The organism is Microcystis sp., assembly GCF_048564745.1.
GTDB classification, from domain to species: Bacteria; Cyanobacteriota; Cyanobacteriia; order Cyanobacteriales; family Microcystaceae; genus Microcystis; species Microcystis ichthyoblabe_A.
The window spans coordinates 1-57,671 of record NZ_JBLZRT010000073.1; the positions used below are offsets into that span (position 1 = coordinate 1).

The 57,671-nt window shown below is 43.7% G+C and carries 40 protein-coding genes and 1 tRNA gene (1 of these 41 running past the window's edge); 28 read left to right on the plus strand and 13 right to left on the minus strand.

Features of this window, described 5'->3' with window-relative positions; all coding sequences use genetic code 11:
* Together ACOCD9_RS09455 and ACOCD9_RS09460 are read left to right on the plus strand one after the other, a co-directional pair.
* Positions 1-419: GDP-mannose 4,6-dehydratase (locus tag ACOCD9_RS09455; protein WP_419547215.1), on the plus strand; the 419-nt coding region annotated here is incomplete at its 5' end.
* Positions 420-431: 12 nt separating this feature from the next.
* Positions 432-1,370: a GDP-L-fucose synthase family protein gene (locus ACOCD9_RS09460; RefSeq protein WP_419547217.1), complete on the plus strand. Its 939-nt coding sequence runs from the start codon at positions 432-434 to the stop codon at positions 1,368-1,370.
* A gap of 53 nt (positions 1,371-1,423) precedes the next feature.
* Here ACOCD9_RS09460 and ACOCD9_RS09465 read toward each other — a convergent pair whose 3' ends face one another.
* Positions 1,424-2,101 (minus strand): hypothetical protein, encoded by a 678-nt coding sequence (locus ACOCD9_RS09465; protein WP_419547219.1) that lies wholly within the window; start codon positions 2,099-2,101, stop codon positions 1,424-1,426.
* A 987-nt stretch (positions 2,102-3,088) separates the two neighbouring features.
* On the opposite strand from ACOCD9_RS09465, the gene ACOCD9_RS09470 reads away from it, so the two are divergent.
* The 13 genes from ACOCD9_RS09470 (at position 3,089) to ACOCD9_RS09530 (ending at position 31,337) form a co-directional block, all read left to right on the plus strand.
* A complete protein-coding gene (locus tag ACOCD9_RS09470) occupies positions 3,089-4,309 on the plus strand; it encodes a hypothetical protein (protein WP_419547221.1) in 1,221 nt (406 codons plus the stop codon).
* 60 nt (positions 4,310-4,369) lie between these two features.
* On the plus strand, positions 4,370-5,554 hold the full coding sequence (locus ACOCD9_RS09475) for an ATP-grasp domain-containing protein (RefSeq protein WP_287701538.1): 1,185 nt from the start codon (positions 4,370-4,372) through the stop codon (positions 5,552-5,554).
* A 519-nt stretch (positions 5,555-6,073) separates the two neighbouring features.
* Entirely contained in the window at positions 6,074-9,943 is a 3,870-nt protein-coding gene (locus ACOCD9_RS09480) for a peroxidase family protein (protein WP_419547223.1), read from the plus strand.
* Positions 9,944-10,354: 411 nt separating this feature from the next.
* Positions 10,355-12,814, plus strand: a complete 2,460-nt coding sequence (locus ACOCD9_RS09485; RefSeq protein WP_287701542.1) for a dynamin family protein — start codon at positions 10,355-10,357, stop codon at positions 12,812-12,814.
* Between the two features lies 1 nt (position 12,815).
* A complete protein-coding gene (locus tag ACOCD9_RS09490) occupies positions 12,816-13,613 on the plus strand; it encodes a hypothetical protein (RefSeq protein ID WP_287701544.1) in 798 nt (265 codons plus the stop codon).
* A 12-nt stretch (positions 13,614-13,625) separates the two neighbouring features.
* Positions 13,626-15,944, plus strand: a complete 2,319-nt coding sequence (locus ACOCD9_RS09495) for a dynamin family protein (protein WP_287701546.1) — start codon at positions 13,626-13,628, stop codon at positions 15,942-15,944.
* A gap of 541 nt (positions 15,945-16,485) precedes the next feature.
* The gene (locus tag ACOCD9_RS09500) at positions 16,486-17,373 is read left to right on the plus strand and encodes a succinate--CoA ligase subunit alpha (RefSeq protein ID WP_419547225.1); all 888 of its coding nucleotides are present in this window, start codon (positions 16,486-16,488) and stop codon (positions 17,371-17,373) included.
* A 300-nt stretch (positions 17,374-17,673) separates the two neighbouring features.
* Positions 17,674-22,278, plus strand: a complete 4,605-nt coding sequence (gene gltB / locus ACOCD9_RS09505) for a glutamate synthase large subunit (RefSeq protein WP_419547227.1) — start codon at positions 17,674-17,676, stop codon at positions 22,276-22,278.
* 68 nt (positions 22,279-22,346) lie between these two features.
* Complete coding sequence (locus ACOCD9_RS09510) at positions 22,347-22,679, plus strand: type II toxin-antitoxin system Phd/YefM family antitoxin (RefSeq protein WP_002763237.1); 333 nt, start codon at positions 22,347-22,349, stop codon at positions 22,677-22,679.
* 179 nt (positions 22,680-22,858) lie between these two features.
* Positions 22,859-25,045: a DNA cytosine methyltransferase gene (locus ACOCD9_RS09515; protein ID WP_002803192.1), complete on the plus strand. Its 2,187-nt coding sequence runs from the start codon at positions 22,859-22,861 to the stop codon at positions 25,043-25,045.
* A gap of 241 nt (positions 25,046-25,286) precedes the next feature.
* Positions 25,287-28,751: a type ISP restriction/modification enzyme gene (locus ACOCD9_RS09520; protein WP_419547229.1), complete on the plus strand. Its 3,465-nt coding sequence runs from the start codon at positions 25,287-25,289 to the stop codon at positions 28,749-28,751.
* A gap of 594 nt (positions 28,752-29,345) precedes the next feature.
* Positions 29,346-31,172 (plus strand): peptidoglycan DD-metalloendopeptidase family protein, encoded by a 1,827-nt coding sequence (locus ACOCD9_RS09525; protein WP_419547231.1) that lies wholly within the window; start codon positions 29,346-29,348, stop codon positions 31,170-31,172.
* Between the two features lie 91 nt (positions 31,173-31,263).
* Positions 31,264-31,337: transfer RNA gene (locus tag ACOCD9_RS09530), tRNA-Met, on the plus strand.
* Between the two features lie 336 nt (positions 31,338-31,673).
* On the opposite strand, the gene ACOCD9_RS09535 is transcribed toward ACOCD9_RS09530, so the two are convergent.
* On the minus strand, positions 31,674-32,516 hold the full coding sequence (locus tag ACOCD9_RS09535; protein ID WP_419547233.1) for a methyltransferase domain-containing protein: 843 nt from the start codon (positions 32,514-32,516) through the stop codon (positions 31,674-31,676).
* A gap of 399 nt (positions 32,517-32,915) precedes the next feature.
* On the opposite strand from ACOCD9_RS09535, the gene ACOCD9_RS09540 reads away from it, so the two are divergent.
* From ACOCD9_RS09540 to ACOCD9_RS09550, 3 genes are all read left to right on the plus strand, one after another.
* Positions 32,916-33,038 (plus strand): hypothetical protein, encoded by a 123-nt coding sequence (locus ACOCD9_RS09540; protein ID WP_271948630.1) that lies wholly within the window; start codon positions 32,916-32,918, stop codon positions 33,036-33,038.
* A 97-nt stretch (positions 33,039-33,135) separates the two neighbouring features.
* The gene (locus tag ACOCD9_RS09545; protein ID WP_419547234.1) at positions 33,136-35,409 is read left to right on the plus strand and encodes a caspase family protein; all 2,274 of its coding nucleotides are present in this window, start codon (positions 33,136-33,138) and stop codon (positions 35,407-35,409) included.
* 89 nt (positions 35,410-35,498) lie between these two features.
* Positions 35,499-38,138 carry a CHAT domain-containing protein gene (locus ACOCD9_RS09550; protein ID WP_419547235.1) on the plus strand — a complete coding sequence of 880 codons (2,640 nt, stop codon included), beginning with the start codon at positions 35,499-35,501 and terminating at the stop codon, positions 38,136-38,138.
* Between the two features lie 68 nt (positions 38,139-38,206).
* Here the strand turns inward: ACOCD9_RS09550 and ACOCD9_RS09555 are convergent, their stop codons facing one another.
* Together ACOCD9_RS09555 and ACOCD9_RS09560 are read right to left on the minus strand one after the other, a co-directional pair.
* Positions 38,207-38,569 carry a DNA-binding protein gene (locus ACOCD9_RS09555; RefSeq protein WP_110579016.1) on the minus strand — a complete coding sequence of 121 codons (363 nt, stop codon included), beginning with the start codon at positions 38,567-38,569 and terminating at the stop codon, positions 38,207-38,209.
* Entirely contained in the window at positions 38,556-38,900 is a 345-nt protein-coding gene (locus tag ACOCD9_RS09560) for a type II toxin-antitoxin system RelE/ParE family toxin (protein WP_271927436.1), read from the minus strand. Before ACOCD9_RS09560 ends, ACOCD9_RS09555 begins: the two co-directional genes overlap by 14 nt.
* A gap of 180 nt (positions 38,901-39,080) precedes the next feature.
* Here ACOCD9_RS09560 and ACOCD9_RS09565 point away from each other — a divergent pair, with 180 nt between their 5' ends.
* The 9 genes from ACOCD9_RS09565 to lysS all read left to right on the plus strand — a co-directional run bounded on the left by ACOCD9_RS09565 (position 39,081) and on the right by lysS (position 48,065).
* The gene (locus ACOCD9_RS09565; RefSeq protein ID WP_419547237.1) at positions 39,081-39,467 is read left to right on the plus strand and encodes a hypothetical protein; all 387 of its coding nucleotides are present in this window, start codon (positions 39,081-39,083) and stop codon (positions 39,465-39,467) included.
* Positions 39,468-39,526: 59 nt separating this feature from the next.
* Positions 39,527-39,853 (plus strand): type II toxin-antitoxin system RelE/ParE family toxin, encoded by a 327-nt coding sequence (locus tag ACOCD9_RS09570; RefSeq protein WP_272078089.1) that lies wholly within the window; start codon positions 39,527-39,529, stop codon positions 39,851-39,853.
* Positions 39,854-39,857: 4 nt separating this feature from the next.
* Entirely contained in the window at positions 39,858-40,253 is a 396-nt protein-coding gene (locus ACOCD9_RS09575; RefSeq protein ID WP_150976070.1) for a DNA-binding protein, read from the plus strand.
* 177 nt (positions 40,254-40,430) lie between these two features.
* Positions 40,431-42,968, plus strand: coding sequence for a CHAT domain-containing protein (locus ACOCD9_RS09580; RefSeq protein ID WP_419547240.1), 2,538 nt, complete (start codon positions 40,431-40,433; stop codon positions 42,966-42,968).
* A gap of 86 nt (positions 42,969-43,054) precedes the next feature.
* Entirely contained in the window at positions 43,055-43,309 is a 255-nt protein-coding gene (locus ACOCD9_RS09585) for a hypothetical protein (protein ID WP_002761850.1), read from the plus strand.
* Entirely contained in the window at positions 43,302-43,604 is a 303-nt protein-coding gene (locus ACOCD9_RS09590) for a DUF3181 family protein (protein WP_149978261.1), read from the plus strand. Before ACOCD9_RS09585 ends, ACOCD9_RS09590 begins: the two co-directional genes overlap by 8 nt.
* Before the next feature lie 83 nt (positions 43,605-43,687).
* A complete protein-coding gene (ald, locus tag ACOCD9_RS09595; RefSeq protein WP_419547242.1) occupies positions 43,688-44,773 on the plus strand; it encodes an alanine dehydrogenase in 1,086 nt (361 codons plus the stop codon).
* A 40-nt stretch (positions 44,774-44,813) separates the two neighbouring features.
* Positions 44,814-45,593 carry an HNH endonuclease gene (locus ACOCD9_RS09600; protein ID WP_419547243.1) on the plus strand — a complete coding sequence of 260 codons (780 nt, stop codon included), beginning with the start codon at positions 44,814-44,816 and terminating at the stop codon, positions 45,591-45,593.
* An 867-nt stretch (positions 45,594-46,460) separates the two neighbouring features.
* Positions 46,461-48,065: a lysine--tRNA ligase gene (gene lysS, locus ACOCD9_RS09605; RefSeq protein WP_419547244.1), complete on the plus strand. Its 1,605-nt coding sequence runs from the start codon at positions 46,461-46,463 to the stop codon at positions 48,063-48,065.
* Positions 48,066-48,310: 245 nt separating this feature from the next.
* On the opposite strand, the gene ACOCD9_RS09610 is transcribed toward lysS, so the two are convergent.
* From ACOCD9_RS09610 to ACOCD9_RS09630, 5 genes are all read right to left on the minus strand, one after another.
* Complete coding sequence (locus ACOCD9_RS09610) at positions 48,311-48,967, minus strand: class I SAM-dependent methyltransferase (RefSeq protein ID WP_419547246.1); 657 nt, start codon at positions 48,965-48,967, stop codon at positions 48,311-48,313.
* 100 nt (positions 48,968-49,067) lie between these two features.
* Positions 49,068-49,421: a DUF1257 domain-containing protein gene (locus ACOCD9_RS09615; protein WP_287704259.1), complete on the minus strand. Its 354-nt coding sequence runs from the start codon at positions 49,419-49,421 to the stop codon at positions 49,068-49,070.
* A gap of 135 nt (positions 49,422-49,556) precedes the next feature.
* Positions 49,557-51,068: an AAA family ATPase gene (locus tag ACOCD9_RS09620; RefSeq protein WP_194017365.1), complete on the minus strand. Its 1,512-nt coding sequence runs from the start codon at positions 51,066-51,068 to the stop codon at positions 49,557-49,559.
* A 79-nt stretch (positions 51,069-51,147) separates the two neighbouring features.
* Positions 51,148-51,498 carry a hypothetical protein gene (locus ACOCD9_RS09625; protein WP_287704255.1) on the minus strand — a complete coding sequence of 117 codons (351 nt, stop codon included), beginning with the start codon at positions 51,496-51,498 and terminating at the stop codon, positions 51,148-51,150.
* 302 nt (positions 51,499-51,800) lie between these two features.
* Positions 51,801-52,556, minus strand: coding sequence for an amino acid ABC transporter ATP-binding protein (locus ACOCD9_RS09630; RefSeq protein ID WP_419547248.1), 756 nt, complete (start codon positions 52,554-52,556; stop codon positions 51,801-51,803).
* A 198-nt stretch (positions 52,557-52,754) separates the two neighbouring features.
* Between ACOCD9_RS09630 and ACOCD9_RS09635 the strand changes: the two genes are divergently transcribed.
* Positions 52,755-54,266 carry an ABC transporter permease subunit gene (locus ACOCD9_RS09635; RefSeq protein ID WP_287704251.1) on the plus strand — a complete coding sequence of 504 codons (1,512 nt, stop codon included), beginning with the start codon at positions 52,755-52,757 and terminating at the stop codon, positions 54,264-54,266.
* Between the two features lie 337 nt (positions 54,267-54,603).
* Here ACOCD9_RS09635 and ACOCD9_RS09640 read toward each other — a convergent pair whose 3' ends face one another.
* The 4 genes from ACOCD9_RS09640 to ACOCD9_RS09655 form a co-directional block, all read right to left on the minus strand.
* Complete coding sequence (locus ACOCD9_RS09640; protein WP_287704249.1) at positions 54,604-55,089, minus strand: bZIP transcription factor; 486 nt, start codon at positions 55,087-55,089, stop codon at positions 54,604-54,606.
* Between the two features lie 7 nt (positions 55,090-55,096).
* Positions 55,097-55,897, minus strand: coding sequence for a bifunctional hydroxymethylpyrimidine kinase/phosphomethylpyrimidine kinase (gene thiD, locus ACOCD9_RS09645; RefSeq protein ID WP_287704247.1), 801 nt, complete (start codon positions 55,895-55,897; stop codon positions 55,097-55,099).
* Between the two features lie 6 nt (positions 55,898-55,903).
* Complete coding sequence (gene ftsZ, locus ACOCD9_RS09650; RefSeq protein ID WP_287704245.1) at positions 55,904-57,151, minus strand: cell division protein FtsZ; 1,248 nt, start codon at positions 57,149-57,151, stop codon at positions 55,904-55,906.
* A gap of 192 nt (positions 57,152-57,343) precedes the next feature.
* Positions 57,344-57,671: the end of a cell division protein FtsQ/DivIB gene (locus ACOCD9_RS09655; protein WP_287704243.1), read on the minus strand. It continues 494 nt past the right edge of the window; the window shows 328 of its 822 coding nt (coding positions 495-822); its start codon lies beyond the right edge, outside the window; it ends in the stop codon at positions 57,344-57,346.

Below are 57,671 nucleotides of genomic sequence, written 5' to 3' on the forward strand. Positions count from 1 at the left end.
TAGGAAATCTCGATTCTAAAAGGGATTGGGGTTATGCTAAGGACTATGTGCGGGCGATGTGGTTAATGTTACAACAGGAAGAACCAGATGATTATGTGGTGGCGACCAATGAAACCTATTCTATCCGGGAGTTTCTCGATATTTCTTTCCAATACGTTAATTTAAATTGGCAGGATTATGTGGAGTTTGATCAACGTTATTTGCGTCCAGCGGAAGTGGATTTATTAATAGGAGATTCCACAAAAGCCAGAGAGAAATTAGGTTGGCAGCCGTCGGTGACATTCGAGGGACTGGTAAAATTAATGGTAGATGCGGATTTAGCGGCTTTGGGGATTAATCTTAATAACGGTGGTGATAGCCAACAGTTATTAAAAGATTTGGCCTATCTTCGCAATCGTTCGATGACAACTGTGGATTAAAGAGGTAAAAATATGCTGAATTTAAGCGAACAAAGAATCGTTGTCACTGGGGGGGCCGGATTTTTAGGTCGGCAAGTAGTTAATCAATTAATTGCAGCGGGGGCCAATCCCGAAAAAATTACAATTCCTCGGTCAAAGGATTGTGATTTAAGAGTTTGGGAAAACTGTCAACGTTTAGCCAACGAAGAAGATTTAATTATCCATTTGGCTGCTCATGTGGGAGGCATCGGTCTCAATCGGGAAAAACCCGCCGAATTATTCTATGATAATTTAATGATGGGAACCCAATTAATTCACGCTGCCTATCTAGCAGGAGTGCAAAAATTTGTCTGTGTGGGGACAATTTGTGCCTATCCAAAATTTACTCCAGTACCTTTCCGTGAAGACGATTTATGGTCAGGATATCCCGAAGAAACCAATGCGCCATACGGTATCGCTAAAAAGGCTTTATTGGTACAATTAGAGTCCTATCGTTTGCAGTATGGTTTCAACGGAATTTATCTTTTACCAGTGAATTTATACGGGCCAGAGGATAATTTTGATCCGGGTAGTTCCCATGTAATTCCTGCTTTAATTCGCAAGGTTTATGAGGCACAACAACGGGGAGACAAACAACTTCCTGTCTGGGGAGATGGTAGTCCAACCCGGGAGTTTCTCTACTCCACCGATGCAGCACGAGGCATTGTCATGGCCAGCCAATTCTATAATGAATCAGACCCGGTTAATCTTGGTACAAATTATGAAATTTCTATCAAAGATTTAGTCGAATTAATCTGTGATTTAATGGGTTTTGATGGCGAAATTGTTTGGGAAATAGATAAACCCAATGGTCAACCGCGACGCTGTTTAGATACAACCCGCGCTCAGGAAAAATTCGGTTTTGTTGCCCAAATGGAATTTAAAGAAGGTTTGCGAAAAACCATTGAATGGTATCGGCAAAACGCCGCTTAGTCCAGATATCTGGTGTGTTAGCTATTAATCTAACACACCAGATTTTTACAAGGTTACTGACCGGTAAAATCAGAACGAAGGGTTAATTTTAAATCTTCTTTGGGGTTAATTGACAATAATTCCACCGATTCTCCTCGTAATAACCAACCGGCTAATACTTCTAATCCCCCTCCTCGTAATAATCCCTCGCTAACCGGTCGGTCAGAAGTAAAAGAAGCGAGGACAGAAGCGGCGGATTTTCCTAATACTGCACCCTGAATAATTTTATCGGGGTTAACTCCTTTAATTATCCTTTCTAGACGAGTGAAAACTGCCGAAATAGCATCGATAGATTTTTCTTGGGGTTGATGGCTTTTTAAAAAGATTTTTTGGGATAAAAAACGCGAACCTTGACCATCGGGTTTAATTTCTCCGATAATCTGACTACCATCAGGAATAATTGTCTGTCCTTGGGAGTTTTTGATATTATCGGTGACGGTCAGAGATAAAGAAAAAGTTTCTTGTTTGGTTAAAAGAATTTTTTTTCCCTGCTCGTATTTTACAGGGATGTCTGTGCCGGCAGGAATTAATTGAGCATTCCCCAAAGGAATCGGTTTAATCGGGTTAATTGGGGCGAATTGACGTGCGATCGCAGGAGTCAAGGAAAGGGAGACCACAACGAAAGAAGCACTTAAAAGCATTGTTAATAGGGTCAGAGGATGATGACGACCCTGCTTTTGAAAATATAGCATCTTACCCTTGAGTTTCCTAGTGGGAGCGAATTAAAGACAGAGACGAAAGCGGAGAAAAGTTTGTTTCCAAGCAAGAAAATGCGGGAAAAAGGAGAATTTTAGCAAAAAATAACTGAGATTTCCTACTAATTGCCAGTTATTAGTTTAGTTGGTCTATTGAAACGCCAAAACTCTTGATTTGTCCGCAGTTCTTAGTTTGGCACGGTTAATGGGGAACAATAACTATTTATGGGAGAATTATAGGTTCAATCCTATCAAAAAAAAATCACCCGATCGAATTAAAATCTCTGAAAAAATGTAACAATTGTGACAAAAAACTGAAGAAACCTCTGATCGGGTTGCCACCGATCCCAAACTCAGGACAAGGGGTCATCTAAACCTGGCCCCACAGAAACGGCACACCTTCGCTTTCGGTTGAATTAACTCAGCACAATGAGGACAAGGAACCCTATCCCTGTCCTGTGATCGAACAGAAACAGTTCTCTCGCTATTCCAAGTCACGATCAACCCAAAAAGAGCCACTAGCACTCCAACTGCTGGATTAAAGGCCATCATTACAAACCCAAAAATCAGCATACTCAAACCAATAAATTTATCCATAAGCTCAGGGGAAGCGCATCTTAACAATCCTTGACAAAATGAACTTTGTGTGGGTTGCTTGCCCAGAGGACGATTCAGGCATATTTGAGGAGAATTTGTCATCTCAATTGTTAAGCAAAAATCGACCAAATGTTAAGATTTCGTAACTATTCTGATTGAGTGGTATCACTTGAAATGCCCAAACAGCAACCGTATCACAAAATTGGCCAATTGTCAATAGCTTTTGAGATGCTCTCACCCTGTGGTCGCAATTCATCTCCCGTTAATTTCTGGTATATTTTTAATTAAGGAGAAATTTAACGGGAGTCCTCTTGCTCCATTTAGATAGGGGAGAGCGCGGGAAGTTTCCAAATATCATCCTTTTTGTCCTGTACTTAGGAGTAGATTATGTTTACTAAACTTAATAATTTGTGGAATCAGTTTTTCAGGAGATCAAAAAGGATTAATGATAAACCATTAAATAAAGTAAGTTTATTGGTAATAATAATTGTTGATATTTTCATCTTAGTTAATGTTTTTACAGGATTAGATGATATTAGTAGGTGGCATTTAAGCCCCCAACAAGTATATACTTGTTACAGCGAATGGCAAAGTTACAAGAAAAATAATAGTCCAGATAGAGATTATGATTTAATTACAACTTTTTTAGTTGATTATAAAAATAATAATTATCAAGATGAAGAAATAGGACATTTAGGTAAAGTTTCTCCAATTTGTTTGCAATATGCTGATATTAAAAATAAGTTAAATAATCAAGAAAATAAAACTTTATTAAGTAAAATACAAACAAAACAAGATAATATTAATATACTAGAAAATAATAATAGAATTATTAGAAGTCAATATGATTCTACCCTATTAGAGAAAATTGCCGGACAGTCTGCCAACAATTCGATAAACCGGGTAAAAGCGGAAGAGGCAAAACAGAAACTAGAGGAAAATAATAAAAAAATATCAAAAATCAAAGAAGAAATTGTTAAGCTAAAAAATGAACTACTACAAAAACCATCGAGTCAAAATTTACTTGCTTTCATGAGAAATGAAAGTAAATTTAATGATGTGGAAGCTGGTTATAAAAATGCGACTTTTTGGTATCCTAGCATTCAATTAGGTTTTCAAGTTTTATTTTTAGCACCATTAATAATTGTTGCGTTATTAGTGAATCAGTATGCCCAAAGTCGCGGCTATGGTTTAATAGCGTTAATTAGTTGGCATTTATTAGTTATTTTCTTCATTCCTTTAATTTTCAAAGCTTTTGAATTTTTGCAAATTGGTATTATTACACAATTCATTTTTGATATTATCGGTGCTATCTTTGGAGGTTTAGTATTTTTAGTTCAATATGTTTATATTCTGTTAATCCCTTTGTGCGGTTTTGCTATTATTAAATTTTTGCAAAAGTTTGTTTTTAATACCAAGTCTCAAGCAGCAAAACGAGTACAAAAATCACAATGTATTAACTGCGCTAAAACGATTAAAAATCAAGATGCTCATTGTCCCCATTGCGGTTATTATCAATATGTAGAATGTCATCATTGCCATGAGTTAACTTATAAAAATTTACCTTATTGTTATCATTGTGGTACTGCACAAACTTATGATAGTTAATAGTCCCCAAGCTACTGAAACGAGCAAAGAGAGAATTGCCACTTTATCAATTAATTAATTATGGATTTACTCGAATACCAAGCCAAGGAAATATTTGCTCAAGTCGGTATCCCCATTTTACCTTCCCAACCAATCCACGAACCGGGGGGACTAAAAAGATTAAACATTCCCTATCCTATCGTGCTGAAGTCCCAGGTACGCACCGGAGGCCGGGGAAAAGCAGGAGGAGTGAAATTTGTCGCTAATACCATTGATGCGATCGCTGCTGCCCATGCTATCTTTCATTTACCGATCGCCGGAGAATATCCAGAGGTAATCTTAGCAGAAGCCAGGTATAATCCGCAACAGGAGATATTTTTAGCCATTTTACTCGATTATCATCTGCAAAGACCGGTTTTACTGGGTGCGAGTCAAGGGGGGATGGATGTGGACAGTTTACTGGAAACCATGCAAAAAGTGGTCATCGAAGCGAGATTTTCCCCCTATCTCTGTCGGCAATTAGCCGTATCTATGGGTTTAAGAGGGTCTTTGATCGAGTCTATCAGTCAAATTCTCGAAAAAATGTATAGTCTCTTTGTCAGCAAAGATCTCGATATTATCGAGATTAATCCCCTCGGTATCAACGAAGCTGGGGAAGTGATGGCCCTAGATGGCAAAATAAGTGTTAATGATGCCGCTTTAGCTAGACATCTCGATCTTCTAGCTTTGACCCCACCCCAATTACAATCCCCTTGGTCGATAATTGATCAAACCGGCCGAATAGCCGTGATTAGCAATGGCCAGGGTTTGATGTCCACTGTCTGGGATGCCTTGGCAGGCAAGGGGGCAAAACTGGCGGCATGGCTTATACTGGAGGAAAGACTAGAATTAGAGCAATTAAACGAGCAAATAGAGGCTGGTCTGCAACAATTCCAACTATTGCCTAATTTAAAAGTGGTTATCGTTGATATTATCAGTTATCCCGACTTTGGCCAAAAAGCGATCGAGACTATTAGCCATTACTACCGCAGTTATAGCCCATTATCACCCAGCCGGGGCAGCGGCGAACGAACGATCCGGGCGACCCGACAGGAAAGACAAACCTTGGAACCCCGCTCTTTTCTCAATCCCACCCTACCACAAATAATTTTTCGCGTCCTAGCTGACAACCAAGCGATCGATCTCAGTCAGAGTTTAGCTGATGTTAACTTTCATTGGTTAGAGTCTTTAGAAGAGGTAGTCACGGCAGCAATTAAATTAGCCTAGAATCAGTGACCAGTTCAATTGAAAAAATGGCGTTTTGGGTTTGTTATGTTCTTAAATCCGACACTCCGCACATCTTCATATATTTTTATATATTTTTACATTCCTCAAGATGTTTTTACCAAAAACTGTCATTGTAGAAACTACTATTAAGAACCATTCTCAATAATTGATTTTTCTGAGAAAACAAATTACAATTCTTCACCTTGAGAAAAATCGATCACTCTAGCTATAATCATTGCTGGTAATGGTTTCTAAGCAATGTATTAGGGAAAATTATCAATGGAATGTTAAGGATTGCGCAGGGTGGGTTAAATGTAAAGTTTTATTGGGAGATGCAACGTTTCTGCCCTTAAACCATATTATTGTCTTTAGAGTAAAAAAACGCGATGTGCAACTAAAAACGACAGAATCAGGGTTACAAAGGAGACTTTATCTCTGCTGATTTCTGAAAGCCTTGTAAATCAAGACTAAAAATATGGTTGCACACGAGTTAGGAAAAATATTGCACATTGCCAAATCATGCCAAATCCCAATTTCGATTCGGTGATTGATACTTTCACAATCGACGATCTGTTTTTTCTCCGTTATCAATATCGCATCTACAAGGAGTGGAACAACGATCCCCGTCTCGCCGTTCTGCCTGGCTTCAATCCCGGTGTGACGGGCGCCAGACCCACCAGCGGCATCCGCTTTGTCGATGGCACGGATCAATTGCGTTACCAGGTGGGTGGCGGCATCACCCCCATCTCGGCACCCTACCCCTTGTCCACCACAGATCCGAAATTCATGGCCGGGGCGACAGGCACACTGTTTCGCCGTCTCACCAGCCAGAGCTTCACGCAAGCCACGGGTGGTTTCACGATCAACTTCCAGACGGGAGCGGTCGTCTACGACCAAAACTATACGATTGATTACAGCCTTCGCGGCTCTGCCAATCCCAGCAATCCCCACATCTTTGATGCCAGCCCCAGGCTGATCAGCAATCTGGTTTCCAATCAAAGCGGCAGGACAGCGCTGCAGGTGTTGGATGATCCCTACGCCAGGGAGTGGACCCAGGCCGGCACCCAGGCCGGCAAGCGGGTGAGCCAGAAAAACAACACCCGCCATGAAACCATTCTCACCGGTGGCAATGGGGTGAATGGCTCCAATACCGGAAATCCCCTGCCGAATTCAGGCTTTTTCGCCCTGTTTGGCCAATACAACGACCACGGCATGGATTTTCTCGCCAAGGGCAAGGATGGCAGCCTGCTGATCCCCCTGCTCCCCGGAGACAGCCTTTACACCCCTGGCTCGCCCACCAACTTCATGGCTCTCTCCCGCACCAACACCGTGCAGGTGGAGATCGGCGAGGGCAGCCGCGATGCCCTAGTGGCGGAGCTAGGCCTAGCGGGCTACAGCCGCCCCAGCCAATGGGATGTGGACAATGAGAACGCCGCCATCGGCACCAGCTTCACTGGCACCAGTGGGGGGACCTTGGTACTCAATGAGCAGCTGATCGTGATCAGTGCGGGTGCCACCCTCAACGATATAGTGACCACCATCAACAGCAAGGCGGCCTTCACCGGCGTGGTTGCCTCCACCACCACCAACGGCAGCGGCCAGAGCGTGCTGAAGCTCACCCCACGCAATGGCGAGAGCTTCAACCAGACCTCCGCCTTTTTTGATCTCAACCAGGTCTATGGCTCGGTGGAGAGCCATGCCATTTTCATGCGGGAATACAAGGGCAATGGTGAACTGACGGGCCGGCTGCTCGCAGATCCGCAAAACTCCACCGCCCGCTGGTTTGACCTGAAAAAGAATGCCAAGCGCATTGGCCTGACCTTGCGCGATCGCGATGTGCTGTCTGTGCCCCTGGTGGAGATCATCCCCCAGGGCCAGCCTAATGCGGGGCGCTATGCCTTTGTGGTACTCAACAAGGTGACGGGGCAGAAGAGCTACGTCTTTGATACGGCGGATGTCACGTCCAATCAGGTGCTGGCCAAGGCCGGTTCAGCGTTTCTGATCGATCTGGCCCGTGACTGGAAAGGATCTCCCCAGCCTGCTGGTAGCGATCCCTTCAAAGCCAACGGTGATCTGAAGGATCCCTCTCGGCTGAATGAACACGCTGTGGGCGGAGATGGGCGCCTGAATGAAAATATTGGTCTCACGGCAATGCATGAGATCTTTGTCACCACCCACAACAATATCCTGTCTCAGATCGAGGCCAATCTAGCCCAGAATGCCGGAAACAATGGTAATAACCAGGCCCTTTCCGGAGAAGAACTGTTTGAAATGGCCAAGCTGGCCAATGAAAACTTCTACCAACACCATGTGTTGCAGGAGTACGCGCGGCGCATTACCCCCAACCTGGGTGCATTCGCAGGTGCCAATGCGGGCAACAACAACAACGCCGGCTTCAATGCCAGCATCTTGGCGGAATTCGCCTCCAGCGCCTTTCGCTTCGGCCATTCCCAGCTCACCGAAACCGTGGCCCTCACCTCGGTGAACCAGCAAACGGGCCTGGCTAACCCCGGCGGGCAGATGGACATCCCGCTGCTGCAGGCCTTTCTCGCCCCCCAGATCTACACGCGCCACACAGCAGGGCAGATCGCCGCAGGGATGAGCCAGCAGGTGGGCAACGCCACCGATGAATTCATCACCAACACCCTTCAAAACGCCCTGGTGGGCCTGCCCCTGGATCTGGGCGCCCTCAACATCGCCCGCGGCCTGGATACCGGCATCACCTCCCTCAATGAAGCCCGTCGCCAGATTCAAACCTACCTTCGTGACGTACGCACCTCTCCAGATGGCACCACTGGGTTGGTGCAGGCCAACAATGCCATTGACGCTAACCTGGCGTCCCTGGAGGCCAACCTGCGGCCCTATATCAGCTGGAAGGATTTTGGAGCCCATCTGCTTCATCCCGAATCGTTGAAGACGTTCATCATGGCCTACGCCCGCGATGCCATCCTCAGTGGCTATTCGGGCAATGCCAATCTCTCCTATTGGAATCAACTGCAAGCCAGTTCGGCTCCAGGCGCGGCAGCCACCTACGCCGCCGCCCTCTCCGCTGCGGCGGATTTGGCCATGGGGGATGACGCTTTCATGGGCCTGCTCTACAGCGGCAGCAGCTCCGATGCCCTGAATCCCGCAGCACCGGTGAACACGCCCAGCGGCAACCAGAACTTCCAAAATATCTCCCTCTGGCTGGGGGGATTGGCAGAGGCCAAAACCCCCGGCGGTATGCTTGGCCCGACCCATGATTTCATCTATGCCTACCAGATGCAGCAACTGCAGCGGGGTGATGAGGCCTACTACCTGAGCAAGCTGGCTGCCACGGATCTGGTGGAGGAAATCAAAGGCAAGACAGTGGCCGACATGGTGATGGCTGCCACGGGAGTGAAGCATCTCTACCACAAGATCTTTGCGGTGAATGATGCTGATTATGAGCGATCCCTGCAAAGCTTCAACACCTATTCTTCTGAAGCTTTATTGCTTCAGGCCACTCAGACGGTGGTAGATGTCACTGGAACTCAACGGCTGGTGGGCAGGGCTGGCTATGTGAATGGGGTGCTTGTCGGCAATGGTGGCAACTACCTTGATGCCCGCGGCGTGTTCAGTCCCAACGGGGAGGGCAAGGCCAGTGAGCTCTTTGGCGGCACCAACGGCTCCGATCAATTCAAGGGCTTGGCTGGGGATGACTGCATGTGGGGCGATGGAGGCGCGGACACCTTCTGGGCCGGCGATGACAATGACTTTGCCGATGGCGGTAAAGGACATGACACCATCTACGGTGAAAACGGCTTTGACATGTTGCGTGGGGATGCCGGCAACGATCAGATTTATGGCGGCACTGGCAACGACGATATGTATGGCGGAGAGGGCAACGACAGCCTCTTCGGTGAGGATGGCATCGATGATCTCAACGGCGGCAATGGCAACGACCTGGTCTCCGGTGGGCTGGGCAACGACCAGGTGAAGGGACAGGCGGGTAACGACACCCTCATCGGCGGCCAGGGGAACGACATCATCACAGGGGGGGGAGGAAACGATCGCTTCACCTTCAACGAGGCCCCAGGTCTCAATGGGGTGGATCAACTGCGGGACTTCAACTCCAGTCTGGACCAACTGGTCTTCGACAAGAACGTCTACGCAGGCCTGACCGGCTCCACCCTTACCGCAGCCCAGCTGCGGGCGGAGGCTGGGGCGACGGTGGCCAACACGGCAAGCCAGCGCTTCATCTATAACCTCTCCAACGGTGATCTGTTCTTTGATCCCGACGGCACTGGCGTTCTCGCGGTCACGCAGATCGCCAACCTGAACCGCTTCAATCCAGCTTTTCCCTCGGATGTGGCGTCGGCCAACGCGGTCTTCCCCAACCTGGTCAGCAGCAATTTCTTGCTGATCTGAGCGGCCTTGGAAGCGTAATAAATTACGGCGGTTGCTTTATTCGTCTGGCACAGCTAATTCCTTAGTGGAGAATGTACCAGACCAATCCTGAATCCGCCGTAGTTATTAAGAATATTGAACGCAATTATCAGCGTTTCATACTAAATCCGTTGAGTATAGGCTACTTATAGAGGGGAGGCACTCATGCAACAGGCAAGAGGCAAAAGGGGAAATAAATAATCAGTTTTTAATAACCAGATTTAGTATCAGAGACTACATTCTCAATAAGTTGCGGCAAAATCTAGGCTTAATGAGAACCAGAAAATTTCAGAACTCATGAAAAGCGTTGGTTCCAATCAATCGGATAAAACTCAGTATAATGAAGTTGTGGCTTATTCTTGAATCGGCTTATTCTGTCAGGGATGGAGTATTATGGGTCAAAAATCTTACGAAGTTTTCCAAGCAGTGGAAAATAAAGCCAACCTTCTAGCGGGTTATTGGGGTGACTTCAAAACGGAGATTATTCAGCATTTTCCTGAATCCTATCATGGTGAGATCCACGAACTTTCTAGTAACCTAGAGAAAGCTTTAGAAGTGTTAATCAATGAATTGCGCCATCCTACCCTGATTTTAGCGACGACTGGCACGACGAGCAGTGGGAAGAGTACCCTAGTGAATTTCCTCTGTGGTGCTAATATTGTACCGATGGCACAGCGAGAAATGAGTGCAGGAACAGTTACCATTGAGTATAGCGAAGAAAAGACTTTAATTATTGAAGAAACGCCAGGGGCGTTGTGGGAATGCGGGAAATGGGAAAAGATTAGCGATGAAGATATTTATAGTCGCTTAAAACAGTTAATGAAGGCTTATATTAAAGCCAGAAAAAAACAACCTGATTTAGCTTACCCTCGCTCTATTATTTATTATCCTTTTAGACTGGTTAAAGATGAAAGTTTCTTAAAATTGCCTAAAGGGGTTAGAGTTAAATTATTAGATTTACCCGGGTTATCTTATGTAGGAGATGAGGGAAATCTTGGGATTATCAAACAATGTCGTGAAGCTTTATGTTTAGTAACATATAACAGCGCAGAAACAGATCCTTATAAAGTTGATAATCTCTTATCAGAAGTTGTTGATCAAGTTAAAGATTTAGGCGGCTCTCCTGCACGAATGCTATTTATTTTAAATCGGATTGATATATTCAGATCAGATGATGATTGGCAAGAAAGTGAAAGTGAGTTTGTTGAAGAAACGACTGAAAATATTAAGGAAAAACTGATCGAGAATTTAAGAGAATACACAAAAGATATTGAAAATTTGAGAATTGTAAAACTGAGTACATGGCCAGCCTTATTAGCTTTACAAATTCAGGATAATAAGAAATTGCTTCAGGATCTGTTAGAGGAATTACCTACAAGAGAGGAAAATTGGTCAGAGCATGATCAAACCAGACTTGAGAAAGTATTAAAACCCTATGAGCAAGCTAGAGATAACTTTCAAGTTTTAATTAAGGAAATCATGAAGCGAGGAAACTTAAGTCTTGATCCTAAACAATGGACTATCTCTCAACAAGAACAAATTGCCAAAGAGTTATTCAAACAATCCTATGCAGAAGAATTTGAAAAGAAACTAAGCAAGCATATAGCAGAACATTTTCCTAAATTAGTTATTCCCCAAGCTATAGAAAGATTTAAGGTAGCGGCAGGAAATAGTATTGCACAATGGGCAGTACAAACTACCACGGCAATTCTTAACAGTTCGGAAGAAAATTATCAACAGGAAATAGAAAAAATCTCATGGATTAAATCTTCCTTAGATCAATTTCTGCAAGTGAGTGATGCTAATTTACGAAAGCCTTTTGAAAAAATTAATCAAACCTGTAAGGAGTATATAAACCAACAAACAGAAGATGATCCCCTTTCTATATTAACAGAAGCTATTACCGATCTTCAATTTACTGAACCTTATAATGAAATTGAAGAAAAATTAGTTCCTCTCTATGATTGGAGAAATGCTCTGGGGAGAGGAGTTGACCATATTTTAGAAGCAGTTGCAGAATCTTTAGAAAATGGCAGAGTTACGCTAGATCATCCTAATTTTAAAAAAGCTAATATTGTCAATGTTAACTTGCTAGAGGGTAATCTGAGAAGATTAATCCAACTGGGCTATATTCATTATTTCGCCAAAAATGGACAAAATGTGGTGGCAAAAACTCAGGAAGAAAAAGAGAGTCTTAAGGAAAAAAATTACGAACTTAACGAACTGTCTATTCATCTTAGTCTGATTATAGCGCAAGTGTTGGATAAAATTGCTACCCAAGAGATTCAGCGAATGTATGAAGCGGTAAATGAATTATTCATCTGTCATCTTGCTTATTTAGAAAAAGGTTCTAATGAACGCGCTCCTGATATTGTGATTAGATTTCCAGAATCAGAGTTAAACAAAGTTAAAGATAATCTAAAATTTGATTTTGTTAAGTTTGACTCGGACTTTGAAATTAAAAAAGAAAAATATATTGAAGAATATAGAACTTGGAAACATTGGTTATGGATAATTCCCAAAAAGGAAAAACGCTTTAGCGATAATGCAAAAATTCCAAGTATAGGAGAAATTTTAGCCGACTGGAAAAAACAGTTACAAGAAGTTGAACCTGAGATGTTAAAGCAAGTAATAGAATGGCTATTAGCACAAATTGACGATTTAAAAAAAAGTGTAGATAAAACTCAAAATGATATTCTTGATCAGTATCGAGATAGACTAGAAAAGGCTAGACAGGAGATGACTTTTGATTATGAAAAACAGCAAAATGTGTGGCAACCTATGCAAGAAAGAGCGAAAAGATTAGAAGAGGAATTTTATCAACTGGACAAATTTCAAGAGGATGATAGGTAAAATGGCTAATGATCGCTTTCAATCTCTAATCAATGAACGATTTGACATTAATAAAATATATTCCCAAATTAAATCTGAGAAAAGGGGGGTACTTTATAAAGTCATTAATCTACTAGAGAAAGATGAAGTAAAAGCAAAGAAAGTTTGCGAGTGTTTTGGGATTGAAACTAATTCCTACCTAGAAAACGATTTCAGCATTATTTATGATAATATAGTAAAAAAATTTTTTGATCCTGTAAGAAAAAGTTTTCTAATAGATAAAATCGATATTTGGGGCTTATCGACTTGGCTGGAAAAGTCTATTTTTACAAAATTGGAGGAAAAAACACAAATGGAGTTCTTGATATTTGCCGCTTTTATTTTACTCTCAGGATTTGCATTAGTAAAATCGAAGTCTTTAAGCCAAGATCAACAGCAAAATATATCACCCGAAAAAGGACGTGCAATTCCTACAGCGATTTGTCTAGCTGTTCCTGCATCAGCAGTTTATGACTTAACTGAAGGAAAGCTGATAAATAGAGAGAGAATAATTCAACTAATTGAATCTGCTCCAGAATTTTTATGTATTAGAAAAGAGGAAGCTGATGAAAAAATTATAGAGACAATTGTTCAAGAAATTTCACCAGACAGTCAACTTAAATTTTATATTAGGATTGACATAACCAATGGACAAGATATCATTGGTGCAGAAACTAAATATGTTATTAAAAGGGATATACCTAAGAATAAAGAAGGTCAAATTATCCAGCTAGGTCGCTTGAGAGATGCGTCTGTTCTCAAATCATTCAACCGTATTTAAGGAGTTAATTTAATGGATTGGAAATCCGCCTCATCTTACTATGAAACCCGCCTCAGTGATGTCTTAAATATCCAACATTTTGCCGTTGACTTAGCCAAACTTCCCCAAGCTGAAGTTCCCTCTCAATTAACAGAAATCCTCATGCAAGAGGCAATACCTGCTAACCGTCAACTCGAAAGACTGAGAAAAAGAGAATTTCGTATCGCTGTGGTTGGCTTAGAAAAGGCTGGAAAAAGTACCTTTATTAACGCATGGTTAGAATGTGATTTACTTCCTGCCAAAGGGGGAAGATGTACCTTTACCACCACTCAAATTTATTCCGTTAAAAGCGAATCTGAACAAAGATTAGAAGTGCAAACCCGCAGCGAAGAACAATTTATTCATCTCCTCAAAGAATTAGAAACCGTTGGCGCAAAAGAAGACTTAAACACCATTAGAGAAAACGAAATCACCCTAAAACAAGTCAGACGAGAAGGTAATTTATCTATTCCTTTTACTCGACTAGAAGACATCCGAGAAAAACTAAAAAAATACGTTGCCGATGAAAAATACGCCCATGCGGTCCTAGAAGCCCGACTTTATACTAATAAACTCGCTCAAGCAGAAGGAATCGTCTTTTATGATGTTCCTGGTTCAGATTCTGGGTTAGCCAAGCACGTTGATGAAGCCCAACAAATGTTATCAGACTGTGATGCAGTCATCGTGATTCAGCGTTTTCGCAGTATTCGAGAAGCCGAATTAGAAATTATTAAATTTACAGAACAAGGTGATAAGAATGTCACCATTGCTGATAAGTTATTTGTCTTTTTAAGTCATATTGACTCTCTTGGTAGCCCAGAAGCCCTTAAAACTCATATTACAGAAGCCTCTCAGGATTGGTCAAAACGCGCTAATTTACCGGTTAATCGCATTGTTTCTGGTTCAGCAGGAGCTTATTTAATCTTAAATAATCTGGCGGAAGAACATACTCAATTAGAAATCGGAAAAGCCAGTAATATTCAAGATAAATTAAAAACTTTGACTGGAATTATAGATGATAAAATGTTAAGAACTCAAGCTACAGGAATCCCTGAAATTAAACAAAAAATCTTTAATTATATTAATACTGAGCGAGTAGCAATTCTCAAGAAACGTTGTGAAGCTTCCATTGATAAAATTGTCAGCACCTCAGAGGACATTCACCATTTTGTCAGTCAAAGATTTCCCGAAAATCCTGAAGAAGCACAACGCCTTGAAGAAGAGAGAAGAAGAATTGATTTTTCAGAATGGTGGCATAGAAAATGGGAACAGATAAAAGCTGATTTACAAAACTTTTATGAAACATCTGCCATTAACAAACCCTTAGAAAAAGTTAATAACGAATCTTCTAGTAGTATCGAAAAGTTTAAAGAACGCTATGGGCAACTGTTAGCCATTGAAATGGCAAAATTAAGACAAGAAACTTTAAGAAAAAAAGAAATTATTTTTGATGCAAATTCTTTTCCAGACTTCGACAAGGCAAAAGCTAATTATGCCTGGCGGGATGACTTGTATGGGGATGTTAGAAAATTTTTGGATGCCCTTGCTCGACAATTAGCGGCAGAATTAAAAGATGAAGCCTTAAAATTAGTCGATTATATGTCCTCTTTATTATGGGGAAGTTCTCAAGTAAAAGAACGATTAATTGGTTATTCAGAACAGGAGTTTTTAACTCGCTTAGAAAATAGCTTATCAGTGTTATTTTTAAGATTTGCTCGTCCCGTTGCTGAAGCATTAATTCGCGGTCCTGTTAACAGTGATACCCGCAGCCAAATTGTCAAATCCTTAGGGGCTGATGTGGAACTGATTGATAACTATTATCAAGGAGATGAACCTGCTTTTAGAGTCTTAAAAAAATACGTTAAGTATGGTTCTGATTTACTCTTTGATCCTAATCTTCGTCAACAGGTGTTAGGTGTAACAGAAATTGCCAAAAACGTTATCGGAATGACAGTAGATACAGTTGGGGTTAATTGGATCGATTTGGCTGACCAATTAACCCCACCCAGAGAGGTTGTTACCTTTGAAGTAACTAATGATATTAACGCTTTTGAAGAATATCTACGCCATGGTATTTTTGAAGCTGCAGGATTTGAGTCCTACTGTATTCAAGAATTAAGAGGATTAGTGGATATTTTTCGAGAAAAAGAAGGAACATGGGCAGGTGTCGCTCAAAACGAATGGTATAAAGAGAATCCTCAGCTTGTAGCAGAATTACCCGCTAATTTGAAATCTCAAGAATTTAATTTAGAAGTTAGTGAACGACTGAGACAATTAGCAATTGCCTTGAAAAGAAATAGTTCCTCTCAGTAGCGTTAGCTATAGCAAAGCACCGCTATTATTGCGACGATGGCGGTGAATTACGGTGATTTGGGAATGTGGATTAAGCTTCGCTAATTTCTAATTAGGGCTTGCTGAATAATGGTAAAAACCTTTTAAAATAAATAAGGCTTTTGACCTGTTAAAATCCGATGTTAGTGCCATAAAATAGGATTGGGACCTTCAAAAACCTGACATCATCCTCCTTTTAGTACATATATTGGTACAAAAAAAGAGGGCAATAAAGCCTGAAACGACCGACGACCGACGACCGGCTACTGACTCCTGACTGGAAAGTGGGAAGTGGGGAGTGGGAAGTGGGGAGTGGGAAGTAGGTATTACTTTCAGGCTTGGCGGTGCCAACTTTGGCATCGGGACTGACTCCTAACCCCACCAATAAACTTTTTCAGCAAATCCTGTGTACTGTTTACTGACCACTGAAAAAAACTCCCATCAACAGTGTCTCACTGATTACTGTTTACTGTTTACTGATTACTGTTTACTGTTTACTGAAACAACTCCCAACACTTAATATATGAAATGGACAGATAAAGATCAGATAATTATGCAAGGGATCGATCGACCCCTAGGCAAATATTATGCGGCACGATTGAAAACTCAGGGAACCTGTTTAGTAGCGGGGGTGGCTAGTGGCCACGGTGGTGAGATAATCGCAGAGATACCAGTGTTTGATCTAGTGGCCGAGGCCGTTGCTGAAGCCGGAGAAATCAAGACCAGTTTAATTTTAGTCCCCCCCAATCAAGTCCTAGATGCGGCCTTAGAAGCGATCGCAGCAGCAATTCCCCAATTAATTATCGTCACCCCCGGAGTTCCCCCCTTGGATCTGGTGGAATTATTAAAGATAGCTAGTACCACCGGGACATTAATTCTCGGCCCCGGCAGCCAGGGTGTGATTATTCCCAATTATCTTTGGTTGGGTATTTGTGAACCCAGTTTTTATCAATCGGGGACAATCGGTCTGATCACCCGCGGCGATCGCATAGGGGATGAAGTGGCGAAAACTTTAACAGCGGCGGGGTATGGTGAATCTATGGCGGTAAATTTGGGTACTGACGGCATTATTGGCTCAAATTTGTCCCAATGGTTGCAGGTTTTTGAGGAAGATGACAATACCGAGGCAATTCTCCTCGTCAGTCAGGTGGGAGGAAAGGCCGAAATCGAGGCGGCCAAATATATTGCCTCGGCGATCGAAAAACCGGTGATTGCCTATCTTGTCGGGTTAAATGCAGCGATTGAAACCAATTTCGGCGATACAGAAACAATTATTTCTAACCAACTTTCCTACTCTGTTGCCGCTAAGAATACCAGAAAAGATAGCTTACGTCATTTTCAAGAAGCTGGGGTGACAGTGGTGGAAAAATTGGCCGATTTACCCACCTCTTTAGCGAAAGTCTTGTCCTGAATTTGACCCCATTGCTCCAATAATATTTATAATCTGAGAATATTCTGCCAAAATAAGCACCTAACAGGATGTTTCACCCCATCCAGGGGATTTTCGATGACAATTCCTGAGAGCTACTATATCATGGTAGATCACCTGTGATTCCTCAGACCGGCCAAGATAAAGATGGCAACAGGCAAAAATTAGGAAAAATCAGCGACAATCGAAACGGCAAGATCAAAAAAAATTCTATTCTAGATTGACCCTTTCAGCAGACCAACTATCCCACCCTTCTAGACAACGACCCTAAGGATAACTTCTATGGCGCAACAAAATAACCTAAAAACCGACAATATACACCAAATCGATCCCTATTGGGGTCCCCGATGGCTCGTAGAGGAACGGGACGCTTGCGGAGTCGGTTTTATTGCCGATGTGCGCGGTTCTGGCAGCCATCAACTGATTGAACAGGCCCTTTTAGCCTTAGGTTGTTTGGAACACCGGGGAGGCTGCAGCGCCGATCAGGATTCCGGTGACGGTTCCGGTATGATGACCGCTATCCCCAGAGATGTCCTCGCTCCTTGGTTCGCCGAAAATGGCTTAAATATGCCGGAATCTGAGCGACTAGGGGTGGGTATGGTCTTTCTTCCCCAAGCGGCCCAAGAACGAGCCGAAGCTAAAGCACACATCGAGGAAATTGTCAATAAATATAATATTAAGATTTTAGGTTGGCGCACTGTTCCCGTCCGTCCCGAAGTCCTCGGAAGACAAGCAAGGGAAAATCAACCCTACGTCGAGCAAATTCTGGTTACTTCCCCCGATTTAGCCGGTTCTCAATTCGATCGCCTACTCTATATTGCCCGTTCTGAAGTCGGTAAGCAACTGGCCGATGATTTCTATTTCTGTTCCTTTTCCTGTCGCACCATAGTCTATAAAGGCATGGTAAGGGGCGAAATCCTGCGAGAGTTCTATCTAGACCTGCAAAATCCCGCCTATAGCAGTCAATTCGCTATTTATCACCGACGTTTTAGCACCAATACCCAACCCAAATGGCCCCTCGCTCAACCGATGCGCTTATTGGGTCATAACGGCGAAATTAACACCCTTTTGGGCAATATTAACTGGATGTCGGCCCGGGAACCCGCTTTAGAAACGGAAGGTTGGACCCACGAAGAATTACAATCCCTGACCCCCATTGTTAACCCCGCTAACAGCGACTCCTATAACCTCGATAGCGCCCTAGAATTATTGGTGAGAACCGGTCGCAGTCCCCTAGAAGCAGCTATGATCCTAGTGCCGGAGGCCTACAATAATCAGCCGGATTTACAGAATTATCCCGAAATTATCGACTTCTACGAATACTATAGCGGTTTACAGGAACCCTGGGACGGTCCGGCTTTACTGGTATTCAGTGACGGGGGAATCGTCGGCGCTTGTTTGGATCGCAACGGTTTGCGACCGGCCCGTTATAGCATTACTAACAATGGTTATATCGTCGTTTCCTCGGAAGCGGGAACTATTCCCCTCGATGAAACCACCATTATGGAAAAAGGTCGTCTCGGCCCCGGTCAAATGATCGCAGTTGACCTAGAAAAAGGCGAAATTAAGCGTAATTGGCCGATTAAACAGGAAATTGCCCGCGCTAATCCCTACGGTGCATGGGTGAAATCCCAACGCACCTTTATTGACAAAGAAACAGCGATAGACATTCCCTCTCCTAGTCATCTCCTTCCCCTGCAAACCGCTTTCGGTTATACATCCGAAGATGTGGATCTGATTATCGTCCCCATGGCAGAACAGGGAAAAGAACCGACTTTCTGTATGGGTGATGACACTCCCCTAGCAGTCCTCTCCAGTAAACCCCATCTTCTCTACGATTACTTTAAACAACGTTTTGCCCAAGTTACTAACCCCCCCATCGATCCCTTACGCGAAAGTTTAGTCATGTCCTTGACTATGTATCTGGGACGACGGGGCAATATACTTAAATTAGGGGTTGATGACGCACATTTACTGAAATTAGACTCTCCCCTGCTCAATAATGCGGAATTAGCCAAAGTTAAAACCTCTAGCTACAAAACAGCCGAACTTTCTACCCTTTATGATCTGACCACCGGACCGCAGGGATTAGAAACCGCGATCGCTAATTTGTGCGCTGAGGCCGCCAAGAAAGTAGCATCGGGAGCGGAAATTTTAATTCTTAGTGACAGAACTGCTCCTATTGACGAAAAAACTAGCTATATTCCCCCTTTATTGGCCGTTGGTGCCGTCCATCATCACCTGATTCGCTCACACTTGCGTTTAAAAGCTTCGATCGTGATCGACACGGCCCAATGTTGGAGTACCCATCACTTCGCTTGTCTAATTGGTTATGGCGCTTCCGCAGTTTGTCCCTATCTGGCCCTAGAAACGATCGCCCAGTGGTGGATCGAGCCAAAAACTCAGAAATTGATGGAAAATGGCAAATTAGAAGCTATTAGCCTCGAAAAAGCCCTAATTAATTACCGCAAATCCGTAGAAGCGGGATTACTGAAAATCCTCTCGAAAATGGGTATTTCTCTCCTATCTTCCTACCATGGGGCGCAAATTTTCGAGGCGATCGGATTATCGGCAGATTTAGTTAAACTAGCTTTTAACGGTACTACCAGTCGCGTCGGGGGTTTAAGCATTGCTGAGGTGGCCCAAGAAGCGATCGCATTCCACAGTAAAGCTTTCCCCAATCTTACCGCTAAAAAACTAGAAAACTACGGTTTTGTCAACTACCGTCCGGGGGGAGAATACCACATGAATTCCCCGGAAATGGCGAAAGCACTCCATAAAGCCGTGGCCGCTCACTCCCAAGGGGAAGGATATGACCATTACGAAACCTATCGTCAAATCTTGCAGCAAAGACCCGTTACTGCATTGCGCGATCTATTAAAATTTAACAGCGATCGAGCCTCAATTGCCATCGAAGAAGTAGAATCGATCGAAAGTATCCTGCAACGCTTCTGCACAGGGGGAATGTCCCTCGGTGCCTTGGGCCGGGAAGCACACGAAACCCTAGCGATCGCCATGAATCGTATCGGAGGTAAGTCCAATTCCGGAGAAGGGGGAGAAGATCCGATCCGTTACACCAGCTTAAGCGATGTGGATGCCGAGGGACATTCCGTGACCATGCCTCACCTAAACGGCTTAAAAAACGGTGATACGGCTAATTCTGCCATTAAACAGATAGCTTCGGGACGTTTTGGAGTCACTCCCGAATACTTAATGAGTGGAAAACAGCTAGAGATTAAAATGGCCCAGGGAGCAAAACCGGGAGAAGGAGGTCAATTACCCGGGAAAAAAGTTAGTCCCTATATTGCCATGTTACGGCGATCAAAACCGGGTGTTACCTTGATTTCTCCCCCTCCTCACCACGATATCTACTCGATCGAAGATTTAGCACAATTAATCTACGATTTACACCAAATTAACCCCCGGGCCAAAGTTTCCGTCAAATTAGTGGCCGAGATCGGTATCGGTACAATTGCGGCCGGAGTTGCCAAAGCTAACGCTGATATTATCCAGATTTCGGGCCACGATGGTGGTACAGGTGCATCACCCCTAAGTTCGATCAAACACGCGGGTAGTCCCTGGGAATTGGGAGTAACGGAAGTGCATCGGATGTTAATGGAAAATCAACTGCGTCATCGGGTGATTTTGCGTGCAGATGGGGGACTAAAAACCGGTTGGGATATCCTCATGGCTGCTCTGATGGGTGCGGAGGAATTCGGTTTTGGTTCCATTTCCATGATTGCCGAGGGGTGTATCATGGCCCGCGTCTGTCACACGAATAATTGCCCTGTGGGAGTCGCTACCCAGCAGGAACGTCTCCGCGCTCGTTTTCCAGGAATTCCCGCTCATGTGGTCAATTTCTTCACTTTGGTGGCTGAGGAAACGCGGCAATTATTGGCGAAATTAGGCTATCACAGTTTAAATGAGGTGATTGGCCGGGCAGATCTGTTAAAAGTGCGCTCCGATGCTCGTTTAACTAAGACAGAATCCCTCAATCTCGATTGTTTGTTGAATTTACCCGATGGCCGTAGCGATCGCTCTTGGTTGCAGCACGAGGAAGTACATAGTAACGGTGCTGTCCTTGATGACGAGATTCTAGCCGATAGCGAGATTAAACAGGCGATCGAGCAACAGGGAACCGTCAGCAAAACCTACAGGATTGTCAATACCGATCGCTCTGTCGGAGCGAGAATTGCGGGGGTAATTGCCCAAAAATACGGTAATGATGGCTTTGAAGGCGAAATTAAGCTCAATTTCCAGGGTGCGGCCGGTCAAAGTTTCGGAGCATTTAATTTACCCGGTGTCAATCTCCATTTAGAAGGAGAAGCTAACGATTATGTGGGTAAAGGCATCTACGGCGGCGAAATTGTCATCGTACCGCCCCAAAACGCCAATTATCAGCCCGAAGATAACGCTATTATCGGTAATACCTGTCTCTACGGGGCCACCGGTGGGGTATTATACGTTAATGGTCGCGCTGGTGAACGCTTTGCTGTTCGCAATTCCACCGCAAAAGCAGTTATCGAAGGGGCCGGGGATCACCTCTGTGAATACATGACCGGGGGGGTAATTGTCGTGCTTGGTTCCGTCGGTCGCAACGTCGGCGCCGGGATGACGGGAGGATTAGCTTATATCCTTGATCCGTCCCTACCGGAGAAACTTAACCCCGAAATTGTCAAGATTCAACGGGTTGCCACGGCTGCCGGTGCGGAACAGTTAAAATCTTTAATTGAGGCCCATGTAGAACGCACTAATAGCCCCAAAGGTAAGTTAATTTTAGCTAATTGGGATAGTTATCTCGGTCAATTCTGGCAAGTAGTCCCTCCCTCGGAAGCGGATAGTCCCGAAGCGCAAATTAGCGCGGAGAAAACCTTAACTTCGGTGTAATTTCCTCGGGGTGCGTTACTCTTGGTTAACGCACCCATTGATTAATTTTTTGACTGCGGAGTTGATTAATGGCCATGCTGCCCATCCCCACCACCTATACTAGCTATACCCAAGCACAGGAACATTTTCTTCAGGTTTTAGAACAAGTAGAACTGGGAAACTCGATCGTTATTGTCCAACGTCAGGGTCATCATGATGTGGCCTTGATTGCTGCTGACGAATTATCCGCTTTATTAGAAGAAGTTTATCTTTTGCGCTCTCCAGCTAACGCTCAACGACTTTTTCAGTCCTTAAATTGGTCACAAGAAAGATTATCTCAGACAGCTGCCACCACTTCTCTAGAAGAATTACGTCAAGAATTGGAGACCGAGATTGAGCAAGAAAAAGCCGCAGAAGTCTGAAACCGAAATTGTGCGAGTTTTTACTCAATTATACCTAATCTAGTATCTCCAAATTGATTATATGGGGACATATTAATCTTAATTATCTAGACTACAGTTTTTATCGCTGCATAAGTCGGAACATTTGCTAAAATTTAGGATATATTCACTTTGGCTATCTTTGATGTCATAATTTGGCAATGACAAACGAAAAACTCAGATTTATCGATCTTTTTGCTGGTATTGGAGGATTTAGATTAGCTTTCGAGAGCGTTGGTTATGACTGTGTATATTCTTGTGAAATAGACGAAAACTGTCGAAAAGTATATTTCAATAATTTTCAAGAAATTCCCGATCAAGATATTAGAAAAATTGCTATTCATGACCTCCCTGATTTTGAAGTGTTGACAGCAGGATTTCCCTGTCAACCCTTTAGCATTTCTGGAAAACGAGCCGGATTTAGAGATACAAGGGGAACTCTATTTTTTCACATCTGCGAAATAGTAGAATTAAAAAAGCCGAAAATAATTCTTCTGGAAAATGTTAAACACCTAATTCACCTCGACAAAGGCAAAAACTTAGATATTATTTTGCATTCTTTGGAAGAACTGGGTTATTTAGTTGATTATAAGCTCTTAAATGCCAAGGATTTTGGTGTGCCGCAAAATCGAGAAAGAATTATTATTATTGCTACCCAAAATAAAAAATTTAATTTCAACTCATTAAAATATACTTCACCAATACCTAAGTTACGCGATTTTCTGTCTCCTCAAGGCAATTTTGAATACTTAGATAAAAAAGAATATACTCTCATTGATAATCCTACCTTACAACCATCAGGATTAATTTTTGTCGGTTATCGCAATAAAACTATCTGGAAAAAAGGTATCAGACCAAATACAGAACATTTATCCCGGGTTCATCATCAACCTAACCGAATTTATTCGATCGATGGAGTACATCCTACTATACCATCTCAGGAAACATCTGGACGTTTTTTTATTTATATACCCGAACAAGATCAGGTGCGTAAATTAACTATCCAAGAATGCTATCGACTGATGAAGTTCCCCGATAGCTTTCAAATTCATCCTAACTTAGCTGAGTCTTATAAACAGGTGGGTAATTCGGTTTGTATTCCCATGATTCAAGAGTTGGCTATTGCCATTAAGAAACATATTTTTGAAAACAATTCTAGAGTATCCTTAAAGGAGTTTTCTTTTTCTCGTCAGAATATTCAATTGGAAATTATCGGATTAGATTTTATGAACCATAAAGAAAAGTTATTAGACATTTATGACCAATCCTTAAATTTAGATGATCGGCAACCACTGCCTCCTCAACCCTATCAAAACTATATCCAACAAATTGCTACTAATTGCTCAAAACAAAAGGGAGTTTATACGGTTTTAATAACTTTATTAGTTCATAAAATTCTCTATCCTAATCAAGATATTAGATACCATCAAACTAATTTACCTGGAGGATTTTCAGGAAGAACTATTGATACTCAGTATATTACTCCCACCTTGAAACAATTGGGATTACCAGCTATGGCAGAAAGTGGCTGGCTAACTCGTTCTTTAGAACAACCCTTTCCCTATACTTTAGATTATCAAGGTAAAATTAGTAATCAAAAAACCAAAGATGCTTTTCTGGGTTTAATTGATTTTATTGAAACTAATCCTCAACAAGCTGAAGTTATTTTAAGGCTTTTACTTCATCAAGTTAATCAGATTATCCAGACTCAAAAGATTAAAATTTTGAAGATAGATAATCCTGAACCTTTTGATATCAACACTTTGAGCAGTTGCCTAGAAAATCATTTTAGTTTCAATTATCAAACTCGCGGAGCTTCCAAATTACCTGTTTTAGCACTATATGCAATTTATCAAAGGTTAATTATAGAAGTAGAAAGATACAAATCCTGCACATTAAAACCTCTAGGCAGTCACACAGCTTCTGATCTAACTTCTGGTAGTGCAGGAGATATTGAGATTTTTGATAAAAATAAACAATTAGTAGAAGTTATTGAAATTAAGCATGGTAAGTACATTGATTTACAAATTCTCCGAATTGCCAAAGATAAAATTATCAAATTTAATCCGAGAAGATATTATATCCTATCATCGTTTGATGTTAAACCCACAGAAGTGGAGTTAATCATGTCTGAGATTCAAACTATCAAAAACAATCATGGTTGTCAAATAATCACCAATGGTATTATACCGACAATTAAATATTATCTGAGACTGATATCATCTCCAGAAGAATTTGTCAATAGCTATTCCCATCTGATTGAAATAGATTCGGAATTACAAACTATTCATAAATTAAAATGGAACGAAATTTTATCTAATCTTATTTCTCCAATTGAACAAATCTAAACTAGCGAGCTATACTATGGCCAAAATATACCATCTCTGGTGACAGCTTTTCTTAAGATGAAGTGTAACCTAATTGGGTATCGACGACCGACACCCCACAATCTGTCCCCACGAAAAACTTTTTCGGCCAACCCTATCTAGACTACACTTTTTAAGTAGCTAGACACAATTAATTACACATACTTTTGCCTTTTGCCTATCCTAACCAAGAAGTTAATTTTGTCCTATTACTTTATTACTCATGAATCCCCTCGTTAATTATTTTCGCAACCTGCACGAAATCCACTCCTCCCAAGCAGCGGTAAAAGAAACCTCCTACTACGGCACTCTCGAAACTCTCCTTAACGAAATCGGTAAAACCCTAAAACCGCGAGTGCGCTGCATTATCAACCTCAGAAATCAGGGTGCGGGATTGCCGGACGGGGGACTTTTTAACGTCGATCAATTCCCCAAAAATCAAGAATTAGAACCTTTTACGGCGATTTTTCCCGAAAGAGGCGCGATCGAGATTAAGGGAACCAAAGAAGATATAAAAAAAATCGCCACCAGCGAGCAAGTACAAAAATACTGGCAAAAATACGGTCAAGTATTAGTCAGCAATTATCGCGATTTTCTGCTCATCGGTCGCAATAGCCAAGGTCAACCGGTAGAATTAGAAGCCTATAGTTTAGCCCCGTCAGAAGCCGAGTTTTGGCTAAAAACCTCAAATCCATCCAAATTTGCCGCCGAACACGGTGATAGCCTCTTAGAATACCTAAAGAGAGTGCTTTTACAGGCGGCTCCTATCACCTCACCGGCCGATGTTGCTTGGTTTCTTGCTTCCTATGCGCGGGACGCAAAAGCACGCTTAGAACATCATTCCGATCTTCCCGCTCTGGCCAATATTCGTCAAGCTTTAGAAAATGCCCTAGGTATCAAATTTGAACGGGAACAGGGGAATAAATTTTTCCGTTCTACCCTCGTGCAAACCCTCTTTTATGGTTTATTCTCCGCTTGGGTATTATGGCACAAGCAAAACCTCAATCGCGAGGATAAAGAGGATAAGTTCGATTGGAAATCCGCAGCCCACCATCTCCATGTTCCCATGTTAGCGATCCTATTTGAGCAGATCGCCGCACCGAGTAAGTTAAAATCTTTGGGATTAGTAGAAGTCTTGAATTGGACCGGTGCAGCTTTAAATCGAGTGCGACGAGAGGAATTTTTTCGTCAATTCGATGAGGGACAAGCGGTACAGTATTTCTATGAACCATTTTTGCAAGCTTTTGATCCCGATTTACGCAAAGAATTGGGAGTTTGGTACACTCCTCCGGAAATTGTTCGCTATATGGTAGCGCGAGTCGATCGAGTTTTACGAGAAGAATTAAATATTGAGGACGGTTTAGCTAATCCCGATGTTTATGTTCTCGATCCTTGCTGTGGAACTGGTGCTTATTTAGTCGAGGTTTTGCGCTATATTACCGATACTTTACAGGAAAATGGGGCGGGTGCTTTAGCCATGGCTTTGGTGAAAAAAGCAGCCATAGAAAGAATTTTCGGTTTCGAGATTTTAACCGCTCCTTTTGTCGTCGCTCATCTACAATTAGGTTTATTCCTGCAAAGTTTGGGTGTACCTTTAATAGAAGATAGTGAACGGGTGGGGATTTATCTGACTAATGCTTTAACCGGTTGGCAACCTCCCGATGAGGAAAGTAAACAGAAAATTCAACAGCTACAATTGAGTTTTCCGGAGTTAAATAAGGAACGAGAGGCAGCTGATGAAGTTAAGCGCGGTAAACCGATTTTAGTTATTCTCGGTAATCCTCCCTACAATGCTTTTGCTGGAACCAGTCCCGCAGAAGAAGCAGGTTTAGTGGAATTGTATAAACAGGGTTTAATCTCCGATTGGGGGATTAAAAAGTTTAATCTGGATGAGTTATATGTGCGCTTTTTTCGTTTAGCGGAAAGATGTATTTCAGAAAATACTGGTAAAGGGGTTGTTTGTTATATTTCTAATTTTTCCTATCTCGGTGATCCTTCTTTTGTGGTGATGCGACAAAGATTTTTACAAGAATTTGATCGTCTTTGGTTTGATTGTCTCAATGGGGATAGTCGCGAAACAGGAAAGTTAACCCCTGAAGGTAATCCCGATCCTAGTGTTTTTTCTACTCAATACAATAAGGAAGGGATTCGAGTCGGGACAACTATCGGACTAATGGTAAGAAAGGAAGTAAGGAATAAAACTGTTGATGTCTATTTTCGCCATTTCTGGGGAGTTGCTAAACGAGAACAGTTATTAGATAGTTTAAATAATCAAGATTTTGATGCTTTGTATCAAGTCTCTAACCCAGAACAATCTAATCGTTATTCTTTCCGTATTTTAAATACTACAACACAATATTTAAATTGGCCAAGAGTATCTGATTTTTGTCAGGAAAATCCATATAAAGCATTTTTAGAAGCTCGTCGAGGAGCTTTTATTGATATTGATAAATCAAGTCTGGAAAATAGAGTTAAAGCTTACTTTGATCATAATATTTCTTGGGAAGAATTAAAGATAATTGAGCCTAGTTTAACTGAGGATGCCTCGGATTTTATTTCTAAAAAAGTTCGTTCTAAAATTTTAGCATCAGAACAATATCAGTATGATAAATATCGAATCCGAAAATATACTATGCGTCCATTTGAACATCGCTGGTGTTATCATAGTAATATTAGTTCTTTATGGAATCGTCCCAGACCAGAACTATACACACAGTGCTGGAAAGGAAATCAATTCATAGTTACTCGCTTAAAGACCGAAAAAGAAGCAAAAGGTAGTCCAATATATTTCTCTAATTGTCTTGTTGATTATCAAGCTTTAGCTCGTAATGTATCCGTTATTCCAATTTGGCTACGTCCGCAATCTTTAAATAATAATTTTGAAGAAAATACACCACAATTATTCAATACATCAAATCTTACTGAAATCAAAACAAAAGCCAATCTTTCAGAAAAATCTCGTCAATACTTAAATCAACTGGGTATTAATAATCTTGATGAAAATATCGAGAATGCTTCCTTAATTTGGCTGCACTCGTTAGCGATTGGGTACTCCCCCTTGTATCTTGGGGAAAATGCCGACGGTATTCGTCAAGACTTCCCAAGGATTCCCCTTCCCAATAGCCAAGAATTATTAATTAAATCTGCCCAACTAGGACAATTGATCGCCTCTCTTTTAGACACAGAAAACCCCGTTATAGGAGTCACCAAAAAACCGACCCCTGCAATGCAAAAAATCGCCTTGATTTCCTGCACTGATGGGGGAAATTTAAACCCAGATAAGGGGGATTTAATTATTAACGTCGGTTGGGGACATGGGGGGAAAAATGGCGTGACAATGCCGGGTAAAGGAAAAGCGATCGCCAGACAATATACAACCGCAGAAATGAGCGTAATTAGCCCAGAAATGCGAAAATTATTAGGAACCAAAACCTATGATATTTATCTCAATGATCGAGCCTATTGGCAAAATATACCGGCCCAGGTTTGGGAATATACCATCGGGGGTTATCAAGTCATTAAAAAATGGCTAAGTTATCGCGAGGAAAAATTATTAGGACGGGGATTAACTATCGCAGAAGTGCAGGAAGTCAGCGAGATGACGAGAAGAATTACTGCGATTATTCTCCTAGAATCAGATCTAGATGATAACTACCAAAATATCAAAACAGCCGTGTATTCTTTTTAATTAGGGTTGGCTGATTAAATCTAAAAACCTTGTGGGAGGCGAAATTTTGACTTTTTCCCTGAAAATCGGTAAAATCCCACACCCCACACCCGTTCGGCTGAGCTCACGGCCGAAGCCCACACCCCACACCCCACACCCCACGAAAAACTTTTTGGGCAAACCCTAATTATTGCCCCCCCCAATAGCCATCATTGCTCCTTGCGAGCGGCGAATCATTAATAATTTCTTTAGTAAACGGCAAAACCGATAAAAATTTTCTATCAAAAAATTGGCAAAAATTGGCAGGACGAAAAATGCTGATCAGCTTGGAACATCTGAGATAGAGCATCGTCAATCTGGACATTCAAAATGTCACCAACTTGCTGTGATCCCGGTGCTAATGGTCAGAGATAGACTTGCATAATTTCAAAATCTAAGTTAATCTCACCTAAAAGTCACCTTTAGGTATTTTGACTAAAAAGTAAAGTTGCTTAACTTCTACTCTAGCCTCAAGGCTAATGCTGAAAGCTAGACCCATCGGCTTAATCCACTGGCTCTAGCTAACTCTTTACACCACAGGAGGTCTGTTTGAAAGAGACTTTTATCCACAACCCCATGACATCCGCTACCCCAGAACAGAATTGCACCGCTGAGTCTAACCGAGTCCGTTACTCAGTTGCTCTACTGGGATTAGCACTCTCTCTGGGAGTACCTAGCATTCTCAACTCCACCTCAGAATCAGCCCAGGCCGCCAATTCTGTACCCTTAGAATGGGAAGTGATTGACCTGGCCCAAAAAGCCAAAGCTGCGGGTAAAGAACTAAAAGAACCGCAAATAATCCAATCCCAAGCACTCGCCACCGTCAAATTCATCGCCACATCAGTGGTTGAGCATCAAGTAAAATCGGGAGAGTCCCTGTGGAGTTTAGCCGACACCTATCAAACCACCCCCACAGCGATCGCTAGTAGCAATAATCTCTCCCCCCATTCCGATTTGATTATCGGACAAACTTTAAAAATACCCACTCCTGAGCAGTTGCCCTCGGCAGCCCCGGCAGCAACTCCTGAGCAGTTGGATAGTTCCTCTGCTAGTCTGCGTCAAACCCGTCAACGTCTCCAAGAAAGTTTGGCCGCCTTGCGAACCGAGGAAACCCCCCATCAGTCCAATTCCGGGGAAACGGTAATCGTTACTGAAACCACCGCTCTCGTTCCCGATAATTCGCCAACTAGCGTCGAGATTCCCGTTATCGCTCCCGAAGAATCCCCCCGACCAACTAGCCAGGTGATCCCGATTCCCGTTCCCACCCCTGAAAGCGATCGCCCGATAGCCACAATTCCCCTTAATCCTCCCTTGACAAGCAGACCGGAAATTCCCAGCGTTGCCCTACGAAATCCGGCTCCTGTGACTGAAATTCCCGCCGTTCCCAATCCTCGCGTCATAGTTCCGCCAGAAAACCAAGTTTATCGGGTTCGGCCCGGGGATACCTTAAACACGATCGCTCGCGCTCTCGGCATCACCCCCGCCGAATTAGCTAGGGAAAACGGCATTGACAACCCCAACCGGATTAAAGTCAATCAAACCCTAGTGGTTCCCGATCGCTCTGCCAACGCTAGAGTTAATCAAAATCTTACCCCCTTGGTCGGCGATCGCACTAGGTTGTCCTTTAACCCCAGCAATCGACAAAATCCGCCCCCGGAAACTGCCACCACGGGGACGGAAGAATTCCCCGAAAATATCACCGGCAGCTATCGGGAAAGATTGCGCCAAGAGGTGGCTAATCTGCGGGAAACTAACCTTTCGGAAACCCAGAAAAGTATCGCTATTCCCGTCGATAATCCCACAGAAACCCTCGATGATCGACAAATAACCCCTAATCCCCAATGGACTGCCCTTCGTTCTCGTTCTAACCAAAGCACCCCCCCACAGATTATCGGTTCGGCTCCTACCAATGTGGAAGAATATAATGACCGCCTACGAATTCCCGTCGGCGAAACCGTAGAACCTTCCCTTCCTCCCCTCGCTAATCCCGATGAGCATTTACCTAATCCCGCCCCCATTTTTACCGGCTTTATTTGGCCCACTAGAGGTGTGTTAACCTCCGGTTTCGGTTGGCGCTGGGGCAGACCTCATCGCGGCATCGATATCGCCGGTCCAGTGGGTACACCAGTTGTGGCGGCGGCTGCCGGTGAAGTAATCTCCTCTGGTTGGAATTCTGGCGGTTATGGCAATCTGGTGAAACTGCGTCACCCCGATGGTAGCGTCACTCTCTATGCCCATAACAGCCGTCTGCTGGTGCGTCGCGGCCAAACTGTTGAGCAAGGCGAGCCAATCGCCCAGATGGGTAGCACCGGTTTTAGCACCGGCCCTCACCTACATTTTGAGGTTCACCCCTCCGGCCAGGGCGCAGTTAATCCCATCGCTTTCCTGCCAGGCAGACGTTAAAGATGCCCGCAAAGGGAAGATTTTTTCTTCCCTTTTTTGCTCTTGTGCAATTGGGTGATTGTGTGTTATGATTGATAAATGTGTAAACAACGGCTTAGTAGCTCAGTTGGTCAGAGCAGGGGACTCATAAGCCCAAGGTCGGCAGTTCAAATCTGCCCTGAGCCATTTTAGGAAAACCTAAGTGTAGAATTTTAGAAATACAGAATCTTGCTTGAAGATTATCTCGTTCCCCGGTTCTACCTGATCACTGCCCCCCACCAAAGCCTTTTTTTTGATTTCTGGAAATTCGCACCCATAAGTATGGGAAAGGGCTTGACTTAGGCCGCGGTTTGCGTTATGCTTTTCTTATAATGGGCATCTGTGCCAATTTCGATGATTGTCAATATTTCCATTATGAATAAAATCTTTTAAAAATATTATCTCAAAATCTCCCCAGAAAAGCAAGCAAAATTTTGCCAATAATTGTTAAGTTTTGTTAAAAAGAAATGGAGAGATCAGCCTTTATTTTTTCCCTTGCAGTAGGCCAAAACGAATTAAACCCGACTCGTAACCGCGCCGCATTAACCCTAAAGATAAAGCTCCTTGGATAGTAGTGTAACCGCTTGCTAACAAACCAGCGATCGCATCTGTGGTTAGGGCCGAGTCAATCACCACATCCCAAAAGGCCGCCACCGATAGGGACCAATCATCGGTTTTTAGGTCTCGAAAGCCAATATCACGGGCAATATCGGCGTATTCTGGCAAAGAAATCACATAGGGCAGACAATAAACCTGATAAATCTCGTTTAATAGTTTAATCTCCCCTTCCGTTAAATTACCGGCCAGGGAAGTGGTGGGACGATGACACCAAGTAGCCATCAAAAAAGTCCCTCCGGGCTGCAAAACCCGATAACATTCCCGCAGAAATTGCCTTTTATCGGGCATATGTTCGCCACTTTCCAAAGACCAGACCAGATCAAAATTATTCTCAGGAAAGGGGGTTTTTAGGGCATCAGCCACACAAAAACTGACTTGTTCTTCTAAATTGAACTCTTGCGCTCTTTGGCTGGCTCTAGCGGCTTGTACCGGGGAAAGGGTAATCCCCACCGCTTGACTGTGAAATTTTTCTGCCAGATAAAGGCTACTGCCACCAATGCCACAACCCACATCGAGAATCTGATTAGCGCCGGTGACACCACCCCAAGTTAATAATTCTTCTATTAAATCAATTTGTGCCTGACGGCGATCGAGTTTAATCTTGCCGCCGCGACCGTAGTAACCATGGTGCATATGTTCGCCCCAAATCCTTTCCCACAGTCCACTAGAGGAGTCATAAAAATCGGCTATTCGTTGATAAAGTTCCATGGTGATTTCCTAAGTAAGTGGGTGGAATTAAAGATAAGAGGTTTCCGACATAAGAAGTTTCTCCAGTATTGAGTTCCGATGTTTCTAGTTTAAAAGATTTAGGCGGACAAAGTACACAGAAAAGAAGAGGAGGAAATCATCAGTCTTTAGAGAGAGTTCACAGAAAGGTAGCCAGTGGCATAATATTCCCGAAGATGTGGTTCGTCGTCGTTATGAGCGGGGACGTAAGCTGTTCGTAATTTAAATTGCTTGTTGAGACGAGGCAAAAGGCAACAGTAAAGGGATTGGAGGAGGTTCGGCTAATCTAAGAATAAGCGGTTTAAATGCGTCTTAGCTTATTAACGTGACCCAGTTGTATTTATCCTTATGCGATACTTGGATTATCTATCTGGAACTCAATTGACTGAATCCACCTTAACAGAACTGCATCAGAAAATCGATGCTGGTGTGAGAATAGCGATTGCGGAGGCGATGGAGAGACACCGACTAGGAGAGTCTATCAGCATTTTAAAAGATGGCTAAATTGTCACCTTAACGGCCGGGCAAATTCCCCCAAAATCACAATAATAAATGCTTTCAGTATCAAGATTTGGTAGTATTAAATAGGTAGGGAAATTTTATGACTAGAATTAAGCGTAGGCAATTACTATCCCTGACTGGTTCTTTATTAGCCACTTTAGGATTAAGCCAGTTGGAATTGAAACAGCGAGCCATTCTTTATCGTAGCGTACTGGCAGAGAATACACCTCGTAAACGGGCATTATTAGTGGGTGTTAATAATTACCCCGATACTAGATGGATAACCCTTGAAGGCGCAGTCAATGATGTCAAACTACAACAGGAATTACTCATTCACCGTTTTGGATTCGAGTCCGATCAAATTTTGCTTTTAACTGATCATGAAGCAACTCGTGAGAATATCCTACAAGCGTTTGAGGAACATTTAATTCAATGGGCGCAACCCGGTGATGTGGTAGTTTTTCACTTTTCTGGTCATGGTTCTCAAGTTTTTGATCCCGATCAAATTTTTCAAGATGGGCAAGTTAGCACAATCGTTCCTGTTGATAGCATTCTGCCTCCAGGTTATCCCAATAAAGGAGGAAAAGTCAATGATATTACAGGTCATACTTTGTGGTTGTTGATGCAAGCAATTAATACAGAAAATGTCACTTTTATTCTGGATAGTTGTCACTCTGGAGGGGCGAGAAAGGGCATCTTAACTGTGCGATCGCGCCCTGGAAATCGGGAGTTAAACCGGACTGAAAACTCTAACATCCAACTGTTAGCAAGTCCCCAGGAACAGGAATATCAAAAACAACTGATGTCCAGACTCAACTTGACCGCTTCAGACTTGGCCACAGAGCGAAAAAAAGGCGTTCCCAAAGGCATAATGCTGGCGGCTGCTAGAACTGACCAAACGGCGATCGATGCTTCCTTTGGTGATACGGCTGCCGGTATCTTTACATATATCTTGACTCGCTATCTCTGGCAGCAAACCGGAGGCGATTCAGTTAGTCAAGTAATGATAAGTGCGACGGCTACTACCGATCGCATTTTACGCGAATATTTCCCGACGGCTGGTTTATTACAGCAACCGGAATTTAATACTAGGGAGGGAAGTAACAACAGCGAGCAAGCGGTTTATTTTCTCAAACCAGATCAGAAAATCCCTGCTGAAGTTGTGGTCACTCAAGTGCAGGGAAATCGGGTGGATCTGTTTTTGGGAGGGATCGATCCGCGTACCTTAGCAGCATTCGGTCGGGGGGCAATTTTAACTTTAGTGGATGGGGAAGGGAAAGAACGAGGTCAAGTTCAGATAGAGTCTCGTCAAGAGTTGACAGCTAAAGGGAAACTGATGCAGACAAGAGATAATATTGCTTCCGGGACTCTACTTCAAGAGCGATCGCGGGCTATTCCCAGGGACTTAACTCTCCGAATTGGTTTAGATGCTTCCTTAGGACAGGAACAAGCAGCCGCCAAGCAAGCTTTACAAGGGATTAAATCCATCGAAGCGGTTTCCTCAGATGAGACAGATATCCACTATTTTCTGGGTCGAGTGACTCCCTTTTACTATCAACAATTGCAGAAACTTAAAGTGACTCCCTTACCAGAAATAGGTAGTCTGGCTCTATTTTCTCTGGCTGCGGATCTGATTCCAGGTTCAGCTGGGATTTCAGGAGAAAGTGTAACTGATGGAGTCAAACGATTGCAAGCGAAACTAAAATCCTTGTTAGCAGCGAGGTTAGTCAAGCTAACCCTCAATGCGACTTCCTCTCGCTTGAGTGTAGCTGCGGCGATGGAAACGGTAGATGGCGGCCAATTGGTGGCAGAATCGTTTACAGTTAGGGGTGCAAAGTCAGGCAGTTTCAGTCAAAATAGAGGGGTGCGCGGTTTAACCAGTAACGCGCAAAAAATCAAGCAAGAGACTCAAGTACAATTTCTCGTACAAAATAACGAGTTAGTTCCTCTCTATATTACTGTTTTACTTATTAGCGTAGATGGGACGCTTACCGTGCTTTCGCCTTTACCGGGGACGGGAGATAATTCTCCTGTGACTCCAGGGGAAAAAATTCAGATTCCCGATCAAAATCGAGGGGAATTGTATAAATTTAAGGTAGAGGGTGAAACGGGAATAGCCGAAGTGTTGGTTATTGCTACTACGACTCCTCTAACCAAAGCTGTGGAATTGTTGCGGGTTTTAGCTACAGAGAGGGGGGATAATCTGAGAGGGACACCTATAGATTTAACTCAGCCAGATGAGGCGATTTCTAGCCTTCTGGATGATTTAGATGGGGGTAGTCGGGGGAGTGGGAGAGTTTATACTTCAAGAGTGCGTCAGATTGATACTCGACAGATGGCTGCTATGTCGATTACTTTTGAGGTTGTTGTCTAGTTCTTAACTTTAGTCAGAGGAACACTTACAGCGAGTTTAATGATTGGAGAGAGCCAATAAAAGTTATATCATTTAAGGAGAATTGATCTATGCCTACTTGGCTTCGACCTTTAAATTTCTTCACTGCTATCCTTTTAATCTCTCTAGAGATTAACCCACTGCTGACTCCTTCAGTATCTTTTTCTGCTTCAAACGTGGCACAAACAACGACTGACCGTAAAGCTCAAGCAGCTCGACTGGTTCAAGAAGGCGATCGCTATTACTATCAGGGTCAGTATCAAGTCGCGCTGGAAAAATATCAACAAGCTTTAGCAATCTATCAGCAGATTGCAGATCGTCAACAAGAAGGAGTGATTCTTAATAATATTGGGTTTGTTTATACCGAGCTAGGACAGTCTAAGCAAGCCTTACCTTTCTATCAACAAGCTTTAGTTATTTTTCAAGAATTGAACGATCTCCCCAATCAAGGAGCTGCCCTTAATAATATTGGGCTATCTTACAGCTATCTAGGGGAGAATTCAAAATCCTTGAAATTCTTACAACAAGCTTTAGAAATCTTCAGAGAAGTACATGATCGTGCCGAAGAAGGGAAAACTCTCAACATCATTGGTGGAGTTTACCGAAGTCTGGGTCAGATATCGGAAGCTTTAAAGTTTTATGAACAAGCTTTAGCTATCCGCAGGGAATTACAAGATCGCAGTGGAGAAGGATTTTCTCTCAATAATATAGCAGAAGTCTCTAGCCTCATGGGAGAATACCCAAAAGCATTGGATTTATATCAGCAAGCCATCACCATTTTTAAAGAAGTCAATGATTTTACCAGACAAAGTATTGTCCTGAACAATATTGGATGGGTCTATGACCGACTAGGGCAGTATAAAAAATCGCTGGACTTCTACGAAAAAGCTCTGGCGATCGCAAGAAACATTAAAAATCCTTCTCTAGCAAGCATGGCTTTAAACAATATGGGGTCAGCTTACAATAATCTGAAAGACTATACAAACGCACGGAAATCCTATCAGGAAGCTTTAGAGATTACTCAAGAACTGAATGATCCCTCCGGTGAAGCTAAAATCCTCAGCAATCTCGGCTCAGTTGACGATCAACTTCAGCAGTATTCCCAAGCCTTGGATTTTTATCAACGTTCGTTAGCTATTAGTCGAAAAATCAACGAGCGTCCGTCTGAAGGAATTACTCTCAACAACTTGGGAAGGGTTTACAACAGCCTGGGAGAGTATCAAAAGTCCTTAGAATTGTATCAGCAAGCCCTAGGGATTGCCAGAGAAGTGAAAGACAGGGTTGCTGAAGGTAGAACTCTCAATAATATGGGTCGTACCGTTCTGCTAACGGGTAATGCGGCGGTGGCCGAGAAATACCTCTTTGAGACGATTAACATCTGGGAATCGCTTCGATCTGGACTAACGGATGAGAATAAAATTTCTTTATTGGAAACCCAAACTAATACTTACCATAATTTGGAATACGCCCTGATTGTACAGCAAAAGTCCGAAGCTGCACTGGAAGTAACTGAACGAGGACGCGCTAGAGCATTTGTTGAACTTTTAGCCGCAAAATATTCTGAAACACCTGATCCTCCAATTCAACCACCAAATTTAGAGCAAATCCAACAAATTGCTCAAGAACACGAGGCGACTCTAGTTGAGTATTCTATCAATGACTTCGGAGGACAGCCAAAACTTTATATTTGGGTGGTTAAACCAAGTGGTGAAATCCTATTTCGGCAACTAGACATCCAATCTTTTGCTCCCTCTCTAGAAAATTTTGTTACTAGCACTCGCCAATCAATCGGAGTCAGAGGAAGAAGTAGTATCGAAGTAGTGCCGCTTAATAGCTCTGAAGCAAAAAATCAATTAAAACAACTCCACAAATTACTTATAGAACCTATTGCCGATTTACTCCCCTCCGATCCTAACGCTCATGTCATCTTCATGCCTCAAGGAGAACTATTTTTAGTACCTTTTCCCGCTTTACAAGATGAAAATGGCAAATACCTAATTGAAAAACACACAATTCTCACTGCACCCGCCATTCAAGTGTTAGACTTAACCCAAAAACAACGAGTAAAAGTTCAACAAGCTAACCCGAAAGGACTTGTCGTTGTCGGCAATCCTACCATGCCAAAAGTAACTATCAAAATTGGCGAACCACCAGAACAACTTAATCCCTTACCAGCAGCAGAAAACGAAGCTATTACTATTGCTAAACTACTCAATACTAAAGCTTTAACAGGCAACCAAGCCACTAAAAAAGCTATCCTTTCCCAATTACCTCAAGCCAGAATTATTCATCTAGCAACCCATGGTTTATTAGATGATTTTAAAGGATTAGGAGTACCCGGTGCGATCGCTCTTGCACCTTCTGGTAATGATAATGGTTTACTTACTGCTGATGAAATTCTCAACTTAAAACTGAATGCGGAATTAGTGGTTTTAAGTGCTTGCGATACGGGAAGGGGACGCATTACTGGAGATGGTGTAATCGGATTATCCCGTTCTTTAATTACCGCAGGAGTGCCAAGTATTATTGTTTCTTTATGGTCAGTTCCCGATGCACCTACTGCAAGTTTAATGACTGAATTTTATCGCAATTGGCAAGAGAAAAAACTAGATAAAGCCCAGGCGTTGCGACAGGCAATGTTAACCACCATGAAAAACCATCCTAATCCGAAAGATTGGGCGGCATTTACTCTGATTGGTGAAGCAGAATAAGACCCAATACTACTCGGTTAAGCCCGAAAAAGACTTGCTGAGGTTCAGCATTTACTAAGCTTGCTGAACTATACTGTAATCTTGATGGAACTAACAGCGTCATTTTGATGATTTATTTCTGGCATTTTTGGAGCGACTGTTATCGTTAATCTCAATCCTAAAGCTTGGAGCCAAGAGGTTAGTTGATTCATGGCTTCAGGGGCAGGTTTTTGCATTAATTCTTCCAATTGCTTCGCCTGAATTTTGATTTGTTCTGGTGTTAGATTTTGGGAGCCAAGGGCTTCTAGGACGTGATTGAAGGAGAGTCTAAGTAATTCTGATTCAAATCCATATTCATCTCCCTCTAGATGAGTTTCCAGATAAACTGCTGCATAATGGGGATCTTTAAGGGATTCGATCAGGGAATCATGATAACTATCACTGACTGGCATTTTCTCGCCTCCTATAATCTTGCCAATATTTTTGGGCTATTTCAATGTCTTTAGCTTGCGTTCTTTTATCTCCTCCACACAGGAGTAAGATAATCGTTGTCCCGATTTGTCCAAAGTAAATGCGATAACCGGAACCATAGTCTATTCGTAGTTCATAAACTCCCCCTCCTACTGATTTATAATCCCCTAAGTTCCCTAAATTAAGACGGTTTAGGCGTTGAGCAATTTTAGTTTTAGCCTTGATATCTCGTAAAGAATCGAGCCATTGAGCAAAGGGAACTTTGCCGTCGGTGGTAACATAACGTCGAATGTCTCTGGGTTGAGCCGCCATGTTTAAATTATAGTAACTCAATGCAATACAGTAAGAGGATTCAAAAAATTTTCGGCGGATCGCGTAAAAAAGAAGAACCCACCATGAAAGCAAGATACAGGCGCTCTATTTGACCGCCCTCACTCCCACACACACTACAATAGGGCATAGCAATGCTATGCCCCTACACGGGAGGCTTCCATGTCCCGCATCCCCAAATCCCTCAACCTCGCTACCCTACTGCTGCTACTCGCCTCCGGCGTGTCTATCTTGCCCATTTCTCAACCCGGAATAGTGCCACCTGTCCAAGCGCAAACGAATGAGACGAAAAAAGCTGAAGCGGAAAGGCTATTTAACGAGGGGATGCAACTATTTCAACAAGGGACAGCCGAATCCTATCAACAGGCTATAACCAAATGGGAACAAGCCTTACCCCTTTGGCGTAAGCTGGGAGATAAAGTGCAGGAAGCCTTCATAAATCTAGCACTCGGTAAGTGGATGGTACAGCAAGGAGTGCGGAGTCAATCCTTGCCATCGCCGAGAAAACTGGTAATTGGCGCAAGAGATAATAAAAGCTTCTTTTATTAGGAAATACGAACGGAAAATGTTAAGCATTGGCGAGGAAACTAATGTGCTAGAGTTAATTCATGGCAACGCAACCAAGAGAAATTGAGCGTTATGTAACAGCCGATGGTCAAATTCCTTTTGATAATTGGTTTGATTCTATCCGAGTGTCTAAAACTCAAACTATCATCAGTAAAAGACTTGACCGAGTGAGGATGGGCAATTTAGGCGATTACCGTTCGGTAGGAGGAGGTGTTTTTGAATTAAGAATAGACTATGGTCCAGGTTATCGCATCTATTTCGGACAAGTAGGGACAACCATCGTGTTGCTACTGTGTGGAGGTGATAAAAGCAGTCAAATTAAAGATATTCGCCAAGCCCAAGAATACTGGAGAGATTATCGGAGTTAAAATTATGTCTAAAAGTATTAGCTACCACCCTTTTTTGCTGGACAATCTTAAAGATCCAAACTATGCGGCTCTTTATCTCGAAACTCACTTAGAAGAAGACGAGTTTGAATTCGATCCCGAATTACTGAAAATGGCTTTGAGGAATGTTCTGGAAGCTCTTGGGGATTCTCATTTAACCGCAGAACAAATTAAAATTTATGAGCAATTTCTCGATAAATTATTAACAATGCCAGCAGGAATAGGAATTTATAATTTAGGGCTTTGGCTGAAGGCTTTGGGATTAAAACTAGCTGTAACAGTTGATAAAGAGGGGAAGAATGTTGTTGAAAACTTGCCTAGTTTGAATAGAGATAACAAAGAAAAATATGAGGGAGTTTTAACGAAAGTCCCGGATCTATAACCAGAAAGTAGAATAAACGGCTCTTCTGGTTTCTGTGTGGAAACGAGGTCTATACTGATAGAATATCCGCAAAATAGTCTTAAAAGTTTTGTCCAGTAAGCATTTCACGATTCCATAAGCAAAAATTATCACACAAAGCCGAGAAGAGCCAATAAACTAAATATCCTTTCTTAAACCATGCTCAAATCCCTCAACCTCGCTACTCTACTGCTGCTACTCGCCTCCGGCGTGTCTATCTTGCCCATTTCTCAACCCGGAATAGTGCCACCTGTCCAAGCGCAAACCAATGAGACGAAAAAAGCTGAAGCGGAAAGGCTATTTAACGAGGGGAGGCAACTATTCCAACAAGGGACAGCCGAATCCTATCAACAGGCAATAATTAAATGGGAACAAGCTTTACCTCTGTGGCGTAATCTGGGAGATAAAGCAAAGGAAGCTAATATTCTAGTTTGGATAGGTTTTGTTTACGATAAGTTAGGATTCAAACCCAAAGCCCTAGAATACTATAACCAAGCCTTACCTATCTATCAATCCCTAAAAGACCGCAAGTCGGAAGCCGTTACTCTCAATAATATTGGTGCTGTCTATAATGCTTTAGGAGAAAAACAAAAGGCATTAGACTACTACCAACAGGCTTTACCCTTAAGGCGGGCGGTGGGAGATCGCGCAGGGGAAGCCACTACTCTCAATAATATTGGTCATGTCTATGATGCTTTAGGGGAGAAACAGAAGGCATTAGACTATTACCAACAGGCTTTACCCTTATCGCGGGCGGTGGGAGATCGCGCAGGGGAAGCCAGACTTCTCAATAATATTGGTGCTGTCTATAATGATTTAGGGGAGAAACAAAAGGCATTAGACTATTACCAACAGGCATTACCCTTAAGGCGGGCGGTGGGCGATCGCTCTGGGGAAGCCACTACTCTCAATAATATCGGGGCTGTCTATGGAGATTTAGGGGAGAAACAGAAGGCTTTAGACTACTACCAACAGGCTTTACCCTTATCGCGGGCAGTAGGCGATCGCTCTGGGGAAGCCACTACTCTCAATAATATTGGTTTTGTCTATGGAAATTTAGGGGAGAAACAGAAGGCTTTAGACTACTTCCAACGGGCTTTACCCTTATTGCGGGCGGTGGGCGATCGCTCTGGGGAATCCAATATTCTCAGTAATATTGGTCTTATCTATCGAGATCAGGGAAAACCAGAAGTGGCGATTAACTCTTGGGAAAAATCCGCTAATCTGATTCTGGAGCTACGGCGGGGGGTTAGCCGTTCCTTGCGGGCAACTTTCCTAGAAAGTGAGCAAGGGACAAGCATCGCCTTAGTGGATCTCCTGATTCGCCAGAATTCCCCTCAGAAAGCCTTTGAATGGGCAAATCTCAGCACCACTTTTGACCTCGTGGATTACGATCGCCTTGCAGGAACAGAAGGACAAGTCAAAAATCCTGTCGCCAATCAAGCTTATCAGGAGTGGAAAGCACAGGCACGGCAACTGGAAGCCCGGCGCCAAGAATTACAAACCAACTTCAGCGACACCCTCTCCCAACAAGTCCGGCAACAAGAAGCCGACCTCAGCGAACAAGCGGAAATCCTTGTGGAAAAATACCCCGAATTAGCCGATTTACTGGAAATTACCCCCACCGACCTCGCCCAACTGCAAGCCAATCTACCTGCTAATACCACCCTCCTCCAACCCGTCCTACTCACAGGCAGAAATAACGTTGAACATACCGTTGCCCTCTTTATCCTCACCCGTACCACCCTTAAGGTTCAGCAAGTTCCCGTCCCTAAAGATCTTAATGAGCGTCTGCAACGCTACGCCAGTCAACTGGAAAGCGACCTAGAAATCGTCGATCGCGCCCTCAGTTCCCAACTCTATGATCTGCTGATTCGTCCCATTGAAGGCCAAATTGCCCCGAATCAAACCCTGGCCATCATTGCCACAGGCGCTTTGCAAAGAATCCCCTTTGAAACCCTCTACGACAACCAAACTCAACAGTATCTCCTGCAAAAATATCCCATTCACTACCTCACCCGTCTGAGTAAAGTGCAGCCCCAACCCACGCCGAAAGTCAATAATCCTAGTGTCCTCGTCTTTGCTAATCCCCGTCCTACCCAAGTCGAATTAATCGGCACAGAAGCTCAAGCGGATTTTCTGCAAAAAACCTATGCCAACAGCCAAATCTATAAACACCAACAAGCCACCCTCGACGCCTTTTTAAGCCAATCGCCTCGGTTTCCTATTCTGCACTTAGGCACTCATGGTTGTTTCCGTCCAGAGGGGTGTCCTAGCCTAGGCATGAAACCGAATACCCTGCTGTTTGCCAACAAGAGAGAGTATGAACTCAAAGATGCCGTGAAACTGGGACTGCAAAACACCGAACTGATTACTATTGGCGCTTGTGAAACGGCGCGGGAAGTGGATGGAGTCGGTTTGGCGGGTTTGGCCTATGTTTGGGAAAGAGCGGGGGCGAAAACCACCCTCGCCAGTCTTTGGAATGCCACCGATTTTGTGCAATATTCCCAACAAAACAGCCCAGAATTGCCCACGGCGGCGATTTTAAATCAATTTTATACTAATTTACAACAGGGCATGACCAAAGCGGAAGCCCTCCGTCAAGCAAAACTCGCCCATATTGACCTTCATCCTTTCTTTTGGGCGGCGTTTATCCTGATTGGAGATGGTCAAGAGTTGGGAGCAGGTGGCAGGTAGCGGGGGGCAGGGGGGATCAAAGACAAAATCTATTGGCTAAAAAAACGGTACACTGATAATTGATAACTGATCACTGATCACTGCTTATGCCTCCTCGTTGGCCCCGTCAACCCGATCGCAAAAACGATCCCGCTTTCCGACGTTTAGATGATCGCATGAATTTCGCCGTTCATGTAGCGGGTTTTTTAGCGATTAATTCAGGGTTGTGGTTTTTTCATATCATTAAATTTTCCGATTGGACTTGGTTAAATCTGTTCACGGGAATTTGGGCTATTCTATTGGTGGGACATTTGATTTATATAGCGGCGATCGCTAACTACTCGGTAACATCCCATGGCTAACACAACTCAGGACATCGAAAATCTGGCGGCCCAAATCGGCGACAATATCTACATTGACGTGGCTAAATGGCATCTCTATCTCCGGGAAGCACATTTACACAGCGTCGTTGCCGAAAAAGTCTTCCCTTTGCTCGAAAACGACAGCTTAAGCGAGAATGCAGTCATGTCTATCCTGCGGGAGATAAAAGTCACCCTCGGAGGTGGTCATCTGCAAGTTTCTCTAGCGGATTTGTTACCCACCAAATGTCAGGTGGATTTAATCGATTTGCTCGAAGAATACCAAAAAAGTCGCTAAAATTTCCACATAGTATGTCTGATTACTCGCAGACTAGGACTAACAGGCTAAAGTAGTTAGAAATAGTCCCCCAGAAGCAAACCATGGAAATAGGTGTTCCCAAAGAGATTAAAGATCAAGAGTTTCGCGTCGGTTTAAGTCCCAGTAGTGTGCGTGTACTCAATGATCGCGGTCACAGGGTATTTGTGGAAACGGCCGCCGGATTGGGTGCTGGATTCAGCGATGAAGATTACCAAAAAGCCGGGGCCAAAATTGTGGAAAAAGCAGCCCAAGTCTGGGATAAATCGCTAGTTGTTAAGGTAAAAGAGCCGCTTAAGGCAGAATACGGTTTTTTAAACAAGGAAGCTCTCCTTTTCACCTATTTACACCTAGCGGCCGAGCGCTATTTAACGGAAGCATTAATCGAGTCGGGAACAACTGCGATCGCCTATGAAACGGTCGAGCTTGCCGATGGTCGCTTGCCTCTCTTAACTCCCATGAGTGTTATTGCCGGTCGTCTTTCGGTACAATTTGGGGCCCGCTATCTGGAAAAACAACAGGGGGGTAGGGGAGTTTTACTGGGGGGTTTCCCCGGGGTGAGTCCTGGACAAGTGGTTATCCTTGGCGGTGGTGTGGTGGGTACGGAAGCGGCCAGAATTGCCATCGGTATGGGGGCAAAAGTAGCTATTTTAGATATTAACGTCGAGCGCTTGGCCTATTTAGAGACTTTATTCGGTTCCCGGGTAGAATTGCTTTACAGTAGCCCGGCACAATTAGAAAATGTGGTTCCTAGGGCCGATTTATTGATTGGGGCAGTGCTAGTCTTGGGAAAACGAGCGCCGACTCTAGTTTCTAGCTCTTTAGTCGCCAAAATGAACCCTGGTTCCGTAATTGTCGATGTGGCAGTGGACCAAGGGGGCTGCGTGGAAACTCTGCGGGCCACTTCCCACAGTCAACCGACTTACCTGGAGTCGGGAGTAGTACATTATGGAGTGCCTAATATGCCAGGAGCAGTCCCCTGGACGGCAACCCAAGCTTTAAATAATAGTACCCTACCCTACGTTATTAAATTAGCCGACCATGGGTTAAAAGCTTTGGATCAAGATGTTTCCCTCGCTAAGGGGTTAAATGTCGCCAATCATCGGTTAATTCATCCAGCAGTGCGCGAAGTTTTTCCCGATTTGATTTGAGCAGTAATTTAAGGGCTGATGGTGGTATTTTCTAGGGGTTATGAATAAGAATTTATGGACAAGGGATGAGCTGCTGATCGCTCTCAATTTATACTATAAATTTCCCTATGGACAATTCCACACCAATAATCCTGTTATTATCGAAGTCGCTGAAAAGTTACAGCGAACACCATCGGCCCTGGTGATGAAATTATGTAATTTTGGTTCTCTCGATCCCAGGCATCAATTGCGAGGAGTACAGGGGTTAAAAGGTATTAGTAAAGCTGATCGGCAAATCTGGCAGGAGTTCGAGGATAACTGGACAGAATTAGCCCTAGAAAGTGAGGAAAAATTACAAGTTCTTTTAGGAGTTATCAACGAACAGCAAGAGGATTTTACTAGACTTGATTTTTCGGAAAAGATCAAAACAGAAACCGAGGCAATCAGAAAAGTTAGAATCGGACAAAACTTTTTTAGAAAGACAATTTTAGCCCTATATAACTATCGTTGCTGTATTACAGGAAATCCCATTCCTCTCTTACTAACAGCTAGTCATATATTACCCTGGAGTCAATTTCCCGAACAGCGTTTAAACCCTCATAATGGCTTGTGCCTAGCTCGTACTCATGATATTGCTTTCGATCGAGGTTTAATTAGTTTCGATGAGGATTTAAGATTAATTATTGGCCATGAGATCGAAAAAAAGGCTCAGGATCAAGGTAGCGAGACGTTAGAACTAAATTTTATCAACTATCGCGGTAAAACTTTAAATGTTCCCGATCGCTTCTCACCAGATTTAGATTTTTTAAACTATCATCGCTATCATATATTTCAGGGCTAAAAATAGTATAAGGTCAATTAAATTCTCAATTGCATTACTTTGTTGATGATTTAGTTTTTCTAAAACACTTTTGCAATTTCAGCTTGTGTATAAAGTTTTATCTAAGGATTCAACATTTCTGACCTATGCGGTTATCTATATTTTTCTCAAAAATAAGGAAATCAAGAATATTGATCAACATATTTATATAACTAACAAAAAATCTGCTGTTCGAGGATTTGAAAATATATCTGGACTTCCCCCATAGATAAATACTAAAAAATCAACAAAACCTTTACTGCAGGTCGCTTCTCAGAAAAAATTGAAAAGAGGCTACTGAGTACATTTTTCGCTTAAAAATGGACGTTCGGCGATGCTCAGTCGGGCCGTCGAGCCGCTGTACCGTTGACTATATCTGGAGTAGAGCGATTCCGTAGAGTTGGCTGTATAGTGATCGCTAACCTGATGGTAACAGATAGTGTCATTAATCTCTAGAGTAAGCGATTCCCTCTGTAGCCATGTTTTTGCTGGTTTTCTGCCCCGAAACAAGCTATAATGGTCTAAAGGTCAAATTTGAAAGTTTTTGCCTCAAACCCTATCTGCGTAACGACTTCAGGATTTTGTGTGCAATAGTCCATTAGTATTGTGTTGATTTAACTCAGGCTCTGTAAGACTTTTAGCCATAGCTAGTATGTTTATACAGGGTAAGTCTAGGAATATTAAAGATATCTTGTCTTGAGGTTAAATGGCACAAAGAAGACGATCCCCTGAACCCACGCTAAAGATTTACACCTCATCTCGACGTACTCCAGATAACTCACTATGTCAAGTGTTAGATATTCCTTTAGAATGTAAAATGTAAAGACTGTAGATACATAAGGTTAATTCATGTTTTGGGCCGACAAAATTGCTGCGGATGCACAAGGAAACCAAGTTGTCAACGATTCAAAAACCCCATCTGGAAGAGTTCATGTTGGATCGTTGAGAGGGGTTGTGATCCATGATGTGATTTATCGAGCCTTGAAACATTCTGGTAAATCATCGAAATTCCTCTATGGTGTTGATGATTATGATGCACTTGATACTGTTCCCCATTATCTCGATCGAGAGAAGTTTGCACCTTACTTAGGGTTTCCCCTTTGCAATGTCCCTTCACCGGACAATAGTGCCAGCGATTATGCAAAGTACTTCATGGGGGAGTTTCTAGAGGTTTTCGAGCATTTGGGGGTTAGACCAGAGGTTTACTATTTGCGTGATCTATACCGCTCAGGTCGATTAAATTCCTACATTGATACCTTCCTCAAAAACGCTCATTTGGTCAGAGAAGCCTATCTAGAGGTAAGCAAAGCGCGTCGGCCAGATAACTGGTATCCCTTTCAGATCGCTTGTGAAAATTGCGGCAAGATTGCAACAACGGTGGTGTCAGATTATAACGGGTCAGAAGTTTTCTACACTTGCAAGCCTGATGCAACAGATTGGGTTCAAGGTTGTGGTCATTCAGGCTGGGTTTCTCCTTTTGATGGCAATGGTAAATTACCTTGGAAAGTTGAGTGGGTGGCAAAGTGGGATTTATTGGGAATCACCATTGAGCTTGCGGGTAAAGATCACTCCCAGAAAGGAGGATCTAGAGATGTTGCGAATGCAATTTGTCGAAAAGTGCTACGAAAACAGCCACCTTTCCATTCACCCTACGAATTCATTTTGGTCAATGGCACGAAGATGAGTTCATCAAAGGGGGTTGGTTCAAGCGCCAAAGAAATCGCTGAGTTGCTTCCTCCTGAGCTACTTCGATTTTTAATGCTACGAACTCAGCCTAAGACAGTTATTAACTTTGCGCCCAATTATGAAACGACAACCAGGCTATTTAGAGACTACGATTCTCTAGCTGATAAGTATCAAGCTTTATCAGCAGATGCCCAGCAAGAATCTGCTTTGCCTGAAGAGTTAATGCCATTATTTTACTCTCAACTTGATGGAGTGATTAAGCCTTACCATCCTGTTGATCTCAGCACGCTGATTTCTTTACTGCAAGTGCCTCACCTCGATATTCGTCAAGAGATTGAAAAACGTAGTACTCAGCCTTTAAACGAATATGATTGGCAAATTGCCAATCAAAGGATTTCAGTTGCCCAAAAATGGTTGGCGGACTATGCTGACGAAGAAGAGAAATTGGTTCTTTATCTTGACAGGGTTCCTGAGAAAGTTAGGGACTTGACTCAGGAGCAGGTTGCTTATCTCAGACAGCTAACTCATAGCTTGACAGATGTTAAGGTTTGGGAAGCTGACGAATTGCAAACAACTTTATTTGCAACAGCAAAAGAGTTAGAAATGCAGCAACCCCTTGCATTTAAAGCTGTTTATTTATCGTTCTTAGGTAAAGAGCGTGGGCCAAAAGCTGGAGCTTTATTGTCTTATTTAGAGCGTGATTTTGTGATTGATAGAATAAAAAATGTAGTAAGTTTTCTTGAAAAAACGCCAACGATTTCGAGGTAATTATTGCTGTTCAACAGCTTTAGAGAGTACCTACTCCAGTTTGCATTATCAGTTGATATTGTAGATCGAGATATTCTTGCAAATATTCGTGAAATCCTCTGGCAATATTTACACAAATCTTTTAGTTTACAGTTTGCGGAGGAATTACATCCAACACAAGTGAACAACAAACCAGGAGAGATCAAATAGGCTATTCCAACGAATTACAGATATTATCGGAATAGCCATCTGATTGTTAACGGTGATTATAATCCTAGAGAAGATTCTTTTTTTCCTATCACTGCATAGAAGGGATCAGCAACCATAATTCCTAACATTTGCAGGAAACTGGGGGTAGTAGCAGGACGAACGATCGCCTGTACTTCCCTAAATCCCGCCACCGATTTAAAATAGGATTTCACTAACGCTACCCGGCCTAAATCGCTATTATCGCGCCAAGCAGCGATCGCTTTTTGGTAAAACATCCGATTGGAAAAACTGACCACCACCAGACCATTAGGCTTTAAAATGCGATACAGTTCCGCAAAAATCGCCTCTGGATACTGCAAATACTGCACCGACACCGTGATTAACACCGCATCAAAAGAACTATCCTCTAGGGGCAATTTTGGCTGTGCATTCAGGTCCTGGACAAAATAACTATGCAAGCGGGGATTTTTGGCTAACTCCTCCCCATTCATCCCGTGACCTTCGATATGCTCAAATTCCATCTCCTCCGGTAAATGGGACACCCAGCTGCTCATCAGGTCTAAAATGCGCGTATTCGGCGATAATATCTCTCGGTAGAGAGCGGTTAATCGATCGATAAAACCCTCATCCACGTGGGTGACAAAGCGGGGAAAAGCATAAAAATCGCTGTCTTTCGTCGGATCGAGTTTAGTTCTTCCTTCGGGTCGGAGCATTTTTGTCAAGTTAATTTTACTATTCTTAACATACCCCACAGACAGAAAAAAGGGTTAACCGAACTGGTCAACCCCTAGGCTTGGGAACGCGCTGTAAATCTTAGCTTTGAACGACTAGCTTAACGTTAGCGTTTTGCAGACCGCGCTGTTTCACTTCGGATAGGGTTTTGTTCACAGCGTATTTTTGGTTGATCGAGTTGATCAATTCGGTTTGATTGTGTTTTTTGGCTACACCCCAGAGGTCAGCGATTAAATCGAAACTGCCGTCGGTATTGCGGGTCCAACCGAGATCATATTCGCCATCGAGAACAGCAACGATGTCGGAGCGAACCCGTTGACCGTTGTAACCACGAACATCAGCTTCGGTTTTTACGCTAATACCGAGGTCGCGGAGAGAAGCTTTGAGGATTTCGGCATCGGTGATTTTGGTCCGGAGAGTGCTAAAATGAGACATTGGAATTTCCTCTTTGTAGATTAAGAATTAACAACAACAGATTGAGAGTTAAAGAGTGCCGCCAAGCGGCTTTTCGAGGCATTGCTAGTCCCTGAGAACTAGCCTTTCATCCCGTTGGGAGCGGGCGAAAGTCTGTTAGAACTCCAATCGCTGGTACTCAGCGACGGAGGCCGAAGCAGGTCGGGCGCGTTGTCTGGCCCAATCACGCAGGGCAGTTACCTGTTCGGTCATGGTGCGAGATAGGGGCAGAGTCGCCTTAATCGCCGCAATAATGTCTAATTGCGTGAATTCGCGATCTTGGGCGAAGGCCTCATACATGGCGGCAATCAGCGCCTGTTCTATTTCCGCACCGGAAAACCCATCGGATACCTTGGCTAACTGCTCCAAATCGAAGCGAGAAATGTCGGAGCGTCGTTTAGTCAGGTGAATATTAAAGATATCTTGTCTTTCTTCGGAATTGGGCAAATCGACAAAGAAGATTTCATCGAAGCGCCCCTTGCGGAGAAATTCCCCCGGTAGCCGTTCAATCCGGTTAGCTGTGGCCATGACGAAGACGGGAGAGGTTTTTTCCTGCATCCAAGTCAGGAAGGAGCCGAAGATGCGGCTAGAGGTTCCCCCATCGGAATCGGCGGATCCTGTGCCACCGGCAAAAGCTTTATCTAATTCATCGATGAAAAGAATGGCCGGAGAGATGGATTCGGCGGTTTTTAGGGCATTACGCAGGTTAGCCTCGGACCGTCCCACCATGGAACCATCATAAACCCGTCCCATATCTAAGCGCAGGAGCGGTAAACTCCAGAGGCGCGAGGTGGTTTTAGCGATTAAGGACTTACCACAGCCCGGTACTCCTAAAATTAGCATCCCTTTCGGTTGGGGGAGTCCGTAACCTCTGGCTCTTTCTGTAAAGGCATTTGAGCGCTGTTTTAACCATCTTTTTAATTCTTCCAGACCGCCGACGGCATTGATGGTCTCGTCCTCTTCAATATATTCTAAGATTCCGTTGCGGCGAATCAGTTGTTTTTTCTCAGAAAGGACGATTTCTACCTCGTCTTCCGTGAGTTTGTTCGCTTTTACATGGGCTTTCCGGTAAACTTTTTCGGCTTCATCTTTGGTTAAGCCCAAGGCCGCTTTCAGGAGTTTTTCCCGGACCTCCGTGGTGGTACGACGATTTTGATTTTTGCCTAGATGTTGCGAGAGAACCGTATCTAACTCTCCCATATCCGGCAGGGGAAAATCTAGAACTACTACGTCTTTCTCTAGTTCTATGGGGACTTCTTGCAGGGGAGACATTAGAATAATGATTTTTTCGGTTCCTTTAAAGCTGGCGATCGCATCTCTTAACCAGCGATTGACCGGCGCAGAAGTGATGAACGGATGCAGGTCTTTGAAGATGTAGATGCCCGCTTCCCGTTGACGCACTACCCATTCGATCGCCGCTTCTGGCGACACGGTATTATGTTGACTGGTTTGGCGCGGTTGACCCAGTTCGATCATGCCGTGGGTGACAGTCCAGACAAACACCCGTCGATGTTGTGTATTTAGTTGGGCTATTTTGCTGATGGCTTCTTCCGCCCTTTCCTCCTCGGAGGTGACGAGGTAAATCAGGGGATACTGAGCCTTGACGAGAATTTCTAGCTCTTCTTTCATAACATCGACCCTATTTGTGATAACGGTTTTGACCTTGGGCGGCTGATGGCTGTAGATGCCTTGTTCGACTACTGAGAATTTAGCAGGGAACTAAGGCTGCTTCTCCCTCTGTGGTTCCTTGAGCGCCAACGGGTTCGGGAACTTCGAGCGGGAACTCGTCGCCCACTATTCCGGGCTGGCGTTTGATCGACCTTAGCCGATCTTCTTTCATTACTAACGCGGCATCACACTCGGGACAGACATGAACCTGATAGGTTTTGCCATAGGCGGCGGCTTCGATTTCTTCTACCTTTTCGGGGTATTTCAGGTAAAAAGCGATCGCTTTTTCCACCAGCCCTGACATCGATTCTTCATCGATTGCGGCTCTGATTTTTAGTTGACGATGGACTCCAGGGGGAAGGTACAGTGTGACTTTTTGCTTGTCTTGCATATCACTAAATTGGTTTACCCGGGTATGTGTCCTTACTATAACCACTGTCTTTCCTCCCTGTCAAGATGGTAAGCTGTTATGATGGCACAATTGTAACATTTCTTTACAATTGATGGGGTGTGGGGTGTGGGGTGTGGGGTGTGGGCTTCGGCCGTGAGCTCAGCCGAACGGGTGTGGGGTGTGGGGTGTGGGGAGAATAAAGCTGCCTTTTGCCTTTTGCCTTTTGCCTTTTGCCTTTTGCCTTTTGCCTTTTGCCTTTTGCCTCCTGTCTCCTGTCTTTTGCCTCCTGAATTCAGCCAACCCTAATTACTATTGATGCGACTTAAAAAGGCTTGTAGGCGCTCGCTGTGGGGATTATTAAAGAAGGTGTCGGGATCGCCTGCTTCTTCGATGACACCTTGATTAAAGAACAAAACCTTGTTAGATACTTCCTTAGCGAACTGCATTTCGTGGGTGACGACTACCATAGTCATCCCCTCATCGGCCAATTGACGCATAACGTTTAACACTTCCCCGACTAATTCCGGATCCAGGGCCGAAGTGGGTTCATCAAATAAAATCACCTCTGGTTTCATGCAGAGACTGCGAGCGATCGCCACCCGTTGTTTTTGTCCTCCCGATAATTGGTCGGGATAAACATCGGCTTTTGGGGACAAACCCACCTTTTCCAGATAATGAATTGCCGTATCCTTAGCCTCATTTTCCGGGTGGTGTAACACTTGCTTGGGGGCCAACATCAAGTTTTGTAAAACGGTGAGATGGGGAAAAAGATTAAAGTGTTGAAACACCATACTTACCCGGCTGCGTAAGTTGCGGAGGACCGATTGATTTAACTTCGGGGAAGAGATGTCAATCCCCATCACCTCCAAGCGGCCGCCGTTAATTGTTTCCAAACGATTGAGACAGCGTAAAAAGGTACTTTTGCCGCAGCCAGAGGGACCGATTACCGATACCACATCCCCTTGATAAAGAGTGCCTGTAACTCCTTTAAGTACCTCTAAAGAGCCGTAACTTTTGCGTAAACCTTCACTAACAATCACAGGGGTGGTAGTGGTCATGATGTCCTCTCGTAAAAAATTTTACATTCTGTATAAAAGTATCGAGATTAGTTTCTGCCAGATTGTATCCTTGACGACATTTTATCAAGAGGAATAATCATAATACTCAAATAGTCTCTCTACATCTGTCTTGGGTGGGAAGTAGGACGAAATTACTAACTTAATTGAGCAAAAAAATCAAGGAGAAACAATTAAAAAATGATTAAATTTTGGCGAGGGCGGGTGGTGCAGAGAGTTATCTTTGCCTTGTTAGGATTAGTTTTAGCGCTCGGATTAAGTGTTATTCCGGCTTTTTCTCAGACTCCTCCTAATCCTTTTCGAGTAGCAACGGAAGCGACTTTTCCACCCTTTGAATTTCAACAAGGGGGACAATTAACCGGATTTGATATCGATTTAATGCGAGCGATTGGGGAGGAAGCCGATCTCAACATTGACTTTAGAAATTTACCCTTTGATGGCATTATTCCGGCCCTACAAGCGAGAACAGTGGAAGCCGCTATTAGTGGTATGACCATCACCGCCGAACGGGCCCAAGCGATTTCTTTTTCTCGACCTTATTTTAGGGCTGGTTTAGCGATCGCTGTTCGGGAAGATAATAAGACGATTAGAAATTTTGAAGACTTAAAAGGCAAAAGAATTGCCGTCCAAATTGGCACAACAGGAGCCTTAGAAGCGACAAAAATACCCGGAGCAGTGGTTAGTCAATTTGACTCGGCGGCTTTAGCTTTGCAGGAATTAATTAATGGTCGAGTTGAGGCGGTAGTTAACGATAAACCCGTGACTTTGTATGCAATTAAACAAGCGGGTTTAAGGAGAGTAAAAGTAGTCGGAGAATTATTAACAGAGGAATTCTACGGGATTGCTTTACCCAAAAATTCCCCCTATCTCCAGTTAATTAATGATGCTCTCGGTCGAGTCATAGAAAGTGGTCAGTACGATGTTATTTTTAGGCAATGGTTTGGAGAAAAACCGCCAGAATTACCCTTAGTTGCCCCAGCTTTAAATAATTTACAGGAATCAAGTTTTAACTGGGGAGAATTATTCTATAACCTTATTGTGAAAGGGGTTCCCTGGACAATTCTGTTAACAGTTCTGTCTTTTCTTTTCGGGTTAATCGGCGGAACTTTAGTGGCCATTGCCCTGATTTCTCCCTACAAATGGTTAAAAACAATTTGCCGCATCTATGTGGATTTCTTTCGGGGAACACCGATGCTGGTGCAATTATTCTTGATCTATTTTGGTTTGCCCGGATTGTTCCGAGAAATTGGCTTAAATATCGACTTAGATCGTTTACCAGCGGCCCTATTTGCCCTAAGTTTAAATGTGGCGGCCTATTTAGCTGAAATTATGCGCGGCGGTATTCAATCGATCGATAATGGTCAATGGGAAGCTTGTTCTAGTCTAGGAATGTCCCCGGTGCAAACCATGCGCGAGGTGATTTTTCCCCAAGCTTTTCGCCGGATGTTGCCACCGTTGGGGAATGAATTTATCACCCTAATTAAAGATACCAGTTTAGCGGCAGTAATCGGTTTTGAAGAATTATTCCGGCAAGGTCAATTAATGGTAGCCACTACCTATAAAGCTTTCGAGATTTATATCGCTGTTGCTTTAGTTTATTTGGTTTTAACTACCCTTTCCTCTGTGGTATTTAAGCGCTTAGAGATTTATATGGATCCCCTACATAAATCTAAACAGGAACAGAAAGCCTAGGGGCAAGAGATGGGAACTGATACTAAACTTCGTGCTTTGCTTAACTCATAAGCGATTAAAGGTAGCAAAAAAAGAATTAGATTCGGAGAATGAATCAGCCCTACCCTGCTCCCCTAGTCCAGTTATAGTAGGTTGATTCATGAATCAACCTACAGCGATTAAAGGTAGCAAAAAAAGAATTAGATTCGGAGAATGAATCAGCCCTACCAAAACCCTGGAGCGCATTAGCTTTTCGGTGGGATGCTTACAGCCAGCTGCTGATATATCCGTAATAATTTAAGAGTTACTAATAATTGCTGATTGTCGGTATTTCTGCAAATGTGAGATCACCCGTAAATCAGTCGGTCGAACCCGCGTTTCTAGAGGCAGAAATAAGCCAAAAAGCCCCTAAACCAGAGGTAAGAACCACGATAATAATTGACCCGACCAATAACCAACTATTTTTAGAAAATGGCTGTTTTGAAGCAGTAACGGTGATGGGAGGGGTGACTGGGATTTCTTCCTTAATCCGCAGCGAAGGGGAGGGGGGTGTAACCAGACGGGGACGAACCGGGATGACGAAGGAGGGTTCCTCGATGGGATTCCTCTCGAAACTCTTTACCACTTTTTCTAATCGTCTTCCCTGATCAACTACTGTCTCGATTTCCTGACGTAATTGCCGATTACTCTTGACAAGTTGCTGGTTTTGTGCTTCTAGAGATTCCACCCGTGCTTGGGTGGCCTGCAATTCTTTGACTAATTCTCGATAGACCGAGAGGGGAACCGAGGGGCGACCGGTGAAACTCTGGGGTCTTTGGTGGGAAATACGGGGCGTACTGGTCATGAATCGACTAATTTAGGGCTTTTAAGCAGTAAAAATGCCCCACAGGACCGGTTCCGCTACCGATAGCAAGGGAATGCTCAAGGGCGTTAGTAACGTAATCCTTGGCTTTTTTCACCGCTATTTTTAGGTCATCCCCCAAAGCGAGGTTAGCGGCGATCGCTGCCGATAGAGTACAACCAGTCCCGTGAGTGTTATTGGTTTCGACGCTTCTGGTCTGAAAAGTTTCCCATTCCTGTCCATCAAAGCAGATATCAACCCCACGCAGCCGGCCCTTCATGGCTCCCCCTTTCACTAATACCGGTGTGGCCGACTTCTGGAAAATAATTTCGGCGGCCGCTTTCATCGTCTCAAAATCATTGATCTCGATGCCACTTAAAAGCTGCGCTTCGTAACGATTAGGGGTAATAATCGAAGCCAGAGGAATTAAACTATCAAAAAGACTATCTACAGCCCGATCATCAATTAATTTGGCTCCTACCCGCGAAACCATAACCGGATCCACCACTAAACTGATTAAACGCCAGCGCTCGATCGCCTCGGCCACTGCTTCGATAATCTCGCTGCTGAACAGCATTCCCGTCTTGACCGCTGACACACCCAGATCCCCGACCACGGCATCGATTTGGGCTGTCACCATTTCTGGACTTAAGGACTCGACGCGCTCGACCCCCAGGGTATTTTGGGCGGTAACGCAGGTAAGGGCGCAGGTCCCGTGAACTCGGTGGAAGGCGAAGGTTTTCAAATCAGCTTGAATTCCCGCGCCGCCACCACTATCGGAACCGGCGATGGTGAGGGCAATGGCAGTCATAGGAGGTTAGCGATCAAAAGGACGACGACGTTGCAAGAATTCGGGGATATCTAATCCTGCGGGTTTTGCTGGTTCGGGAGTCGGGGCCGGACTGGGTGCGGGGGTATTGATCACCACCTTACTACCGGTGGGACGAGAGGGGGAATCGCCAGAAAAACCGGTGGCAATGACGGTAATTCTGACTTCTCCCTGCATTTTCTCGTCAATTACTGCCCCAAAGATGATATTAGCGTTGGGATCAACTACTTCATAGATAATTTCGGCGGCGGCATTGACTTCATGTAGGGTTAGATCTTGACCACCAGTGATGTTAAAGACTACACCTTTCGCCCCTTCGATCGAGGATTCCAGTAACGGCGAGGATATAGCCGCGATCGCTCCTTCCTTAGCCCGAGATTTTCCAGAACCGATGCCGATGCCCATTAGGGCTGAACCCGCATCGGCCATCACTGCCCGCACATCGGCGAAATCCACATTCACCAGACCGGGGATAGTGATAATATCCGAGATACCCTGTACCCCTTGCCGCAGCACATCATCAGCGACGCGAAAAGCCTCCTGTAGGGGAGTTTCGGCGGGTATTACCTGTAATAACTGGTTATTGGGGATAATAATCAGGGTATCGACCCGACTTTGTAAACCGCCCACCCCTTCATCGGCCTGATTAGTGCGACGACGACCCTCGAAGGTAAAGGGACGAGTCACAACTCCCACGGTCAAACAGCCGATTTCTTTGGCAATTTCGGCCACAATTGGAGCAGCCCCCGTTCCCGTGCCGCCGCCCATGCCGGCGGTAATAAAGACTAGATCGGTTCCTTCCAATGCTTGGGCGATTTCATCCCGGGATTCTTCCGCCGCTTTCTGTCCGATGGCCGGATTGCCGCCCGCCCCTAGGCCGCGGGTTAATTTTGTCCCGATTTGTAACCTTTGGGGGGCGGAGGAGTGGGCCAGGGCCTGGGCGTCGGTGTTAATTGCCCAAAATTCGATTCCGGTCACGCCGCTGGCGATCATGCGGTTAACGGCGTTACAGCCCCCACCGCCGACCCCGATCACCTTGATCTTGGCGACATTGCTCGGCACGATGCGATTACTACGACTTTCTTCTCGGGGTGTCATCTGTGATTCATGGGGACGAGTAAATAATACTCCAGCATTATTCTGAGAGTAATGATTATCTTCGCTCATAGCTGAACTTGCATAATCGTTACTGTTCAGATTGGGATAGGTGGGAACGATTTCATTAATCGATGTCATTGGAATTGGAACACTATTAGTACAAGATTCTGTTATTGGTTTGATGAATCAGAGATGCACTGTTAACACTATCACTAATATTATGTCGGTTCCAGTATCTACAGTATCAGTTTCTTGTTCATAAAATCATAATTTGGTTTTTTTGCCAATACCTAAAGGGAATAATTGCGTTTTTTTGCTGATCAATTCCAGTTAATCCCTACCAGTTGCCGCTACTTTGGCAACCATAGGGGCTGGCTGCGGTTTTAATTGTACAGTGGGAGCATCGGGATTGCTCAGGTCAATGTAGATAATTCGCGCTAGAGGTATCTTGGATGACAATTGCCGTGATTGTACGAGAGCGGTTAATTTTTCCGGCAATCTATCTTTATAAAAACCTAAATAGACCTGCCCCAGTTCGGTTTTTAGTACAAGATTACTAGGATTGCGCCAATCGATGGCGGTAACTTTAATGGATAAGTTGTCAATTAAGGGATAAATTTTTTGCCACTGTTGTTGATATTGTCGGTCGTAACCAAGC

Excerpts from the sequence above, each read along its gene's own strand:
- ACOCD9_RS09460 (WP_419547217.1), top strand. The coding sequence starts at position 432 with ATGCTGAATTTAAGCGAACAAAGAATCGTTGTCACTGGGGGGGCCGGA.
- ACOCD9_RS09465 (WP_419547219.1), bottom strand. The coding sequence starts at position 2,101 with ATGCTATATTTTCAAAAGCAGGGTCGTCATCATCCTCTGACCCTATTA.
- ACOCD9_RS09470 (WP_419547221.1), top strand. The coding sequence starts at position 3,089 with ATGTTTACTAAACTTAATAATTTGTGGAATCAGTTTTTCAGGAGATCA.
- ACOCD9_RS09475 (WP_287701538.1), top strand. The coding sequence starts at position 4,370 with ATGGATTTACTCGAATACCAAGCCAAGGAAATATTTGCTCAAGTCGGT.
- ACOCD9_RS09480 (WP_419547223.1), top strand. The coding sequence starts at position 6,074 with ATGCCAAATCCCAATTTCGATTCGGTGATTGATACTTTCACAATCGAC.
- ACOCD9_RS09485 (WP_287701542.1), top strand. The coding sequence starts at position 10,355 with ATGGGTCAAAAATCTTACGAAGTTTTCCAAGCAGTGGAAAATAAAGCC.
- ACOCD9_RS09490 (WP_287701544.1), top strand. The coding sequence starts at position 12,816 with ATGGCTAATGATCGCTTTCAATCTCTAATCAATGAACGATTTGACATT.
- ACOCD9_RS09495 (WP_287701546.1), top strand. The coding sequence starts at position 13,626 with ATGGATTGGAAATCCGCCTCATCTTACTATGAAACCCGCCTCAGTGAT.
- ACOCD9_RS09500 (WP_419547225.1), top strand. The coding sequence starts at position 16,486 with ATGAAATGGACAGATAAAGATCAGATAATTATGCAAGGGATCGATCGA.
- gltB (WP_419547227.1), top strand. The coding sequence starts at position 17,674 with ATGGCGCAACAAAATAACCTAAAAACCGACAATATACACCAAATCGAT.
- ACOCD9_RS09510 (WP_002763237.1), top strand. The coding sequence starts at position 22,347 with ATGGCCATGCTGCCCATCCCCACCACCTATACTAGCTATACCCAAGCA.
- ACOCD9_RS09515 (WP_002803192.1), top strand. The coding sequence starts at position 22,859 with ATGACAAACGAAAAACTCAGATTTATCGATCTTTTTGCTGGTATTGGA.
- ACOCD9_RS09520 (WP_419547229.1), top strand. The coding sequence starts at position 25,287 with ATGAATCCCCTCGTTAATTATTTTCGCAACCTGCACGAAATCCACTCC.
- ACOCD9_RS09525 (WP_419547231.1), top strand. The coding sequence starts at position 29,346 with ATGACATCCGCTACCCCAGAACAGAATTGCACCGCTGAGTCTAACCGA.
- ACOCD9_RS09535 (WP_419547233.1), bottom strand. The coding sequence starts at position 32,516 with ATGGAACTTTATCAACGAATAGCCGATTTTTATGACTCCTCTAGTGGA.
- ACOCD9_RS09545 (WP_419547234.1), top strand. The coding sequence starts at position 33,136 with ATGACTAGAATTAAGCGTAGGCAATTACTATCCCTGACTGGTTCTTTA.
- ACOCD9_RS09550 (WP_419547235.1), top strand. The coding sequence starts at position 35,499 with ATGCCTACTTGGCTTCGACCTTTAAATTTCTTCACTGCTATCCTTTTA.
- ACOCD9_RS09555 (WP_110579016.1), bottom strand. The coding sequence starts at position 38,569 with ATGCCAGTCAGTGATAGTTATCATGATTCCCTGATCGAATCCCTTAAA.
- ACOCD9_RS09560 (WP_271927436.1), bottom strand. The coding sequence starts at position 38,900 with ATGGCGGCTCAACCCAGAGACATTCGACGTTATGTTACCACCGACGGC.
- ACOCD9_RS09565 (WP_419547237.1), top strand. The coding sequence starts at position 39,081 with ATGTCCCGCATCCCCAAATCCCTCAACCTCGCTACCCTACTGCTGCTA.
- ACOCD9_RS09570 (WP_272078089.1), top strand. The coding sequence starts at position 39,527 with ATGGCAACGCAACCAAGAGAAATTGAGCGTTATGTAACAGCCGATGGT.
- ACOCD9_RS09575 (WP_150976070.1), top strand. The coding sequence starts at position 39,858 with ATGTCTAAAAGTATTAGCTACCACCCTTTTTTGCTGGACAATCTTAAA.
- ACOCD9_RS09580 (WP_419547240.1), top strand. The coding sequence starts at position 40,431 with ATGCTCAAATCCCTCAACCTCGCTACTCTACTGCTGCTACTCGCCTCC.
- ACOCD9_RS09585 (WP_002761850.1), top strand. The coding sequence starts at position 43,055 with ATGCCTCCTCGTTGGCCCCGTCAACCCGATCGCAAAAACGATCCCGCT.
- ACOCD9_RS09590 (WP_149978261.1), top strand. The coding sequence starts at position 43,302 with ATGGCTAACACAACTCAGGACATCGAAAATCTGGCGGCCCAAATCGGC.
- ald (WP_419547242.1), top strand. The coding sequence starts at position 43,688 with ATGGAAATAGGTGTTCCCAAAGAGATTAAAGATCAAGAGTTTCGCGTC.
- ACOCD9_RS09600 (WP_419547243.1), top strand. The coding sequence starts at position 44,814 with ATGAATAAGAATTTATGGACAAGGGATGAGCTGCTGATCGCTCTCAAT.
- lysS (WP_419547244.1), top strand. The coding sequence starts at position 46,461 with ATGTTTTGGGCCGACAAAATTGCTGCGGATGCACAAGGAAACCAAGTT.
- ACOCD9_RS09610 (WP_419547246.1), bottom strand. The coding sequence starts at position 48,967 with ATGCTCCGACCCGAAGGAAGAACTAAACTCGATCCGACGAAAGACAGC.
- ACOCD9_RS09615 (WP_287704259.1), bottom strand. The coding sequence starts at position 49,421 with ATGTCTCATTTTAGCACTCTCCGGACCAAAATCACCGATGCCGAAATC.
- ACOCD9_RS09620 (WP_194017365.1), bottom strand. The coding sequence starts at position 51,068 with ATGAAAGAAGAGCTAGAAATTCTCGTCAAGGCTCAGTATCCCCTGATT.
- ACOCD9_RS09625 (WP_287704255.1), bottom strand. The coding sequence starts at position 51,498 with ATGCAAGACAAGCAAAAAGTCACACTGTACCTTCCCCCTGGAGTCCAT.
- ACOCD9_RS09630 (WP_419547248.1), bottom strand. The coding sequence starts at position 52,556 with ATGACCACTACCACCCCTGTGATTGTTAGTGAAGGTTTACGCAAAAGT.
- ACOCD9_RS09635 (WP_287704251.1), top strand. The coding sequence starts at position 52,755 with ATGATTAAATTTTGGCGAGGGCGGGTGGTGCAGAGAGTTATCTTTGCC.
- ACOCD9_RS09640 (WP_287704249.1), bottom strand. The coding sequence starts at position 55,089 with ATGACCAGTACGCCCCGTATTTCCCACCAAAGACCCCAGAGTTTCACC.
- thiD (WP_287704247.1), bottom strand. The coding sequence starts at position 55,897 with ATGACTGCCATTGCCCTCACCATCGCCGGTTCCGATAGTGGTGGCGGC.
- ftsZ (WP_287704245.1), bottom strand. The coding sequence starts at position 57,151 with ATGACATCGATTAATGAAATCGTTCCCACCTATCCCAATCTGAACAGT.